Below are 44,425 nucleotides of genomic sequence, written 5' to 3' on the forward strand. Positions count from 1 at the left end.
GGCCGGGGCGGCCTTCTCGACCGGAGCCGGGGTGACCGGCGCGGCGGGAGTCGCGGCCACGGCGGGAGCCGCCGGGGTCGGACGCGGGCCCGGACGGGGACCGCCGGGGGTGGGCTTGGCGCCGGGCCGAGCCGCGGTCGCGGGCGACGGGCCGGGACGGGCCGCCGGCTTGGCGTCGGCCGCCGGGGCGGACTTCGACGCGAGAGATTCGCGCAGACGACGAGCGACGGGTGCTTCCACCGTCGAGGACGCCGACTTCACGAACTCGCCTTGCTCCTTGAGCTTCGCGAGTAGTTCCTTGCTTGTGACACCGAGTTCCTTAGCCAACTCGTGCACGCGGGCCTTGCCTGCCACTGCTCTCCTCACTGAGAGGTCGAGCAGTGACGCCGCCTAGGTAAGGCGGGCCCGCACGACCTCGGGTTATCTCCGATGGACGTTCATCGTTGGTGCTTCACGGTGTGCTCATGAGTGCTCGTGCCTGTTCTCGAGGTACTGCTCCAGGGCTGAGATATCCAGATTTCCGGACACTCGTAGGGCTCTGCCGAATGCTCGGCGCCGCTGCGCTGAACGCAAACAAGCTGAAACGGGGTGCAGCCAGGCACCCCGTCCGGGAAGTCTGCGCCGCGGATCGGGAACTATCGCGACACCGGAGTCCCGGTGCTGCGCCACGACCCGCAACAGGTCGGCAGACGGCTCACGCTGACGGCATCCGATACAGGTGCGAACGGATTGCGCGGGCCGGTCCTGTACCCACTCTACCGGTGACCCGGTCATTACGACGAACCCCTCCCCTCCGGAAGTTACGAACATGTCATCCGCGGGCCATGATTCGCCGCCTCCGACTCAGCTACGGTGCGCCTCGGGCCGCACGGTGCCGTCCGGCTCGGGCGCCGCGTCGCTGCGGATATCGATGCGCCAACCCGTCAGACGGGCTGCCAGGCGGGCATTCTGGCCCTCCTTGCCGATGGCGAGGGAGAGCTGGAAGTCGGGCACGATCACCCGCGCGGCCCTGGCGTCGGGATCGACGACAGTGACCGAAACCACTTTCGATGGCGAGAGTGCGTTACCGACGAAGGTGGCCGGATCCTCGTCGTAGTCGATGATATCGATCTTCTCCCCGGCCAATTCGCTCATCACGTTGCGCACGCGCTGACCCATCGGGCCGATGCACGCGCCCTTGGCGTTCACGCCGGGCACGGTGGAGCGCACGGCGATCTTGGAGCGGTGTCCCGACTCGCGCGCCACCGCGACGATCTCGACCGAGCCGTCGGCGATCTCGGGCACCTCGAGCGAGAACAGGCGGCGCACCAGGTTGGGGTGGGTGCGCGAGAGCTGGATCTGCGGGCCACGCGGGCCGCGTGAGACGCCGTAGACGTAACACTTGATCCGGTCGCCGTGCTCGTAGGTCTCGCCGGGCACCTGCTCGGCGGGCGGGATCAGGCCCTCGGCGCCGTTGGCCTCGCTGCCGATGCGCACCACGACCACGCCGCGGGCGTTGGCCCTGGCGTCGCGCTGCACGACACCGCCGACGATCTCGCCCTCGTGGGTGGCGAAGTCGCCGAAGGACTTCTCGTTCTCGGCGTCGCGCAGGCGTTGCAGCACCACCTGGCGGGCGGTGGTCGCGGCGATGCGGCCGAATCCCTCTGGGGTGTCGTCCCATTCGCTGACGAGGTTGCCGTCGGCGTCGAGTTCGCGCGCCATCACCCGGACCACACCGGTCTTCTGGTTGATGTCGATGCGCGCGTTGGCCTCGTGGCCGTCGGTGTGCCGGTAGGCGGTGAGCAGCGCCGACTCGATCGCCGAGATCACGGTCTCGATCGAGATGCCCTTGTCGGCGACGATCGCCCGCAAGGCTTCGATTTCAATATTCATTCCGCAACCCCTTCGGTGGGAGTGTCACTGTGTTGTCCTGGCGCGGCGAGGTCGGCGGGTTCGGCACCCGGGACCGGTCGCCCCGGCGCGATACCGCCGGCGAGTTCGAGTTCGGCGGCGCCGGGGGCGTTGAACTCGACCTGCACGACAGCGGAGGCGATGTCGGCGAGGGGTACGTGGATGCGATGCGGCTTGTTCTTGCCGCCGAGCACGAGCGCGAGGGTGGCGTCGTCGCCGAGTCGGCCGACGCGCGCGTCGAAGCGGGCCTTGCCCTCGACGCGTTCGGCGCCGTCGGCCAGCGTGACGCGGACCTTGCGGCCCTGGGCGCGCCGCCAGTGGCGTTCGGTGGTCAGTGGTCGTTCCACGCCGGGCGTGGTGACTTCGAGCAGGTAGGCGGAATCGCCGAAATCGCCTGCGGCATCGAGAAGTTCGGACATGTCGCGGCTGAGCGCGGCGATGGCGTCCAGGTCGGCGGGGCCGTCGCTGTCGACGGTGACCTTCACCCGTACCGGAGCCAACTCACCGTTGCCCGCAGCCCCGATCGCGACGCCCTCGAGGTCGAAACCCTGGCGTGCGACGAGCTCAGCGACTAGCTGGCTCACCCTTTCCTCGGTGGGCATCGGCATATGGGCGGCTCCTGGTTCAGTTGTGACGCGATCGGAAATATCTACGCCGAAGGTCTAGCGTAACGCGCTCAGAGAGTGTAAAGGACCAGGCGCCAGCTGCCGCGCACCGGTCCGACTCGGCGTGCCAGTGGTCGTGTCGCGGCGCGAACGGGCACCCGCGCGAGATCTGGCACGATGGTGCACGTGCCCCACCGCCATACCGTCCCGCCGAGCGCCGGGCGACCTTCCGGCACGCGCTCCGACCGGCACGAACCCGCGCCGGCGCGGGTCGAGTCCGCCGCCGCGCACCTCGCCGGATCGATGCGCGCGCCCGCCGAGACGCGGCCCGCGCTCGCTCCTGTCGCCGTGCCCCATGTCATACCGGCACACCGAGTTTCATCATCGGCGGGCGCGAACTGGCGGCGGCGCGCCGTGCTGCGCCTCGTCGGCGCGAGCGCGATCGGCCTGCCCGCGGTGGCCGCGCTGGCCGCCTGCGCCGAGGACGACACCGTGCACGCGCCGGATCCCCTTGCCGCACAGGAGGTTCTGGCCCGTGCCGACGCCGCCGCCGCGACGGCCGCGATCGCGTTGGCCCCGCAGTCGAACGCGGCGCTGACCACCATCGCGACCGAGCGCACCGCGCACGCCGACGCGCTGCGCACCGAGATCGCCCGGGTCGTCGGCGTCTACGGCGACGGGACCACTCCCGTGCGCCGCACCGGCGAGGTCACCGTGCCGGGCCCCGACGGCGCGCCGGTGCCCGCCACCCAGGTCGAGACCGCGTCCGCGCAGCCGAGCACCGTCGCGCAGGTGCGCGATCAGCTGATCCGTTCCCAACAGTCCGCCGCCGAGTTGGCCCGCACCGAATCCGGTTATCGCGCGGGACTTCTCGCGTCGATCAGCGCGGCCTGCGCCACCCAGGCAGGAGTCCTGCTGACATGACCGATCAGCACACGACGTTGCAGTTCGCCCTCGACGCCGAGTACGCCGCCGTCTACTCCTACGGGCTGATCGCCGCGTACGCCAATACCGACCGGGCCCGTCTGGTGGCCGAGTTCGCCGCCGCGCATCGCGCGCGCCGCGACGCCACCATCGAACTGCTCGAGGCCGACGGCACGACACCGACCGCGCCCAGCGCCGCCTACAACCCGCCCGCCCCCGTCGACGACCCGATCCCGGCGGCCCACCTGGCGGTGAGCGTCGAATCCGATTGCGCCGCAGCGTGGTACGCCGTGGTCGAGAACGCCACCGACGAGTCGGTACGCGCCACCGGCACCGAAGCCCTCACCGAGACCGCGATCCGCCGCGCCCGCTGGCAGGCGATCCTGGGCGCGAACCCGGTCACGGTGGCTTTTCCCGGCCGAGCCTGAGCCGATACCGTCGAACGAGAACACCTCGCCCGCAACCGCATCCGAGTGGCGCCACCCACCTTCACGAGTGGAACCGAGCACTCCCCGGACTCCCACCGAACCACCACGGTGTCGGCCGCCCCGGATCCGAGGGGCGAGACGTCACGGCGAAGCCGGAGTATCGCTCCTCGGATTCGGGGGACCCAGGCCGAAACCCTGCGGCGCCGGCCGCCGAGGCTAGGGCCGCATCGCGTACGCGCCGTCGTAAGCCTGGACCTGGTCCCACACCCGGTCGAAGCGCTCCTTGTCCGCGACGGGGCTGCGCAGGGCGCCGATGGCCCAGTCGCGCTGCGCCTCGGTGACCGAGGGTTTGCCGAGCAGGGCCGAGGCCTGGGTGTTGAAGTCGCGGATCTGGAAGTCGAACATCTGGTCGAGCACGTCGCGGTCGAGGCCGGTGAGTTCGGCCTGCTCGAGGATCAGCTGGCCGTAGACCACCGTGGAGAACAGGTGGCCGATGGTCAGCATGAAGTCGAGGTCCTTCTGCTGGTCGGCGTCGGGCGCGGCGGTGAGCAGCAGCGTTTGCAGCGCCTTGGCCTGCTCGTAGAACCGGGCGACGTTGGGCACGTCGGCGGCCTGCTCGTAGGCGGGGGTCCAGTCGGCGAACTGCACCTTGCCCGCGCCGCGCGCCGGGCCCTGCGCCCAGAAGAACGCCTCGTCGCCTGCTTCCAGGCGGGTGCCGACGGCCGGGTATTCCTTCGGGTTGAACAGGTAGTTCGGCATGAACTTCAGGATCTGGCCCACGTTCACGTGCACCGTGCCCTCGAGCCGGGGCAGGTGGTTGATGTAGCGCGAAGCCTGGGCGAAGTAGGTGGCCTTCTCGAAACCCTTGGCCGCCAACACATCCAGCAGCAGGGTCATGGCGACCTCGCCCTCGGAGGTGACCTTGGACTTGGTCATCGGGTTGAACAGCAGGTAGCGGCGGTCCTCGAGCGAGGCGCTGCGGAAGTAGTCCACGGCGCGGTCGCTGAACAGCTTCATCGCGATCAGGCGGGCGTAGGCATCGACGAAATTGCCGCGCACGTGGCCGAAATCGGTGACCGGGTTGCCGTAGAGGATGCGGTTGTTGGCGTGGGTGATGGCCTCGAAGAACGAGTGCTCGACCATGCCGATGCTGCCGTGGCAGAGGTTGAACTTGCCCACGTTGACGGTGTTGAGCGCGGCCGAGAAGCCTTCCGGGCCTTCGTGCAGCACGTCGGCGGCGGTGACCGGGTAGTTCTCCAGCCGGAAGTGGCTGACATACATCTGGCCGTGGATGACGCTCTCGACCAGGTGGTAGTTGTCGTGGCGGCTGTCGGCGGCGAACCAGATGTAGCCTTCGGGCCCTTCGACATCCCCGCGCCGGGAGAACACCGACACCATCGAGGCCACGTTGCCGTTGCCGATGTAGTACTTCTCGCCGTTGGCGCGGAACAGGATTCCCGCTTCGGCGTCGGCGCTGCCCGGCTCGCTCGGGGTCAGGATCAGGTCGGTGTTGTAGATGTCGGCGCCGTGGTCGCGCTCCGACAGCGCGAACGCCATGACCTGACCGTCGTCGAGGTCGGCGGCGGCCTTGCGCTTGGCGATCTCGTTGTCGCTCTGCCAGATCGGCCCGAGCCCGAGAATGGTGACCTGCTCGGCGTACCAGTACGCCAGCCCGTAGAACCCGAAGATCTCCGACAGCGCCGCGTTGCGCGCCGCGTCCCAACGCTTGTTCGGATCACCGTCGGCGTAGGCGGCCGGGGTCAGGAACGTGGCGAACAGCTTCTCCTTGGCCACGAAGTCCAAGAACTCCTGCGTCCACACCGCGTCACGATCCTCGGCCAGCAACTGCGCCTTGCCCTTGGACTCGAAGAACTCGATGGTGGCCCGCAACAACCGCCGGGTCTCCGCGTCGAAGTGCTGCGGATCGTAGGTGGCGGGGTTGAACAGCAGGCTGGGCGAACTCGTCATGACCGTTAACTTAGCAGCGCCGCGATTCCGCCACGCCGAGCATCGACCCCCGCTACCAGCACTTTCACCTACGTAACCGTAAGTTCGGGACCGGTCCGGTCACGACCGGAATTGCGACGCCGGACCATTCCACGGTTGCGCGGCCTGCGGGCCCGGTTGCGCCCCCCAGCGGGGAGGCCTGCGCGGCTTGCCGACCCCGTCACCGAGATCGCGATCCCCCACCGACGACCGCGGCGAGCCGATCGTGTTCGCGGGATCACGCGAACACGATCGGACGAACGACTCAGCGCCCGCGAACCTTGGCGGTCACCGCGCTGACGGCGTCTTCGGCCGGGATCTCCTCGGCTTCGCCGGTGAAGCGGTTGCGCAGTTCGACCTTGCCCTCGGACCAGCCGCGGCCGATGACGAGGATCCAGGGCATGCCGAGGAGTTCGGCGTCCTTGAACTTCACGCCGGGTGAGGCGGTGCGGTCGTCGAACAGGACGTCGAGGCCCTCGGCGTCGAGGCCGGCGACGACGTGTTCGGCGCCGTCGCGGGCGGCGGCGTCCTTGTTGGCGATGACCACGTGCACGTCGAAGGGGGCGACCTCGGCGGGCCAGCGCAGGCCCTTGTCGTCGTGCTGCTGTTCGGCGATCACGGCGACCATGCGGGACACGCCGATGCCGTAGGAGCCCATGGTGAGGCGGACCGGTTTGCCGTTCTCGCCGAGCACGTCGACGTCGAAGGCGTCGGTGTATTTGCGGCCGAGCTGGAAGATGTGGCCGATCTCGATGCCGCGCGCGGACACCAGCGGACCGGCGCCGTCGGGCGAGGGATCGCCGTCGCGGACCTCGGCGGCCTCGATGGTGCCGTCGGGGGTGAAGTCGCGACCGGCGACCAGGCCGACCACGTGCTTGCCCTGCACATCGGCGCCGGTGATCCAGGCGGTGCCCTCGACGACGCGGGGGTCGACGAGGTAGCGAACACCGTTGGCCTGCAGGGCCTTCGGGCCGATGTAGCCCTTCACCAGGAAGGGGTTGGCGGCGAAGTCGGCCTCGGTGAGCAGTTCGACCTCGGCGGGCTCCACGGCGGCGCCGAGCCGCTTGTCGTCGACCTCGCGGTCACCGGGGATACCGATGCCGAGGATCTCGGACTTGCCGTCGGGGTGGCGCAGCTTGACCATCACGTTCTTCAACGTGTCGGCGGCGGTGGCCGGACGGCCCAGCACCTCGTTGGCGTTGGCCCACTCGACCAGCGTGGCGATGGTGGGCGTGTTCGGGGTGTCGTATTCGACCGCGGCGGCCTGACCTTCGAGGGGCAGCGGTGCGGGCGCGGGGGTGACCACGGCTTCCACGTTGGCCGCGTACCCGGATTCCACGCAGCGCACGTAGGTGTCCTCGCCGACGGGGCTGGCGGCGAGGAATTCCTCGGACGCGCTGCCGCCCATGGCGCCGGAGGTGGCGGCCACGATCACGTACTCGACGCCGAGGCGTTCGAAGATGGCCTGGTAGGCCTTGCGGTGGGTGGCGTAGCTGTTGGTGAGGCCGTTGTCGTCGATGTCGAAGGAGTAGGAGTCCTTCATGACGAATTCGCGGCCACGCAGGATGCCGGCGCGGGGGCGTTCCTCGTCGCGGTACTTGGTCTGGATCTGGTAGAGCGTGACCGGCAGATCCTTGTAGGAGTTGTACTCGCCCTTCACAGTGAGCGCGAACAGTTCCTCGTGGGTGGGGCCGAGCAGGTAGTCGCCGCCCTTGCGGTCCTTGAGGCGGAACAGGCCGTCGCCGTATTCGGTCCACCGGTTGGTGGTCTCGTAGGGTTCGCGCGGCAGCAGCGCGGGCAGCGAGATCTCCTGGGCGCCGGTGGCGTCCATCTCCTGGCGCACCACGTCTTCGACCTTGCGCAGCGTGCGCAGGCCCAGCGGCAGCCACGAGTACACACCCGGGGCGACGCGGCGGACGTAGCCGGCGCGAACGAGCAGTTTGTGGCTGGGCACCTCGGCGTCGGCGGGATCGTCTCGCAGGGTGCGCAGGAACAGGCGGGAGAGGCGGGTGATCACGAATGCACAGGGTAGTCCCCGCCCCGAGCCGACCGACACCGGATTACCACCTGCGCGCCTCCGCCACCGGAAAATCGAGCACGTGTGCGAGCGATCACGTCCGAAAGTCAGCCGTGTTCGCCCCCCGACAGCCACCGCCCGCAAAACCGACCACCGCGACGGCAGCAGTCAGCAACTCCCGACCTCCGACAGCCGCCCGCAAGGCCGATCAGTGCGGCAGCGGCGGGCGATCGTGGCCGTCCCACGACAACGACCGACAGCCGAGCCGATCGGTGCACGGCGGCAGGCGGTGGACAGCGTGTTCGACGGGGACGATTACGGTGGGATCGTGCTGGTGCTGCTGCCTCCCTCCGAGACCAAGTCCGACGGCGGTTCGGGTGCCCCGCTCGACCTCGCCGATCTGGCGATGCCGCAGCTGAACGCGGTGCGCGACATGCTGATCACCGAGGTGGGGCGGTTGGCGGCCGATCCGGCACTGTCCGCGAAGGTGCTCGGGCTCGGCAAGGGCGCCGACGCCGAGGTCGCCCGCAACGCGACCCTGCGCACCTCCCCCACCCGCCCGGCGTTGGAGCGCTACACCGGCGTCCTCTACGACGCCCTCGACGCCAAGTCGTTCACCAAGGCGCAGCGCGCGAAGGCCGACGCCCGCCTCGGCATCGGCTCGGCCCTGTTCGGCGCCGTCCGCGCGGGTGACCCCATCCCCGCCTACCGACTCTCCGGCGGCACCAAACTCCCGGGTCTGCCCACCCTGTCGGCCGTGTGGCGCGATGTCCTGCCCGACGCCCTCTACGCCGAAGCCGCGGGCGATCTCGTCATCGACCTACGTTCGGGCACCTACCAGCAGCTGGGCCGCGTCCCCGGCGCGATCACCGCCAACGTCCTCACCGAACACCCCGACGGTTCCCGCACGGTCGTGAGCCACTTCAACAAACACCACAAGGGCCTACTGGCCCGCGCCCTGGTCCTCACCCGCGCCGAACCCACCGACATCCGCGCCGTGGCCCGGGTGGCGACCAAAGCCGGTCTGCGCGCCGAGATCGCCTCCCCGACCGAATTGCTCATCATCACCGAGTAGCGGTCGCCGAAAGTTGTTGTCCCGCACGAACCCGCGTGCGTTGCGCCCGCGAGCGCCGCCCGGGTGCGGCACAGTGTCGGTACCCGGTTCCGCCCGCGAACCCCGATGATCAGGACCGCCGATGACCACCTGGCCGCGCGCGCTCGCGACGACCGTCCTGATCGCGACCGTGGCGATCACTCCCGCCGCCGTCCACGCCGAACCGCTGTCAGGGGCCCGGTACGTGGCGCTCGGTGATTCCGGCGCGGCGACCACCGGCGCGGTCAACCTCGACCCGACCGCACCCCTGCGCTGCCTACGCTCGACGACCAACGCCCCCGCCCTGGTCGCCCAACGACTCGGCCTGACCCTGGACGACCGCAGTTGCAGCGCCGCGAAGATCGGCGACCTGTTCCGCTCGCAAGGCCCTGAAGTGGCACCACAGTTGGACGCACTCGGCCCCGCGACCGAGATCGTCACCCTGCACATCGGCGCCAACGACGCCGACATGACCTCGTACATCCTCGGCCACTGCCACGCGGGCACGATCACCGGCGGCTGCGCGGCGGAGGCAGATCCCCAGTGGGACACCGAGATCGACGCGATCGCGCCCCACTACGCCGCCGCACTCGCCGAGATCACCCGGCGCGCACCGAACGCCACCGTCTTCGTCGACGGCTGGCCCACCTACCTGACGAATGCCAGCTGCCCCGCGATGCTCGGCCTGCGCCCCGCCGACGCCGCCTACATCCAGTCCAAGTTCGAGCGGCTCAACACCGTCGTCGCCCGCGAGGCCCGTTCCCACGGCGCCGTCTACATCGACACCGTCACCGCCTCACGGGATTTCGGCATGTGCGCCGACCCGTCGACGCGCTGGTTCGACCCCCTGCTCGCCGACCACACCCTGCTCCCCTACCACCCGACCCCGGCCGGTCAGCGCGGCGTCGCGGAGTTGATCGTGGCGGCCATCGAGGCCAGCACCGTCCTCGATCACTGACCCGGCCGGGCGAACTCCACCCGCCACCGAATCTTCGGCATCCGCTCGAGCATGCTCGGCGACGGGGCGCGGTGTGAGGTGGCATAAACGTGCAGAGAAGCGCTATCGCGGGCGATTTTGGGGGTTTCAGGCGTTCGGTCGCACGAAAATGCCACCACCGAGGTCGCGGGACGGCCACGGAGGTATGCGGGTACCACGCCGTAGCCCGCGTCCACCGATCAAGCCGAGTGTCGTCCCGCCCGAAACAACTTGGCGCGCACCGACAGTGCGGCTCAGTCCGCGATCGGTGCGAGCAGCTGGATGAGGTTGCCGCAGGTGTCGTCGAGGACGGCGGTGCGGACCGGGCCCATGGCGACGGGGGCCTGGGTGAAGAAGACGCCGCGCTCGACCAGGCGCGCGTATTCGGCGTCGAGGTCGTCGACGGTGAACACGATGACAGGAATGCCCTCGGCGCTCAGGGCGGTCTTGTATGCCTTGGCCGCCGGGTGCTGGTCGGGCTCGAGCAGGAGCTGGATGCCGTCGCGGTCGGCGGGCGAGACGACGGTGAGCCAGTCGTACTCGCCGACCGGCACCTTCTCCTTGACCTGGAAGCCGAGCACGTCGGTGTAGAAGGCCTCGGCTTTGGCCTGGTCGTCGACGAAGACGCTGGTCACTCCGATGCGGATCATGCGGTGTCCTCCTGGGGAATGGGCCATCGCGTCGACAGCGTCCGCAGGGGCGCGAAATCGGCGTGATGGAACTTGTATCGACCGTGTCGACGGGTGTGCACGAGCCCGACCTCCTCGAGCACGCCGAGGTGCTGGGTGATCGCCTGGCGCGAGGAGCTGATGTCGTGCCTGCTCACCAGCCGGGCGCACAGTTCGAACAGGGTCTGACCGTCGCGATCGGCCAGTTCGTCGAGCAGGGCGCGGCGTGTCGAGTCCGCCAGCGCGGTGTAGATATCGGTCACGCTGCGCTCCTTCCGGCGGCTCCCGTCGAACGATAGGCAAGTCACGGCTTGCCTGTCAACATCCCGCCCGCCACGCGCGCGCGGCCTCGACCAGCCGGGCGCGCACCAGCTCGACATGCGGACGCGCGGGCGCGCCGACCCGGCGGGCCAGGAAGCCGGTATTGATCGGCGGATCCGCCGGGTCGAGCAGCGTGACCAGCGTCCGCTCGGCCAGCTCGCGCCCGCACAGGTAGTGCGGCAGCACGCTGATCCCGGCCCCGGCCACCACCGCCGCGAGTACCGCGCGCAGATCCCCCACGATCAGCGACGCCTCGGCTTCCAGCCGGGTGTCGAAGACGTGGCGCCAATACCGGCGCAGGATCGGCAGGTCGGCGGCATAGCTGATCAGCGCGACGCCGTCGAGCGCGCCGGGGCCCTCGACGCGCAGCCGTTCGATGTCGACGCGCTCGGCGACCGAGGGCGCGGCCACGAGCAGGAACTCCTCGTCGACGAGCGGTTCGGCCAGCACGGTGCGCCCGCGCGGGCGGGTGGTGGCGAAGACCAGATCCACCGCGCCCGAACGCAAATGGGCCAGCAGGTCGTCGGTGTGGCCGGTGCGCACGGTGAGCCGCACCCCGTCGGCGACCAGCGGGGCGAGCGCGGGGATCACCGTGGTGGCGAGCATCTCGGCGGGTCCGCCGAGCAGCACCGGCGGTTCGCGCGTGGGCGCCCGATCCGTCGCGGTGCCGGTGAGCACCGTTTCCAGCGCCTCGAGCGGACCGGCGACGCGCGCCGCGAGTTCGTGGGCGGCGGCGGTCGGGGCCACGCCGCGCGGCAGCCGTTCGAACAGCGGTCGACCGAGATGGCGTTCAAGCGCTTGGAGCTGGGTGGTCACGGTGGGCTGGGACAGGCCGACCTGGGCGGCGGCCGCGGTGAGCGACCCGGTGCGATAGACCGCGAGGAAGGTGCGCAACTGCACCAGATCCATCGACCCATCGACTGACCTATGTCTCATATAGGCAATCCTATTGGTCACCGGATGCCGTGGTCCCTAGCGTTGGACCCATGGCACACATCCTCTTCGTCCTCACCGGCGCCGATCACTGGACCCTGGCCGACGGCACCGACCATCCCACCGGCTTCTGGGCCGAGGAATTCACCGCGCCCTACGGGGCGTTCACCGGCGCGGGCCACCGCGTCACCGTGGCGACGCCGGACGGGGTGATCGCGCCCGTCGACCGCGCCAGCCTGGCCCCCGAGGTCAACGGCGGTCCGGCGGGCGCGGCCGAGGTCGCCGACATCCTCTCGCGCGCCACGGAATTTCAGAACCCGATCTCGCTGGACAAGGTCGACCCGGCCGACTACGACGCCGTCTTCTACCCCGGCGGCCACGGCCCGATGCAGGACCTGGCCGTCGATCCGGTCTCCGGCGCCCTACTCGACACCGCGCTCGCCTCCGGCAAGCCCCTCGGCATCGTCTGCCACGGCCCCGCCGCCCTGCTCGCCACCGCCGAATCGGGTCGTTCCCCGTTCGCCGGGTACCGCCTGACCGGTTTCAGCAATGCCGAGGAAACCCAGGGCGGCCTGGCCGACAAGGCGAAGTGGTTGCTCGAGGACCGCCTGGTCGCGCTCGGCGCCGACTATCAGGCGGGCCCGGCGTGGGCCCCGCACATCGAGGTCGACCGCAACCTGTACACCGGCCAGAACCCAGCATCGGCCGGCCCGTTGGCGGCCCAGATGCTGACCGCCCTGTAATCCGTTGCCGTGCCCGTGTCGGGCCGATAGCGTGGCGCCATGGTGTCGTGGGGTCATTTGGTGTCGTTCGCCGGGCTGGCGTTCCTGCTGGTGCTCATGCCCGGCCCGAGCGTGCTGTTCACGATCAGTCGGGCGTTGACGACCGGTCGTCGCTCGGCGCTGCTGACCGTCGTCGGCAACTCGGTCGGGGTCTATGCCCAGGTGGTGGCGGTCGCGTTCGGGCTCGGCGCGGTGGTCGCGGCGTCGGCGACGGTGTTCACCGCGATCAAACTGCTCGGCGCGGCCTACCTGGTCTACCTGGGCGTCCAGGCGATCCGGCACCGCGCCGACCTGCACGCGGCCCTGCGTGGCGATACCGCGCCCGGTGATCACAGCACCCTGTCGGTGCTGCGCGACGGTCTCGTGGTCGGTTTCGCGAATCCGAAGACCATCGTCTTCCTGGCCGCGCTGCTGCCCCAGTTCGTCGACCCCGCGCGCGGCGGCGTCGCCCAGCAGATGCTGATCCTCGGCCTCTGCATCCCCGCCTTCGGCCTGGTCCTGGATTCGGTGTGGGCGTTGGCCGCCGGTTCAGCGCGCTCCTGGCTGGCCCGATCGCCGCGCCACCTCGCGGCGATCGGCGGCACCAGCGGACTGGTCATGATCGGCCTCGGCGGTTCCCTGGCCCTCACCGGCCGCAGGGACTGACCGTCACCTCCCGCCCACGCACCTCCACGCACTCGGCCGACCTCCGGGTGCTCGGCCGACCTCGGCAGGCTCAGCCGACCTCGGGGCGGGCTCGGCAGACCGAGGGGCTCGGCAGACCTCCGGGCAGGCTCGGCAACCCTCCGGGCAGGCTTGGCCGCGCACAGCCAGAATCGGGCGCCCTCAGTCGGTCTCCCCCGTGAGCTCGGCGAGTTCGGCCGCGAGGTTGGCGCGAGCGACGGCTTCGTAACGCGCATAAGCCATTTCGGTGCGGAACAATCGCGGCTGATCGGCCAGATTGCGCAGCACCGACGCCCGACCGGCCCGAAACAGGTCATCGGGCACATGGGCGTACTCCGCCCGGATCGCCCGCGTGTAGGCGGCGTACTGCTCCGGAGACCCCCCGAGCACGACCAGATCCGCGTCACAGAGCACCGCCCCGTTCGCATCCCCCGGCAACGGCTTGTGCCCCCGCGTCAACACCACCAACCGCACCACCTCCTCGACCAGTTCCGGTGCGGCCCCGAGCGATTCGAGAATATCGCGCCCCAGATCAGCACTGCGCTCCTCATTGTCAGCCCGCGCCACCGCGTAGATCGCGTCATGAAAGAACGCCGCATACCGCACCGCGTCGATATCGCTTGCCGCCCCACCCAATTCGTCGATGGCCGCCAGCATCACCGCCAAATGCGTCTCCGTGTGATACCGCCGATGTGCCTCCCCATACCGCCCGATCACCCCCACCCCGATCCCCTCGGCCTCCACCCCGGCCAGGGCAACCCACCGCTCCACCAGATCCCGCGACACACTCATCCCCCGAGTCTCGCCGCCCCGACCCCCACCCACAACCCCCCGAAGGGCTCAGTTCGCGCGGGGTGAATTCGTCGAAAGCATCGCGGCGCGTAGGTCGTTGGCGAGGGCTTCGGTGGAGGAATCCCAGCCGCCGAGGGCCGTCCAACGGTGTGTACCGAGTATCTCGCGATGGCACCGACCGCGCGGGCAGACCGCGGGCGGCCTAGAGCTTGTCGCCGCCCGCGGTGAGGTCGCGGACGAGTAGGGCGGTGTGCAGGGAGGTGCGGGATTCGCCGTCGTCGAGGTCGACGGCGAGGATGCGTTCGATGCGGGCGAGGCGGTCGTAGAGGGTGGGTCGGCTGATCGCGAGTTCCCTGGCGAGTTCGGTCTTGTTGCCCGCCAGGTCGAGGAAGCGGCGCAGGGTGCCGGTGAGGTCGGCGCGGTGGCGGATGTCGTAGCGCAGCAGGGTGCCGAGTTCGGCTTCGGCGAAGCTCTGTACGCCGGGTTCGTCGCGGATGAGCGAGAGCAGGCCGCGCAGGCGAATGTCGGCGCTGCGGAAGAAGATTCGGTCGGGTCCCGACGTCATCGACAGCGCCACCTCGGCGACGCCCGCCGCGTGGGCGAGGCGGCCTGCGGTGTCGAGCAGCGACTCGGCGTCGGCCCCGACTCCGACCACCGCCCGCCGCACCCCCTCGACCCGCCGGATCTCGGCCAGCACCGCCGAACACACGACACCGAGCCGGTCATCGACATCGGCGCCCCTCGGCACCGCGAGGATCATCGTCACCTGCTCCACGTCACCGCCGGGCGCCGACCGGCCACCCACGACCGGCCCATCGTCGCGACCCCCACGCCCGGAACGACCCAGATGCCGACTCGCCGCAATGCCCGACCCACTGTCACGGTCCACACGCCCGGACCGACCACGCTGCCCACTCACCGCACCACCCGACCCACCGTCACGCCCAGGCCGACCATGCTGCCCACCTACCGCCACACCCGGCCCATTGTCGCGGTCATCGCGCGCGAACCGGGCGCCTTTGCCCGGTGAGGCACCGGCGGCATCCCCGCTCGCTGACACCCCCGGGCCCCGAGCCACCCCTCCGACAGCGCGTCGACCGACAGCGACCGCAGCACCACCCGACCCGTCGGCGGGCCGATGACGGACGACGCGCCGTTCGGCCGCGCTGAGGGCGGACGCGTCCACCAGCCCGAGCGCGTGGGTCACCGCCTCCACGAGGGCCGCGCTACGTCGTTGTCCCGCAACCGGATCCGTGGGCGGGTCGGTGTCGATCTCGATCACCACCGGCACGTACCGGGCCCGCCGGTGCAGCCCGAGGGCGGCGGCGCGGGCCTGGGCGTCGCGCTCGTCGGTCACCCGCCCCTCCACCAGGTCGGCGATCAACCCGGTCTGGGCCTGCCGGTGCAGCCCGAACCGGTCCTTGTCGATCATCCGGTGCAGGGTGATGGTCTGGGCGGCGCGTTCGAGCACCATCGCGACCCGCGCGGTCGGCACCTGCTCGGAGCGCAGGATCAGCCGCCCCCAGCGTTGCGTGTGCGGTCCGACGCCCACCACCCCCGGCCCGTCGAGCAGCATCCGCGACACCGATTCCCAGTCCTCGAGCAGTGCGGCCGAGCTGGTGTGGCGGGCGGTGGCGGCCAATACCCGGTGCGAGAGGTCCTCGAGGACCACCGAGGCGTCGAGCATGTTCGCGGCGGTCTGCACGATCTCGGCCAGTGCGGCGCGGCGCACGCTCAGTTCGGTGAAGGTCTCGTGCACGGTGCGGGCGAATTCGAGTTCGGCGTACTGGTCGGCCACGATCGCCCGGTGCACGGCCTCGGTGATCTCCACGAACCGGGTGACCCGGTGCAGCACGATCACCGGCAGCCCGAGTTCGGCGGCCGTGGCGGCCACGACGGGCCCGAGTTCGGTCACATAGCTGCCGAGCTCGACCACCAGCCCGGCGATTCCCGCGGCGGCCAGCGAGCGCAGGTAGGCCACGCGCGCCTGTTCGGGCGCGGCGAGGGCCTGCCCGGTGGTGAGGATCAGCTCGGAGCCCACCAGCAGGTCGGCGACGGCGGCCTGGTCGCTGACGTGCACCCAGCGCACCGGCCGGTCGAGGTTCGCCGCGCAGACGACCTCGGGCTGCCCGGCCTGCACGACCGGGGTCGCGAGCACATCGGCCACCGTCAACAGCACCTACGAATCGTAATACGAAACCCACAATCCTGTACGGTTCGTCGGCCCCCGCGCGGCCGGGAATAGACCAGGGTGGAACCACCACATCCCTGGCGAAACGAGGCATCCATGCAGTCCATCGGCCATTGGATCGACGGCAAGTCGGTCAGCGGCACCAGCGAGAACACCGCGCCGGTGACCAATCCGGCCACCGGCGTCGTCACCGGCGAGCTGGCGCTGGCGAACGTGGCCGACACCCGCGCCGCCATCGACGCCGCCACCGTGGCGTTCGCGTCCTGGCGCGACACCTCGCTGACCCGGCGCACCCAGGTGCTGTTCCGTTTCCGCGAGCTGCTGGCCGAACGCAAGACCGAGCTGGCCGCGGTCATCACCGCCGAGCACGGCAAGGTCGCCGCCGACGCGCTCGGCGAGGTGACCCGCGGCCTCGAGGTGGTCGAATTCGCCTGCGGTGTCCCGCATCTGCTCAAGGGCGGCTTCACCGAGAACGCCTCGACCGATGTCGACATCTACTCGATCCGCCAGCCGCTGGGCCCGGTGGCGATCATCGCGCCGTTCAACTTCCCGGCCATGGTGCCGATGTGGTTCTTCCCCCTCGCCATCGGCGCGGGCAACACCGTGGTGCTCAAGCCGAGCGAGAAGGACCCCTCGGCGGCGCTGTGGTTGGCGCGGCTGTGGCAGGAGGCCGGGCTGCCCGACGGGGTGTTCAATGTCGTGCAGGGCGACAAGGTCGCCGTCGACGAACTCCTCGACAACCCCGGCATCAAGGCCGTGTCCTTCGTGGGCTCGACCCCGATCGCCAAATACGTGTACCAGCGCGGCACGGCCGCCGGCAAGCGGGTACAGGCGCTCGGTGGCGCGAAGAACCACATGGTGGTGCTGCCCGACGCCGACCTGGACCTGGCCGCCGACGCCGCCGTGAACGCCGGTTTCGGCTCGGCCGGTGAGCGGTGCATGGCGATCAGCGTGGTCGTCGCGGTCGGTGGTGTGGCCGACGAGCTGGTCGCCAAGATCAGCGAGCGGGCGGCGAGCATCGTCACCGGCGACGGCACCAGCGGCGCCGAGATGGGCCCGCTGATCACCCGCGCCCACCGCGACCGGGTCGCCGAGTACATCGACGCGGGCGAAACCGCCGGTGCCCGAGTGGTTCTCGACGGTCGCGGACTCACCGTCGAAGGCGCCCCGGACGGATTCTGGCTGGGGCCGACAATTCTCGACGAGGTCACCCCCAGCATGAGCGTTTACACCGACGAGATCTTCGGCCCGGTGCTCTCGGTCGTGCGCGTGGACACCTACGAGGAGGCCGTCGCGCTGATCAACGCCAACCGCTACGGCAACGGCACCGCCATCTTCACCAATGACGGCGGCGCGGGTCGTCGGTTCCAGCACGAGGTGGAGGTCGGCATGGTCGGCATCAACGTCCCGATCCCGGTGCCCATGGCCTACTTCAGTTTCGGCGGCTGGAAGAATTCGCTGTTCGGTGACTCGCACGCGCACGGCACCGACGGCGTGCACTTCTTCACCCGCACCAAAGCGGTCACCACCCGCTGGCTCGACCCGAGCCACGGCGGCCTGGAACTCGGCTTCCCACAGAACAAGTGAGGCAGGACATGACCCTTTCCGCAGAGGCCGCGCGCACCTACGAACTCGACCGCCGCCACGTCTTCCACTCCTGGTCCGCGCAGGCGGCCCTGACGCCGACGGTGCTCACCGCCGCCGAGGGCTGCTACGTGTGGGACGGGGAGGGCAATCGGCTGCTCGATTTCTCCTCGATGCTGGTGAACACCAATATCGGCCACCAGCATCCGAAGGTCGTCGCCGCGATCCAGGAGCAGGCCGCCAAACTGTGCACTGTCGCACCGCAATTCGCCAACGACGCCCGCTCGGAGGCGGCCCGGCTGATCAGCGAACGCACCCCCGGTGACCTCGACACGATCTTCTTCACCAACGGTGGCGCCGACGCGATCGAACACGCGGTGCGGATGGCGCGCCTGCACACCGGCCGCTACAAGGTGCTCTCGCGCTACCGCTCCTACCACGGCGGCACCGACACCGCGGTGAACCTCACCGGCGATCCGCGCCGCTGGCCCAACGATCACGGCAATACCGGGACCGTGCACTTCTTCGGCCCGTTCCTGTACCGCTCGGAATTCCACGCGACCGACGAGGCGCAGGAGACCGAGCGGGCGCTGGCTCATCTGGAGCGCACGATCGCGATGGAGGGTCCGGCCACCATCGCGGCGATCGTGCTGGAGTCGGTGCCGGGTACCGCGGGCATCATGGTGCCGACCCCGGAGTACATGCGCGGGGTGCGCGAACTGTGCGACAGGCACGGGATCATGTTCATCGCCGATGAGGTGATGGCGGGCTTCGGGCGCACCGGACAGTGGTTCGCCATCGACAATTTCGACGTCGTGCCCGATCTGATCACCTTCGCCAAGGGCGTGAACTCCGGCTACGTCCCGCTCGGCGGGGTGGCGATCAGCCCGGCCATCGCGGCCACCTTCGCCGAGCGTCCCTACCCGGGCGGACTCACCTATTCGGGCCATCCCCTGGCGACGGCCGCCGCCGTGGCGACGATCACCGCGATGACCGAGGAGCGCATCGTCGAGAACGCCGCCGACATCGGCGCGAAGGTGCTCGGCCCCGGCCTGCGCGAGCTGGCGCAGCGGCACCCGAGCATCGGCGAGGTGCGTGGGCTCGGTGTCTTCTGGGCTTTGGAACTCGTCCGCGACCGCACCACCCGCGAACCGCTGGCCCCCTACGGCGGGACAAGTCCCGCGATGAACGAGCTGGTCGCCGCCTGCCGGACCGGCGGGCTGCTCCCGTTCGTCAACTTCAACCGCCTGCACGTGGTCCCGCCCTGCGTGATCACCGAGGCCGAGGCCAAGGAGGGCTTGGCCATTCTCGACCAGGCGCTCACCGTGGCCGACGCGCACACCGTCTGAGTCCGTGCCGCGGCGGGTCCGAACGGGCCCGCCGCGGACGGGTTCAGCTCTGCTGGGCCTCTTCCTGCGCGTGCTGTGCCTGCGCCAACTGCTGCGGGGTGAAGCGCAGGGTCACGGCGATCACCGCCGCGAGCACGGCCAGCACCGCGCACACGAACAGCACCAGGGTGTAGCCGCTGTTGAGCGCGTCGATCTGGGTCGGTGACATGTCCGCGGGGCGACCGTCGCCGCCGCCGAGCGACAGGGTGCGCGAGGCGGCGATCGGGCTGAGCAGACCGATCGCGATCGGGGTCGCCAGGTTCATGAACATCTGGCCGACGGCGGCGAGCGGGCCGATGTTCGACGGCGGCACGTCCACGAGCACGCACAGCGGGGCCAGCACCATCGCCACACCCACGCCGAAGCCGATCACCAGCAGCAGTGCCAGCAGGGTCGGCAGGTACTGCACGTGCCGGTCGAGAGTGGACCCGAACAGCAGCCCGACCGCCAGCACCAGCGAGGCCGCGGCGAGCAGCCACCGGGGCGCGATCACCAGTGCCGCCTTCGACGCCACCGCGCCGCCGACGCCGATGCCGATGGTGAACGGGATCGAGGCGATACCGGCCTGCAGCGGGCTGTAGCCGAGCACGTTCTGCAACAGCTGGGCGACGAAGAACGTCATCGAGCCGAGGATGGCGCCGGCCAGGAAGATCAGGGCGAAGGTCGCCACCCGGTCGCGGCTGTCGAACAGCGACCACGGCAGCAGCGGGTCGGCCTCGCGCCGTTCGGCCAGGACGAAGACCACCAGCAGCGTGAACCCGCCGATCAGCGAGCCGAGGATGACCGGGCTGGTCCAGCCCATCGCCGGGCCCTCGGTCGCGCCGAACACGATCGTCGCGCAGGCCAGCGTGCCCAGGATCGCGCCCTTGATATCGAGCGGGGTGCGATGGTGTTCGGTGTCGGACAGCGTGTAGACCGCGCCGGCCACGATGAGCGCGCCGATCGGGACGTTGATCAGGAAGATCCACCGCCACGACAGTTCGGTGAGCGCACCGCCGACCACCAAGCCGCCGACCGAGCCGATCCCGGCCATCGACCCGACGATCGCGATGGCCTGATTGCGGGCCGGTCCCGGCGCGAAAGTGGTCGCGACCAGCGCGAACGCGGTCGGGGCCGCGACGGCCGCACCGGCGCCCTGGAAGGCGCGCGCGATCAGCAGCGTGGCCTCGGAGTTGGCCAGACCGCACGCCAAGGAGGCGGCGGTGAACAGGCCGACGCCGATGATCAGCATCCGTTTGCGGCCGAACGCGTCACCGAGTCGACCGCCGAGCAGCATCAAACCGGCGAAGGTCAGGCCGTAGGAGGTCACCGTCCAGGCGCTGCCCGAACTGGACAGCCCCATCTCCTCCTGCAGGCGCGGCAGCGCGAAGATCACGACGGTGCCGTCGAGCACGACCATGAACTGCAGACCACTGAGCACGAGAATGGCGAGACCGAAGGCCCGCCCCGTCACCGGATACTGCATCGTCGCAGCGGGTTTATCGAGCACAACGAGGCAGTGTAATTGGCGCGGTGGCAACGCGAGGGCGCGCGGCCCGGGAAGCTAGTCCAGCCCGAAGCCCGCCGTGGGGCCGATGACGATGATCGCGGGCGGCCGGATGCCCTCCTGCTTGACCCGGTCGGCGACCGTGGCCAGGTCGGCGCGCACCACCCGCTGGGTGCGCAGGGTGCCCTCCTGGATGACCGCGGCCGGGGCGTCGCCGGGGCGGCCACCGGCGAGCAGCGCGGCCGCGAACTTGTCGATCCGCTCGACCGCCATCATCAGCACCAAGGTGCCGCGCAGCTTGGCCAGCGCCGACCAGTCGACGAGGGAATCGGGGTGCTCGGGGGCCACGTGACCGCTCACCACGACGAACTCGTGGGTCACTCCGCGATGGGTGACCGGGATACCGGCCGCGCCCGGCACCGAGATCGGGCTGGTCACACCGGGCACCACGGTCACCGGGATGCCTGCCTCGGTGCACGCCTCGAGTTCCTCGTAGCCGCGCCCGAACACGTACGGGTCGCCGCCCTTGAGCCGGACCACGAACTTGCCCGCCTTGAAGCCCTCGATGAGCGCGAGGTTGATCGCCTCCTGGGCCATCGACCGGCCGTAGGGGATCTTGGCCGCATCGATCACCTCGACGTGCGGGCCGAGTTCGGCGAGCAGTTCCGGCGGGGCGAGCCGGTCGGCGACGACCAGGTCGGCGCGCGCCAGCAGCCTGCGCCCGCGCACGGTGATCAGGTCGGGATCGCCGGGTCCACCGCCGACGAGCGCGACGCCGGGGGTGACCGGTTCCGAATCGTCGGTCACCACACCGGATTGCAGCGCCTCGAGCAGGCCGTTGCGCACGGCGGCCGAACGGCGGTGCGCGCCACCGGCGAGCACGCCCAGCGACAGGCCGTCGTAGCGGGCGGTCGCGGGGGTGACGGCGGTGCCGTCGCGGGCGATGTCGGCCCGCACGCAGAACACGCGCTTGGCGCTGGCCTCGGCGACGACGGCGGCGTTGGTCTCGGGTTCGTCGGTGCAGGCCATCGCGTACCAGGCCTCGTCGAGGTCGCCGTCGGCGTAGGCGCGCAGTTCGACGCTGATCTGTCCGGCGGTGGCCATGCCCTCGACGGCGGGGGTCACCGCGCGACTGACCACGTGCACATCCGCGCCGGCGGCCACGAGCAGCCCGAGCCTGCGCTGGGCGACGGTGCCACCGCCGACCACGACCACTCTGCGTCCGCGCAGATCGAGTCCGACCAGGTAGTTCGGGTCGCCCGCGGGCGTGGTCGTTGCGGTGTCAGCGGTGTTCGGCACAGTGTGCCAGCCTAGTTCCTGGCCGGACGCGGCCCGAACGCACCCGCCGAGTGCCCCGCCACGGCCCGTGCCGACCTGCCCCGACCCGACTCGATCCGTGTCCCTGGCCACCGACTCGCCGCACAGGCGCGACAGTGGAGACCATGACGCGACCGGACGCACTGCTCGAGGTGGCCTACGACGAAGCCCTGCGCGGGCTGGCCGAGGGCGGTGTCCCCATCGGCGCGGCCCTGTTCGACGCCGACGGCACCCTGCTCGGGAGCGGCCGCAACCGCCGCGTCCAGTACGACGACCCGAGCGTGCACGCCGAGACCGACGCCTTCCGCGCGGCGGGCCGTCGCCGCGACTACCGCCCCACGATCATGGTCACCACCCTGTCGCCCTGCTGGTATTGCAGCGGGCTGGTTCGCCAGTTCGGGATCGGCACCGTGATCATCGGCGAGGACAGCACCTTTCACGGCGGGCACGACTGGTTGGCCGAGCACGGTGTGCGGGTGCTGGTTCTCGACGACGCGCGCTGCGTGCGGCTGATGAGCGAGTTCATCGCCGCGCGGCCCGAGCTGTGGTTCGAGGACATCGGGGTGGCGCCGACCGACGGGAACTAGAAGTGCGGCCGGTCCTGGATCCATCGGAATTCCCTGTCCCGCAACGGGAACTGGTCGATGTCGGCCCGGGTGAGGGTGATCGTCGTCGGTTTGCCGTCGAGGTCGCCGCGCAGGGTCAGCTGATCGCCCGCGGTGTCGAGGGTGAAGGTCGTGGACCGGTTCTCCTCGGGACCGTCGAGGGTCATCGTCTTCGCCGCCAGGTCGGTGGTGGCCGGCACCGGCACGATCGTGTCGTCCATGTGCTGGTAGGCCGCCGACTCCACATCGATGATCAGCCGCTGCCAGCGCACCGGGTCGGTCGTCAACGGTGGCAGGGCGGTCCCGTCGACGCTGAACTCGCCGACCTCCCAGATCCCGTAGAGCTCGGGTTTCGGTGCGCCGCCGCCGTATTCGCGCCAGCTCTGCATCCCGGCATCGATCAGGCCCACCGAGATCCACAGCCCGAGCGCGACCTGGACCGCCGCCGCCCACCGGTTCGCCCGCGAGGAGGTGAACAGCGGTGGTTGCACCGCCGGGGTCGAATCGCGTTCCAACACCAGGAAGTTCATCATTCGCCGGGCTTGCGGGGCGAGCAGGACCAACCCCATGAGCAGCAGGTGCCCCGAGAGCATCTTCACCGGCACGTCGAAGGTGAGATTGAGCAGGAACACCTGCGCCATGCTGATCACGGCCACCATGGCGCCCAGCGTCGCGGTGCGCGGCCAGAACAGCAGCAGCCCCGCGAGCACTTCGGCGGCGCCGAGGGCGATCTCGTAGGCGGGCGAGGAACCCACCTGCGTCCACAGCATCGACATCGGCGTCAGGTCGCCGACGCGGGTGAGCAGGGTGGTGAGCGCGGGTTCGGTCATCTGCGTGGGAATGAGCTTGGCGAAGCCGTAGAACAGCATCTGGCCGCCGACACACAGGCGCAGCACGGTGAGGAACCAGCTCTGCAATCGCGGGTAGGCGGGCCGGCGCCGGTCGAGCACCGACCACACGAGCGTGATCAGCACCGCGACAACCAGTACCAGGCCGCACTGGATCCAGATCGCGGTCTGATCGCCGCTGCCGCTCATGACGATCTCGGCCTCGACCCCGAACACGTGCTCGCCGATCCAGCGACTCACCGGCCGCAGGGCCATGATCTGCCAGAGCATCGCCTCCTCGGGCATCCGCAGACCGAGAATCCCCAGGAAGACGAAGGTGATCTGGGCCATCCACGCGCAGAACAGACCCAGGTATGCCACCGTGAACCGGAACGCGATCCTGGTGAGCGGATGCCATCGCACCGGCGGCGGCGCCGGGGCCGCGATCTCGTCGTGCCTTCGCTCCGTGGTCACCACAGCCACTGTTGCCTCCCCGTCGAGATCGATTGCTACCCAAGCTAATCAACTCGTCGGCGGGGCGCGTCCGGGAAAACCCTGATCTTTGCCCTGTCAACCCTGAATCCCACTCACCGACGCACGTCTTACAATCCGACCGGTCGTCCGGTACGCCAGTACTGCAACCCGTTTCATCTCGACGCCAGGGGGAACCACCGATGTCCGACGAGCCGGACCACACCGCACAACTGTCGCTCACCGTGACCGAGCGCGATCTCGACGAGCTCGCCGAGAAGCTGTCGCGGTGGCTCTCGGGCAAGGTCGGCGCCGACGCGCCCGCGCGGGTCACCGCGCTGAGCAAGCCCTCCACCGGCGGCATGTCGAGCACCACCGTGCTGTTCGATGCCCGCTGGTCGGTGGGCGGCGTCGAGGAGAGCGGCTCGTTCGTCGCGCGGATGGCGCCCGAGGACGGATCGTTTCCGGTCTTCCAGTCCTATGACCTGCCGTTGCAGCACGCGGTGATGTCGGGGGTGGCCGCCGCGTCCGAGGTCGCGGTGCCGCCGCTGCGCTGGCTCGAACTCGACGAATCGTTCTTCGGCACACCGTTTTTCGTGATGGAGCAGATCGAGGGCCGGACCGCCACGGACAACCCGCCGTATGTGTTCTTCGGCTGGGTGTTCGACGCGAGCGTGGCCGAGCGTGAGCAACTCGCCGATGCCACGGTCGAGGTGATCGCCCAGGTGCACGCGATCGACGATGTCGCCCAACGTTTTCCGGGACTCGACGGCGAGGGTTCGGCGCTGCGCAGGCATTTCGAGGCGCAGCGGGCCTGGTACCGGTGGGCGCTGACCGACGACGGCATCGAGATCCCGCTGATCGAGCGGACTTTCGACTGGCTGGCGGCGAACTGGCCCGCCGAGCCCGGCCCCGAGGTGCTCAACTGGGGCGACGCGCGGCCGGGCAACATCCTGTTCGACGGCTTCACCCCCGCCGCGGTGCTCGACTGGGAGATGGCGAGCTTCGCCCCGCGCGAACTCGACCTGGGCTGGACGATCTTCATCCACCGCTTCTTCCAGGACATCGCCACCCGCTTCGACCAGCCCGGCCTGCCCGACTTCCTGCGCCGCGACGCGGTAGTGGCGAAATACGAGGAGCTGACCGGACATTCGGTCCGCAACCTCGACTTCTTCATCATCTACGCCGCGCTGCGACACGCGATCGTGATGGCGCGGATCAAGCGCCGGATGATCCACTTCGGCGAGGACACCGTGCCCGCCGAGCTCGACGACTACGTCATGCACCGCCGCAGCCTCGAGGCACTGCTCGACGGCACCTACGAATGGGACTGACGATGAGCGCGATCATGCCCGTACCCCTGGACGAGTATCCGGTCCACCAGAGCCCGCTGTCGATGGCCAGGGTGGCCACCAGCGACCGCAACTTCTACGACCGCTACTACTTCAACGCCTTCGACCCCGCCGGTGACACGATGCTGGTCACCGGGTTCGGCGTGTACCCGAATCTCGGTGTGGTCGACGCGTTCGCGACCGTGCGCCACGGCCAGACCCAGCGCAGCGTGCGGTTCTCCGACGCGCTGCGTTCGCGCGATCTCAGCACCGCCGTCGGCGGCTACCGGGTCGAGGTGCTCGAGCCGTTGCGAACGCTGCGGGTGGTGTGCGAGCACGACGACCTCGGCTTCGACCTGACCTGGACCGGCGCGCAGCCGCCCGTGCAGGAGCAGCCGCACCTGATCCTGTCCGGTACCCGGCCGATCATCGAGGCGTCGCGTTTCGCCCAATTGGGTTCGTGGGCGGGCACTCTCGCCGTCGACGGGATCGACTACACCGTCGACCCGGCGGTGTGGACGGGCAGTCGCGACCGCTCGTGGGGCATCCGTCCCTCCGGCGAACCCGACCCGGCGGGCAAACCCACCGGCATGGACGGCTTCTGGTGGTTGTACGCGCCGCTGCGGTTCCCCGAGTTCTCGATCGTGGTGATCGTGCAGGAGGAGCCCGACGGCACCCGCACCCTCAACAACGCGGTGCGGATCTGGAACGACGGCCGCAAGGAACAGCTCGGCTGGCCCCGGATGCGCTGGACCTACGAGTCGGGCACCCGGCACCCGAAGTCGGTGCGCCTGGACATGACCACCCCCGACGGTTCGCCCCTCGAGGTCGAGATCGAGTCGCGGCCCGGCATCGCCCTGCACGTCGGGTGCGGGTACGGCCCCGATCCCGACTGGACCCACGGGCGCTGGATGGGCGAGAACTGGTCGCTGTCGAGCGCCTACGACCTCACCGACCCGGCGATCAAGGCCCGTACCCCTTACGGCGTGATCGACCACATCGGCCACGCCCGCTGTGGCGACGCCGAGGGCTGGGGCCTGTTCGAACACGCCTCCATGGGCCGTCACGACCCCACCGGTTTCGCCGATTGGACCGCCGTCGCCCCCTGACGGCCCACTCGGACGAGAGGAAAGGCGCCGCCGCGACAACGAGGTCGCGGCGGCACCGATTTCCTAGGCGGCCGTGGCGAAGTCGGCCAGCAGCGACGGCACCGCGGCGTCGAAGCCGGCGACGTCGAGCATGCCCGCGTCGTCGGGATCGGCGATGGTGAAGTTCGTCGCGGTCATGCCGACCACCACCAGCTTCGCCCGCGGGTTCACCTCGCGCCGGTACCGCGCCAGCGCCTGGTGCGGGTGCACCGACCCCGCCCACGTCTCGTTGTCGGTGTAGATCGTGAACACATCGACCTCGATCCGCTGCTCGAGCGCGTGCAGGATGGGCAGCGAGCAGTCGGTGCCGCCGAACGGCAACCCCGACACCGCCCGCACGGCGTCGTCGAGCCGCTGCCGCGCCGAGATCGGCAACCGCGACAGGGTGCGCGCACCCTGCCACCCCGGGCCACCGGAGGTGAATCCGACGATCTCGTGGCGCGGCTCGGTGCGCGCGGTGACCAGGGCGAGCGCGGCCGAGGCCTCGCGCGCCGAGATCGGCAGGCCACCGATCCGGGCGTCCATCGAGCCGGACACGTCCAGTGCCAACAGGTGGCGCAGACCGGTCGTGGGGACGGACTCGAACGCCGCGTAGAACGCCGCGTCGAGTGCGTCGACGACCGGGGCCGACGGTGTCCAGGTGCCCGTACCGCGCGCCGAACGACCGGAGGCGTAGGTGCGCGCGGCGATCAGCACCGCGACCGGGTGGACCCGCGCCTTGCGCAGCCGCGCCGGGTCGGCGAGCCGCGCGCAGATCGCGGCGGTGCGCGGTCCGAGCGGATCGAGCAGGCCGAGGCGGGTCAGACGCGGCAGCTGACGCAGCAGGGCGGTGGGCGGAATGCCGTTGTCCAGCAACGCCTCCCATACCCCAGCGTCGTTCAGCGCGGCGCCCGGCAGCATCTCCCAGCTGAGCCGGTACTCGCGCACCAACTCCGCCACCTGCGCCACCGGCGCGGACTGTGCCCGCCCGAAGCCGTCGAGCAGCGCCAGACCGTCGAGATCCGGTGCGCGACCGCAGATCCAGTCGAACAGGCGACGGCGCTCGTCCTCGGTGGCGGCCGGGTGCGACAGGCGCAGCAGGTCGCGGTGCGACCAGCCCTCGCGCTGCCGGTACTTGACCGCTTGGAAGGCCAGCGCGTCGACCGGCTTGTCCAGGTACCAGTTCGCGACGGCGCGCCGCAGCCCGCGACCCCACCCGCGGAACTGCTCGACATACCCGGCGAACAGGAACAGGTGGGTGCCGGTGCGCGCCACCGACGGCAGGGCCGCCAGGGCGGCGCGACGGCCCTCGACATCACCGAGCGAGGCCGCGGCGGCGAGGGCGAACAGGGCCGGGTTCGCGCGCGGCGCACGACCGGAGGTGGAGATCTCGACGATCTCGCGCACCAGTTCGGCGGTGTGCTCGGCGGCGTAGTCGAGCAGGAAGTCGGCGGTGTCGGCGGTCAGCGTCTTCGCGTTGACGTAAAAGGTTCCCGATTCCGTTCCGAGCGTGAGAAATCGACGGATCCGCGCCTGCGGGGTGATCTCGAAAACGTAGCCGCCGGCATTGTTGGCGACCTGCCGGGTATCGGCCGGTCGGGACTGCGGCGTGGTGCGTCGAGAAATGCGCGACAGAATATTCATTGTTTCCCCCTCCGATACGTGTACCGGCGTCGAATGGGTTGAGCGGGCGGACGTGTGGTGACGGCCGAAGAACGGAAATCGCTTTCCGCCACGGGACTCGAACCCGCTGGACTGTGAAGTCGTGCCAGATAACCGACCGAATCCGGTCCGCCCTACTCAACTACGTGGACAATCGCGCGACGGACGTGTGTTTCCGACCGGAAGGTGCTCTACCGACTGAGCTACCGCCCCCTCGCGGTGGCGGGCAGGATTCGAACCTGCGACATCCCCATTAGAAGTGGTAACCGATCAGTTCCGGTCCGTCGTGCGACTGCTGAAAAAGACGTTACCGGTCGAGATCGGAGTTGCCCACCGAATTAAATTCCGCCCCTGTTCGGCACTGCCACCGAGGCCGCCGCAACCACTATTCCGTCGACAACTGTTCTGGGGCAGACCAGTTCACCGCCGCCCGCGAGTCGCGCGGCGGCTTCGGCGACACTGGGGGTACCGGTCGCCGCCGACGTGCGGTTGGAACGATGGTCGACGTCGACCTCGGCCAGTTCGGCGGCGGTGAAAGCCGTGAGGCGCACACCGAGCGCAGCGGCCGCCGCACGGACGCCGGGTTCTGTCGCCCGGGTGTCGATCGTCGCCAAGCACGCGCGCACCCGATCCCCCACCACCGACTCCACGGCCCGCACAATCCGCTCGGCACTCGTCCCCGGCCGCACCCCGATCCCGACGGCGACGGGCGACTCCGCAGCCGAGGCATTGTCGGCGGCGAGCGGTCCGCCACCGATGACCGAATCACCATCGACGACGAGCGGTCCGCCACCGGTGACCGAATCACCATCAGCGACGAGCGGTCCGCCACCAGTGACCGAATCACCATCAGCGACGAGCGGTCCGCCACCAGTGACCGAGGCTCCATCGACGGCGCGACGAGCCTCCCGGGGGCCGCTGTCGACGCACCGAGCCCTCTGCGGATCACTGTCGGCGGCAAGGGGAGTCGCACGAGGACCACTGTCTGCTGGGCGCGGTTCAGCGTGCCCGTGATGGTGTTCGCGCACGGGAGGGAAGGTGGTGAGCATGCCGCCGAGCCAACGCTGGTCGACCCGGGGCCCGGCCACGCGCAGCCCTCCCATTAGACAGTGAAATGTCGTGCGGCAGTGACGAATCGGGCGATGGCGTCGGGGTTGCCCGCCGGGTGGGTGTGCAGGTAGGAGGCGTGGACCTGGCGGGTGATGGCGCCCTCGGCGAGGGAACCTGTTGTGCGCCAACCCCATGCGGGGTGTTCCGGGCCGGTGCGGACGAGGCGGGTGCGGTGGAATTCGTGGCCGCGTACTCGGGCGCCGGCACGCCACAGTGTCGAGTCGTGCAGGGCGACGGCGTCGCGGTAGCCGAGCGTGAGGCGGGGGCCGAATTCGGCGTCGGCGTCGATGACGCCCGCCATCTGGTGGCCGTCGAGGGAGCGGGTGAGGTAGAGCAGGCCCGCGCATTCGGCGTGAATCGGCAGGCCGCGCGCGGCACCCTCGGCGATCGCGGTGCGCAGGCGGTGATTCGCCGACAGCTGCCCGGCATGTTCTTCCGGGAAACCACCGGGCAGGACCAATCCCGCTGTTCCGGAAGGGAGTTCGTCTACGAGTGGATCGAACACGACCACCTCCGCCCCGGCCGCGGTGAGCAGTTCGCGGTGTTCGGCGTATCCGAAGGTGAACGCCGGTCCGCCCGCGATCGCGATCAACGGCCCCGCAGCGGGATCACGTTCCGACGGCACGGAATCGTCCAGCGGGACGGAATCACCGATGGCAGCGGCCAGTTCCGCCGAAGGGTCCCACGCCGCACCGGTCACGGCCCCACCGGCCATGGCGACGATGGCCCGCAGATCCACGTGTGCGGCAACCAGTTCGGTCATCGCGTCGACGGCGGTGGTAGCGGCGGTGCCGTGTTCGACGGCGGGGATCAGGCCCAGATGGCGCGAGGGGACCTCGAGTTCGGCCATACGCGGGAGCGCGCCCAGGACGGGCAGGCCCACGCGGTCGCAGGCGGCGCGCAAGACCTGCTCGTGACGTTCGCTACCGACCCGGTTGAGGATCACGCCGCCGAGTCGGACCCCGGAGTCGAAGGTGGCGAAGCCGTGCAGCAACGCGGCAAGACTCTGGGAGTGCCCGCGCGCGTCGACCACGAGCACCACCGGGGCCCCGAGCAGACCCGCGACCTGCGCGGTGGAGCCCTCGGCGATCGGGTCGGCCCGGTTCTCGTCGATGCGCCCGTCGAACAGGCCCATCACGCCCTCGACCACGGCGATATCGCACCCTCGCGCGCCGTGCTGATACAGCGGCACCACCCGATCCTCGCCCACCAGAACGGGATCCAGATTCCGACCGGGTCGCCCCGCCGCCAGCCCGTGGTACCCCGGATCGATGTAATCGGGCCCCACCTTGAACGGCGCCACCCGATGCCCGGCCTTGCGCAGCGCACCGATCAGTCCCGTGGCGAGAGTGGTCTTCCCGCTACCCGACGCCGGCGCGGCAATGACTACCGCGGGCACACTCATCGCCACACCCAGCCGAACCCGCGATCCCCGCCAGTGCGATCACCACACCGGACGATCCACCCCGCGCTCCCGGCGACCACACCGTCGCGAGCGCCGACCGCAACCGTTCCACCCGCTGCCACCATTCGATCCCGCGTTATGTCGCCCGCACCACTGCGAGCAGCGTCCACGCCCGACCCGGTCGCTGTCACCATTCGGTCCCGCGTTGCGGCGACCACACCACCGCGAGCGAGAACCATGCCGGTCCCGGCTGACCACACCATTCGATGCCACGTCATATCGCCCACACCGCCGCGAGCAGCGTCCACGCCCGACCTGGTCGCTGCCACCATTCGATCCCGCGCTGCGGCGACCACACCACCGCGAGCGACAACCATGCCGGCCACGGCTGACCTCACCACTCGATGCCACGTCATGTCGCCCACAACGCCGCGAGCAGCGTCCACGGCCGGTCCGGTCGATGTCACCATTCGATCCCGCGTTGGCCCTTGCGGCCCGCGTCCATGGGGTGTTTCAGCTTGGTCATCTCCGTGACCAGGTCGGCGGCCTCGATCAGGGCGGGGGGTGCGTCGCGGCCGGTGATGACGACGTGTTGGTTGCCGGGGCGGTGGGTGAGGGTGTCGACGACCTCGTCGATGTCGACCCAGCCCCACTTGAGGGGGTAGGTGAATTCGTCGAGGACGTAGAAGCGGTGCTGTTCGGCGGCCAGGCGGCGCGAGATCTCCTGCCACCCGGACAGGGCGGCGGCCGCGTGGTCCTCCTCGGTGCCGTGCTTGCGGGTCCAGGACCAGCCCTCGCCCATCTTGTGCCACTCGACCGCGCCCCCCGCGCCGGTCTCCTCGTGCAGGGTGCCCAGCGTGCGGAACGCGGCCTCCTCGCCGACCTTCCACTTGGCGCTCTTCACGAACTGGAACACCGCCACGTCGAAGCCCTGGTTCCAGGCCCGCAACGCCATTCCGAACGCCGCCGTCGACTTCCCCTTGCCCGGCCCGGTGTGCACTGCCAACACCGGCTGATTACGCCGCTGCCGCGTGGTCAGACCGTCCTCGGGAACGACCTCCGGAACACCTTTGGGCACAACATCTCCTCACCTCGGCGCGCGAATCCGCACCCTGCCACCTGGCCGTTCGCCAACGTGGACCCGCCACCTTTCTATCAGTGCGACGCCCACCCACTCACCTCCGGCCGCACAGACCACCGCCCGACCCGCATTCGACACGACACCCCAACGCCGAGTCACGACGAACCACCTCCGCCCACATCCGGGTCTACCACACGGCCTCACGCACGAACCCCGCCCTCCGCCAAGGGACGCCACCAAGCACAGCAGGTTCCGCCCAACCCACATTCGACACGACACCCGCAACGCCGAGTCACAAAGAACCGCCTCCGCCGACATCCGGGTCTACCAACGGCATCACGCACGAACCCCGCCCTCCGCCAAGGGACGCCACCAAGCGCAGCAGGTTCCGCCCAACCAAGGACACCGCACATCCCCGCAGCCGACCGGCACCAAGCCCACGAACAACGCCGGGCCCGGCATACGTTCCCGAGTGGCCGCCCGGATACGCCAGGGGCCCTATGCCGCGCGAGCGGGTGTGCGGCCGGAGGCGCGGACGACCTCGGCGACCGTGTCGCCGGAGAGTTCGTCGAGGCGCAGGTAGCGGGCGCGCAGGTCGCGGGCGAGTTCGGCGGCCAGGCCGAGGCGGATCATGCCGCGTTCGCAGTCGATGACCATGGCGGTGTGACCCTCGGCGGCCAGGAGGCGGGCGGCGGTGCGGGCGCGCGGGAGGGGGTCGGTGCCGCCGGTGGCGCGGCCGTCGGTGAGCAGGACCAGCATGGGGCGGCGGCGGGGGTCGCGCAGGTGTTCACGGGCGATCACCTCGCGGGCTTTCAGCAGGCCCGCGGCGAGGGGGGTCTTACCGCCGGTGCGCAGGCCCGCCAGGCGACGCACGGCGATGTCGACCGAGGAGGTGGGCGGCAGGACCAGTTCGGCCTCGGCACCGCGCACGCTGATCACGGCGACCTTGTCGCGCCGCTGGTAGGCGTCGCGCAGCAGGGTGACGATGGCGCCGGTGACGGCGGTGAGCCGGTCGCGGGCGGCCATCGAACCGGAGGCGTCGACGACGAAGACGACCAGGTTCCCTTCGCGCCCTTCGCGATACGCGCCGCGCAGATCCTCGGCGGCAAGGGCGAGCGGTCCACTGAGCCGACCGCGCTCGAATTGCCGTGGGGCGGCGGCGAAGACGGTGCCGAGCAGGTGCAGTCCGGCGGAGGTGTCGGTGTCGGGGCGCACCGCGCGACCGGTGCGGGTGCGGGCGCGGGAACGTCGACCGGGGGCGCCTTCGCCGATGCCGGGCACCTCCCAGCGCGGGAGCGGCTTCGTGACGGAAGTCGGTGTGCCCGACAGCCTTTCGGGGCCTGGTCGCGAGCCGTTTCCGGGGTCCTCGGACTGGCTCGAGCCCGCACCGGTCGGTCCGCTCCCGGCGGGTCCGGCATCGGGCGCCCCGCCGCCGGGACCACCCTCCGGGCCACGACCATCGGGACCTCGATCGTCGGGACCGCGATCGTCAGGTCCACCGTCGGGGTCGTCGTCGGGACCGTCACCCGGCTTCCCCGAACCGTCGAGACCCTGTGTGCCCGCGCCGTCGAGGCAGTCGCGCCGCGCCGCATCATCGTCGGCGGAGCCACCGTCCCCCCGATCGCTCGCCCCACCCAGTCGATCGCAGGACTCGTCGAATCCCTCATCCCCCGAAGCCTTCTCGACCTCGGCGGCCGCATTCTCCATCGCCTCGTCGAGCTGCTGCTCACTGATCCCGGGCTCGTCGAACGGATCCCGTCGCCGCCGGTGCGGCAGGGCCAGTTCCGCCGCGATCCGCACATCGTCCTCGGTGACCCGATCCCGCCCGCGCCAGGCGGCGTGCGCGGTCGCGGTCCGGGCGACGACCAGGTCGGCCCGCATCCCGTCCACGTCGAACGACGCGCACAGGGCCGCGATCCGACGCAGTTCGGAGTTGTCGAGCGCGACCTCGGGAAGTCGGTCCCGCGCGGTCAGAATGCGTTCGGCGACAACCTGATCCGCGTCCACATAGCGGGCGGCGAAGGCGGCGGGGTCGGCCTCGTAGTCGAGTCGGCGGCGCACCACCGCCATCCGCACGTCCACCTCACGCGAAGCGGCCACGTCGACGGTGAGCCCGAACCGGTCGAGCAACTGCGGCCGCAGCTCGCCCTCTTCCGGGTTCATGGTTCCGACCAGGACGAATCGCGCCGGATGCGAGTGCGAGACCCCGTCCCGTTCGACGTGCACCCGCCCCATCGCCGCCGCGTCCAGCAGCACATCGACCAGGTGGTCGTGCAGCAGATTCACTTCATCGACGTAGAGCACGCCGTGATGGGCCGCGGCCAACAACCCGGGCCGGAACGCCTGCTCCCCGTCGCGCAGCACCCGCTCGAGGTCCAGCGAGCCCACCACCCGGTCCTCGGTGGCCCCCACCGGCAACTCCACCAGCCGCGCGGGCCTGGCCCCGGTCTCGTCCACCACGGGCGGCAGCAACTGCGCCAGCGCGCGCACCACGGTCGACTTGGCCGTGCCCTTCTCCCCGCGCACCAGCACCCCACCGATCCCCGGGTGCACGGCCGACAGGATCAACGCCAGCTGCAGTCGCTCCTGCCCCACCACGGCGGAGAACGGAAAACCCGCCTCACCCGCCACGCGCGCGACGGTGTGCGGACCAGCGGCAACATCAGCAAAACCAGGCACGACCCCAACTCTAGGCGGGTGGCGAACCGGCGAGCATCGGGGGGATCGGCAAGGGTGGGAGGGCATTTTCGTGCACTCACCCCGCGAAACTGTCGAAAAGTGCCCGTTTCGGCGAACGAATGCACGTTTATGCCACCTCGAACCGCGCTCCGGGCAGATCGGCGCCGGGGTCAGCGCCGCATGGGCGTGTGCAGGATCCCGTCGTCGTCGAATTCGGGCCCGTCCACGACGAACCCGAACTTCGCGTACATGCCCACCAGGTGCGACTGCGCGTCCAAACGCACAGTCGCGGAACCGGTTTCGGCCAGCGCGGCCTGCATCAGCCGGGTGGTGTAGCCGTGTTTGCGCGCGTCCGGCGCGACGCAGACCCGGCCGATACGGTAGGCGGGCACACCGTCGACCGACTCGTCGAGCAGGCGCAGCGTGCCGAGGACGGACCCGTCCTCGACCCAGAAGTGCCGGGTCGAGTCGAGCAGGTCACGCCCGTCCAGTTCCGGATAGGCGCAGTCCTGCTCGACGACGAACACGTCCACGCGCAATCGCAGCAGTCGGTAGAGGGTGGCGGTGTCCAGATCCGCCGCCCACGACCGCCTCAGCGCGACAGTCACACCTGCGCGAGACTCGAGACCTGCTCGGACGCGGCGTCCGTGCGATCGAGCTCGAGCGACTTGTTGGTCCAGTCCCAGACTTCCTGGAACAGGGCCTGGTTCTCCGACAGCTTCTGCCCCAGCGAGGGGATCATCTGCTGCAGCTGCGGGGTCCAGCCCTGGTATTCGGCGGGGAAGCAGCGCTGCATCACGTCGAGCATGGCGGTGACACAGGTCGACGCGCCCGGCGAGGCACCGAGCAGACCGGCGATGGAGCCGTCCTCGGCGGAGATGACCGCGGTGCCGAACTCGAGCACGCCACCGGCGCCCTTCTTGCGAATGACCTGGACACGCTGACCCGCGGTGATCAGCTCCCAGTCGCGGCTCTCGGCACGCGGCAGAAACTCCTCGAGCACGCCGACCTTGCCGTTCTGCGACTTGAGCAGCTCACTGATCAGGTACTTGGTCAGACCCAGCTCGGTCACGCCGACGCCGAGCAGCGAACCGATGTTGTTCGGCTTGATCGACTTGAACAGGTCGGCGTTGGAGCCGTCCTTGAGGAACTTCGGGGTCCAGCCGGCGTAGGGGCCGAACAGCAGGCCCTTGCGGCCGTTGATGACGCGGGTGTCCAGGTGCGGCACCGACATGGGCGGCGCGCCGACGGCGGCCTTGCCGTACACCTTGGCCTCGTGGGCGGCGATCAGTTCGGGGTTGGTCGAGCGCAGGAACTGGCCGCTGATCGGGAAACCACCGAAGCCCTTGGCTTCCTTGATGCCGGCCTTCTGCAGCAGCGGCAGCGCGCCGCCACCGGCGCCGACGAAGACGAACTTCGCGTTGACGGTGCGCGACTGGTAGGTGCGCAGGTTGCGCACGGTGACGTTCCAGGAGCCGTCGGCCTGCTTGTCGAGGTTGCGGACCTCGGTGCCGAAGGCGATCTCGCCGCCGGAGTAGCCGATGTAGGCGAGCAGCTGCTTGGTCAGCGCGCCGAAGTCGATATCGGTGCCGCCGTCGGTCCAGTTCAGCGCGATCGGGTCGCTGAAGTCACGGCCCTTGGCCATCAGCGGCAGGCGCGCGGCGAACTCGTCGGGGGTGTCGATGTACTCCATGCCGCGGAACAGCGGGTGCGGGGCCAGGGCCTCGTAGCGCTTGCGCAGGTAGTCGACGTTGTCGGCGCCGTGCACGAAGCTGACGTGCGGGATGGGGTTGATGAAGCCCGAGGGGGCGTCGAGCACGCCGGTGTCGACGGCCGAGGCCCAGAACTGGCGCGAGACCTGGAAGCGCTCGTTGATGTCGACGGCCTTGCTCACGTCGACCGAGCCGTCGGCGTTCTGGGGGCTGTAGTTGAGTTCGCACAGCGCCGAGTGGCCGGTGCCCGCGTTGTTCCACGGGTCACTGCTCTCCGCGGCGGCGGCGTCGAGTCGCTCGAACACCGAGATCGACCAATCGGGCTGCAGCTGCCGCAGCAGCGCGCCCAGCGTGGCACTCATGATGCCTGCGCCGATGAGAACTACATCGGTCTTTTCAGTCTTCGCAGCGTTCGGCACGGGTAGATCGACTTCCTTGTCCTTCTCAGCTACCCACCGGCGGGTGAGTTCGCTTGGCGCGGGCGCTTTGGCGGTGTTGCGGCGACTCCCGGTGAATCGCCGGGAGGTAGGTTACCCGTCGTTCACCTGATGCCAATTGTGCACCTCAGCTCAGCACAGTTCTGCAACGGACCGGTCGAATGTGACGTAAACCAACCCTGCACGTCGCCGCGACCCCGCGATAGATTGGGTGCTGTGACGAACGAAACCCTCGGCACCACCGAACAGTGGCAACCCGATGTCCTCGGTCCCGACTACCAACAGCGGACCCTGCCCCTCGGTGTCGACCCCGACGGTGAGGGCGAGGTGGTGGCCACGCTCGTGCGCTACCTGCCCGCCGCCGCGCCCGCGACCGGGCCGACGGTGCTGTATGTGCACGGGTTCACCGACTACTTCTTCCAGGAGCACCTGGCCGAGCACTTCGCCGCGCGCGGGCACCGCTTCTATGCCCTCGACCTGCGCAAATGCGGTCGTTCGCGGCGCGAGGGGCAGAGCGCGCACTACGTCAGCGACCTGGCCCTCTACGACGCGGAGTTGAACGAGGCGCTGCGGATCGCGCGCGCGGAGACCGGCACCGACGTACTGATCCTGGCGCATTCGACCGGTGGGCTGATCGTGCCGCTGTGGTTGGACCGGCTCGAGACGGCCGGTGGCAGCGCGGCGGCCGGGGTCGCCGGGGTGGTGCTCAACAGCCCCTGGTTCGACCTGCAGGGCCCGTCCTACTACCGCACGATCGGCACCCCCCTGATCGACGCGATCGGCCGGTTCCGCGCCTTCGCGCAGTTGCCCGCCGGGGTGAGTTCGGCCTACGGCGACAGCCTGCACCACACCAGGGCGGGCGAGTGGGATTACAACCTCGAGTGGAAGCCGCTGACCGGCGAACCGGTGCGCCTGGGGTGGCTGCGCGCGATCCGGCGCGGTCAGGCCCGCCTGCACCAGGGGCTCACGATCGGCGTGCCCGCCCTGATCCTGCGCTCGCGCGTCACCAAGTTCGCCCGCACCCACAGTTCCGCGGTCGACGTGGCCGACGCCGTCCTCGACGTCAAACAGATCCAACGCTGGGCAGGCTGCCTCGGCGAGCGCACCTCCATCGTCCCGATCGACGGCGCCCGCCACGACGTCTTCCTCTCCTCGGAACCCGTGCGCGCCAACGCCTTCCAGGAAACCGACAACTGGCTCGACTGGCTCGCCGCCTATCGCAAGTCCTGACCATGGACAGTGGATCACCACGCTCCGGTGGCGGCGTCGCGCGACCGGAGCGTGGTGATCTTGATCGCGGCTACCAGAGGCTGGTGCGCAGGACGATCTCGGTGGCCAGTTCGTGGGCGGCTTCGGTGGCGATGTTGTCGACTTCGAGGGGGACTACGCGGAATTCGCCGTAGACGTAGCGGCCGGAGGCGTCGGCGGTGGCGCGGGACAGGCTCTTGGTGACGAGCATGGTGACCGGGAGTTCCAGTGGCGGACAGGTCTGGTCGGGGACGGTGCCGTCGGCGGTGGGGACGGCGGGGTGGCCGTGGTCGGCGACGACCAGGCTCATGAACCGACCGAATCGACCGGCGCACACCCGCCACGCCAGGGCCGCGCCCGAGCCACGGCCCGCGACGTTGACATACGGCAGTGCGAGCTCGTCGAGGATCGCGAGCACGCCCTTGGGATCGAGGCCGTCGACGGACTCCACGACGATGGTCTGCAGCTCGGATTCGTGCAGCCGCGCACACACCTTGTCGAACACGTCGGCAGGGTCGTCCGCATCGGGTAGGAGCAGCACATTGTGCCGCGAGGAGGGCCCGTCGACCCGCACCGTCCAGGCCTGGTCACCGACCGTGATCTGCCGAGATTTCATGCCGGTGAACGGTACACGGCCGGGCCCGCCGACGCGGGGTGTTCGGGCGCACACGCCGGGCCGCCATATCCCCGTGAACTGGGCTTTCACTGCCCCGAGCGCCAGAATTGACAGACCTGTCACAACCGCGCCCGCCCGCCTGTGAGGCGAGACGGGCCGCACAACGCGAAACACGATCGAGACACACCACCGAACGCACCTCGCCGACCCCCGGTCCTACGTCCAGGTTCGCGATTCAGCGGGAGTCTCGCCGGACCCCCTCACGCTCGGTCGGTGTCGACGATCCCGGTGCGGAGGGTGGGGGCGGGGTGCGGGCCGTGGGTGATCAGGTTGTCGAGGGTCGTGAGGTCGAGGTGTTGTTCGATGAGGTCGGCGAGGAGGTCCAGTTGGGCTTCGCGGACCGCCGCGACGGAGGTGTTCGGGGCGACGGTGAAGCCGGGGCGGCCTGCGCGGGTGGCGACTTCGGTGAGCCAGGCTCGGCGGAAGTCGTCGGATTCGAGCAGGCCGTGGACGTGGGTTCCCCAGATCGCCTCGCGCACACTGCCTTCGGGTTCGCCGTCGATGGTGAGCCAGGCGGGGTCGGTGGTGCGGCGGACGCGGCCGTGGTGGATCTCGTAGCCGCGCACCGGGTTCGCCTCGGCGACACCGTCGACCTGGCGGGCGATCTTCGGGTTCGCGAACTCGATGTCGAGGTCGAGCAGGCCGAGTCCGTCCGCGACGTACGGTACGGGCGATCCACCGCCGACCGGAGCGTGTTCGACCCCGTCGATGATGTGGCGGCCGAGCATTTGGTAGCCGCCGCAGATGCCGAGGATGGGGCGGCCTGCGGCGGCGCGGGCGCGGAGGGCTTCGGCGATTCCGTTGGCGCGCAACCAGTTCAGGTCCGAGATGGTGGCCTTGCTGCCGGGGATGATGACCAGGTCGGCGGTGGCGAGTTGGTGGGGGCCATCGGCCCAGCGGACGGCGACGCCGGGTTCGCAGGCGAGGGCTTCGATGTCGGTGGAGTTCGAGATTCGGGGCAGGCGGATGGCGGCCACGGTGAGCCAGTCGGTGCCGTGGGGCGGGTCGGGGCGGCCGACGGGGGCGCCGGAGAGGGTGCCAAGAGAGTCCTCGGCGTCGAGCCACAGGTCCTCGGCGAAGGGCAGGACGCCGAGGGTGGGGCGGCCGGTGAGGGCGGTGAGTTGGTCCAGGCCGGGCTGCAACAGTGACACGTCGCCCCGGAACTTGTTGATGATGAAGCCCGAGATCAGCCGCTGATCTTCGGGTTCCAGGACCGCCACGGTGCCGAACAGGTGGGCCAGCACTCCCCCGCGATCGATATCGCCGACCACCAGCACCGCAAGCTCGGCGGCCCGTGCCAGTCCCATGTTCGCCAGATCGGTGGCGCGCAGATTGATCTCGGCGGGCGAGCCGGCGCCCTCGCAGATCACCACGTCGAATTCCGCACGCAGCGAAGCGAGTTCGGCCGCGACAACCGCACGCAGTTCCTGCCGCCGGGTGAAATAGTCACGCGCGCCGACAGTTCCGATGGCCTGGCCGCGAACCACCAACTGCGAGCGGCGATCACTGCCGGGTTTGAGCAGCACCGGATTGAACCGCACGCTCGGCTCGAGCCCGCACGCGCGCGCCTGCAACGCCTGCGCGCGCCCGATCTCCCCGCCGTCGAGGGTCACCACGGAGTTGTTGGACATGTTCTGCGCCTTGAACGGCGCCACCCGCACCCCCCGCCGCGCCAGCATCCGGCAGATCCCCGCCACCACAACACTTTTCCCCGCGTCGGAGGTGGTCCCCGCAATGAGCAGCGCACCTCGCAGCGCCGAGCCACTCACGCCGAACCCCGCGGTGACGGGTAGACCGGCACGCGCCGCCGCAGTCGAGCACCGACCGGCCGATTCACGACAGCGTCGAGATATCCGCGCCCGTTTCGGTGACCGTCCACCGACCCGCGCCGGTTCACGGCAGAGTCAGAATTTCCGCGCCCGTCTCGGTGACCACCAGGGTGTGTTCGAACTGCGCGGTCCACTTGCGGTCCTTGGTGACCACGGTCCAGCCGTCGTCCCAGATGTCGTAGTCGATGCCGCCGAGGTTGATCATCGGCTCGATCGTGAAGGTCATGCCGGGTTCGATGACCGATTCGATGTCGGGCTGGTCGTAGTGCAGCACCACCAGGCCGCTGTGGAAGGTGGGGCCGACGCCGTGGCCGGTGAAGTCGCGGACCACGCCGTAGCCGAAGCGGTTGGCGTAGGCCTCGATGACGCGGCCGATCACGTTCAGCGCGCGACCCGGCTTGACCGCCTTGATGGCCCGGTTGGTGGCCTCCTCGGTGCGTTCCACGAGCAGGCGCACCTCCTCGTCGACATCACCGGCGAGGAAGGTCCGGTTGGTGTCGCCGTGCACGCCGTGGATGAACGCGGTGACGTCGATGTTGACGATGTCGCCGTCCTGGATCACCGTCGAGTCGGGGATGCCGTGGCAGATGACCTCGTTGAGCGAGGTGCAGCAGGACTTGGGGAAGCCCTTGTAGCCGAGGGTGGAGGGATAGGCGCCGTGGTCGCACATGTACTCGTGGGCGATGCGGTCGAGCTCGTCGGTGGTGACGCCGGGGGCCACCGCCTTGCCTGCCTCGTCGAGGGCCTGGGCCGCGATCTTGCCCGCGATGCGCATCTTCTCGATGGTCTCGGCGGTCTGCACCCAGGGCTCGTTGCCCTCGTTCGCGGTTTTCTTCCAGACATATTCGGGACGCTCGATGGAGCGGGGCACGTCCCGGATCGGCGACTGGGTGCCGGGAACTAGTGGCTGACGGGTGCGCACGGACATGAGGGAAGTGTATCGGGGACCGTGACGCGGGTGGTCAGGGCACCGCAGCCCACGCTCACCGCACCGGCTCGAGCCGCACGATGATCCCTTTCGAGGTGGGCGTGTTGCTGATGTCGGCCACGCTGTCGAGGGGGACGAGCACATTGGTCTCCGGGTAGTACGCGGCCGCCGAACCGCGACTGGCCGGATATCCCACCGCCACGAATTTCTCGGCCCGCCGTTCGGTGCCGTCGTGCCAGATGCTGACGAGGTCGACCACGTCCCCGTCGGCGAGGCCCCGTTCGGCCAGGTCCTCGGGGTTGACCAGCACTACCCGGCGCGCGTCGTGGATGCCCCGGTAGCGGTCGTTGGCGGCGTAGGGAATCGTGTTCCACTGGTCGTGGGAGCGCAGCGATTGCAGCACCAGGTAGCCCGGCGGGACCTCGATGCTGTCGAAGTCGTTGCAGGTGAATTCGGCTTTGCCGCTGCGGGTTCGGTAGATGCCCCGGTTGACCGGATTGACCAGCGGCATTCCGCCCGGCGCGGTGACCCGCTCGTTGAAGTTCTCGAAACCGGGGACGACCGCGGCGATGTGGTCGCGCACGACGCCGTAGTCGGCGATGAAGTCCTCCCACGCGATCGCGGATTCCGCGCCGAGGGTGGCGCGGGCCAGTCGCGCGATGATCGCCACTTCGCTGAGCAGGTGCGGCGAGGCCGGGTCGAGGCGCCCGCGCGAGGTGCGGACCTGACTCATCGAATCCTCGACGGTGTAGAACTGCTCACCGGTGGCCTGGATGTCGCGGTCGCTGCGGCCCAGGGTGGGCAGGATCAGGGCCGTGTCGCCGCAGACGGTATGGGAGCGGTTGAGTTTGGTGGAGATCTGCACGGTCAACGAGCACTGACGCAGCGCCGCCTCGGTGACCTCGCTGTCAGGCGTGGCGCGCGCGAAATTGCCTGCCACGCCGAGGAATACCTTCGCGGTGCCGTCGCGCATGGCCCGGATGGCATCGACCGCGTCCAGGCCGTGTTCGAACGGCGGGGTGAAATCGAATTCCTTGCCGAGCGCGTCCATGAACGATTGCGGCATCCGCTCCCAGATGCCCATGGTGCGGTCGCCTTGCACATTGCTGTGCCCGCGCACCGGGCATACCCCGGCGCCGGGCCGCCCGAGGTTGCCGCGCAGCAGCAGGAAGTCGACGACCTCGCGAATGGTCGGCACCCCGTGCCTGTGCTGGGTCAAACCCATTGCCCAGCAGACGATCACCTTCTTACTGGCCAATATCTGCGCGTGCACGGCTTCGATTTCGGCGCGGGTGAGTCCGGTCGCGGTGAGGGTGTGCTCCCAGTTCACCTGCCGCGCGTGTTCGGCGAATTCCGCGAAACCCGTTGTCTGCGAAGCGATGAACTCGTGATCGAGCACCGTGCCCGGCGCGGCCTCCTCGGCGTCGAGGAGCAGTTTGTTCAGCATCTGGAACAGCGCGAGGTCCCCGCCGGGACGGATCTTGAGGAAGATGTCGGCGATCGCGGTGCCGCGCCCGAGCACGCCGCGCACCTTCTGCGGGTTCTTGAACCGGATCAGCCCGGCCTCCGGCAGCGGGTTGACCGCCACGATCGTGCCGCCGTTGCGTTTGGTCTCCTCGAGCGCCGACAGCATCCGGGGATGGTTCGTGCCCGGGTTCTGGCCGACCACGAAGACCAGGTCGGCCTCGTAGATATCCTCCAGGGACACAGTGCCTTTGCCGACCCCGATGGTCTGCGTCAACGCCGAACCGCTCGACTCGTGGCACATGTTCGAGCAGTCGGGCAGGTTGTTGGTGCCGTAGGCGCGGGCGAACAGTTGCAGCAGGAACGCAGCCTCGTTGTTGAGTCGCCCCGAGGTGTAGAACAGGGCCTGATCGGGGGTGTCGAGGCCGCGCAGCTCGGTGGCGATCAGGTTCAGCGCCGCGTCCCAGCCGATGGGCTCGTAGTGGGTCGCGCCGGGCCGCTTGACCATCGGCTCGGTGAGCCTGCCCTGCTGATTGAGCCACCAGTCCGACATGGTGTCGAGTTCGGCGATGGGATGGGTGGCGAAGAACTCGGCGGTGACGCGGCGGGTGGTCGCCTCGTCGTTGATGTGTTTGGCGCCGTTCTCGCAGTATTCGTTCAGATGCCGGTGTTTCGGCTCCGGCCAGGCACACCCGGGACAGTCGAATCCCTTGGTCTGATTGATATTGAGCAGCGTGAGCGCGATGCGCCCCGGACTGTTCTGCGAGTACGAATACTCCATCGCGTGGACCACCGCGGGAACGCCGACCGCCCATTTCTTGGGCGGGGTGACGGTCAGATCGTCTTCGTGGTCCTCGATCGAGGTCATATCAGCACTTCTTTTCCGGTCCTGCGACACCGCGCGACAACGTATGAGAAAAGGCTTCTCACATTGTCCCCCGTTGTCAAAGCGGGAAGCCCGATCACCTGATAGATCTCGGTTATCGGGCTTCCCACCCCTACGGCTCGAAGATGCTGCTGCCGTAGACGTCCTCGGCGGTGAGGGTGATCAGATCCGCCTTGCCCAGTGGCCGATCCAACGCGACCAACCGCCGGGCCTGGCGCAACCGACACCGTTCGATCGCGTTGCGCACGCTGCGCGCGTTGGAGAACCGGGGTTGACGCATCCGCAGCGTCAGGTACTCGGCGAACGCCCGGTGCGCCTGTTCGTCGAACGCGAAACCCTCCGACTCCACCATCAGACCCGCGATCTGGGTGAGCTCGGCGTGGTCGTAGTCCTCGAACGTGAGATGGTGCGGCACCCGCGAACTCAACCCCGGATTGGCGGCGAAGAACGTCGCCATCCGGTCCGGGTACCCGGCGAAGATCACCACCAGATCGCCGCGTTCGTTCTCCATCTCGGTGAGCAGGATCTCGATCACCTCCTGCCCGTAGTCGCGCTCGTTCTCCGGCCGGAACAGGTAGTACGCCTCGTCGATGAACAGCACGCCCCCGGCCGCCCGCGCGATGGCCTCCTTGGTTTTCGGCGCGGTGTGGCCGATGAACTGACCGACCAGGTCGTCGCGGGTGACGGTGTGCACGCGCGGGGCCCGGATGTAGTCCAGGGCGTGCAGGATCCGCGCCATCCGCAGGGCGACGGTGGTCTTGCCGGTGCCGGGGCCGCCGGTGAAGCTCATGTGCAGCGTGGGTCGTGAGGTGGTGAGCCCGAAACGCCGCCGTGCCCGGTCGACCTGGAGCAGCGAGGCGATCTCGCGGACCCGCCGTTTGACCCCGGCGAGGCCGACCAGCT

At 69.7% G+C, this 44,425-nt stretch carries 38 protein-coding genes; 12 read left to right on the forward strand and 26 right to left on the reverse strand.

Annotated features, from left to right (window positions below; all coding sequences use genetic code 11):
* The 4 genes from ACFP3H_RS16795 to rimP all read right to left on the reverse strand — a co-directional run.
* On the reverse strand, positions 1 to 354 hold a 354-nt coding region (locus tag ACFP3H_RS16795; protein WP_378606785.1), incomplete at its 3' end, for a translation initiation factor IF-2 N-terminal domain-containing protein.
* Between the two features lie 108 nt (positions 355 to 462).
* Positions 463 to 774 (reverse strand): YlxR family protein, encoded by a 312-nt coding sequence (locus tag ACFP3H_RS16800; protein ID WP_378606788.1) that lies wholly within the window; start codon positions 772 to 774, stop codon positions 463 to 465.
* Positions 775 to 843: 69 nt separating this feature from the next.
* Positions 844 to 1,872: a transcription termination factor NusA gene (nusA, locus tag ACFP3H_RS16805; protein ID WP_378606791.1), complete on the reverse strand. Its 1,029-nt coding sequence runs from the start codon at positions 1,870 to 1,872 to the stop codon at positions 844 to 846.
* Complete coding sequence (gene rimP, locus ACFP3H_RS16810; protein WP_378606794.1) at positions 1,869 to 2,498, reverse strand: ribosome maturation factor RimP; 630 nt, start codon at positions 2,496 to 2,498, stop codon at positions 1,869 to 1,871. The genes nusA and rimP overlap by 4 nt, the downstream gene beginning before the upstream one ends.
* A 183-nt stretch (positions 2,499 to 2,681) precedes the next feature.
* Here rimP and ACFP3H_RS16815 point away from each other — a divergent pair, with 183 nt between their 5' ends.
* Both ACFP3H_RS16815 and ACFP3H_RS16820 read left to right on the forward strand, forming a co-directional pair.
* Positions 2,682 to 3,419, forward strand: coding sequence for a hypothetical protein (locus ACFP3H_RS16815; protein ID WP_378606797.1), 738 nt, complete (start codon positions 2,682 to 2,684; stop codon positions 3,417 to 3,419).
* Positions 3,416 to 3,847: a ferritin-like domain-containing protein gene (locus ACFP3H_RS16820; RefSeq protein ID WP_378606800.1), complete on the forward strand. Its 432-nt coding sequence runs from the start codon at positions 3,416 to 3,418 to the stop codon at positions 3,845 to 3,847. Before ACFP3H_RS16815 ends, ACFP3H_RS16820 begins: the two co-directional genes overlap by 4 nt.
* 216 nt (positions 3,848 to 4,063) lie before the next feature.
* Here the strand turns inward: ACFP3H_RS16820 and ACFP3H_RS16825 are convergent, their stop codons facing one another.
* Both ACFP3H_RS16825 and ACFP3H_RS16830 read right to left on the reverse strand, forming a co-directional pair.
* The gene (locus ACFP3H_RS16825) at positions 4,064 to 5,815 is read right to left on the reverse strand and encodes an acyl-CoA dehydrogenase family protein (protein ID WP_378606803.1); all 1,752 of its coding nucleotides are present in this window, start codon (positions 5,813 to 5,815) and stop codon (positions 4,064 to 4,066) included.
* 283 nt (positions 5,816 to 6,098) lie between these two features.
* Positions 6,099 to 7,850: a proline--tRNA ligase gene (locus ACFP3H_RS16830; protein ID WP_378606805.1), complete on the reverse strand. Its 1,752-nt coding sequence runs from the start codon at positions 7,848 to 7,850 to the stop codon at positions 6,099 to 6,101.
* Between the two features lie 328 nt (positions 7,851 to 8,178).
* Here ACFP3H_RS16830 and yaaA point away from each other — a divergent pair, with 328 nt between their 5' ends.
* Positions 8,179 to 8,925 carry a peroxide stress protein YaaA gene (gene yaaA, locus ACFP3H_RS16835; protein WP_378607442.1) on the forward strand — a complete coding sequence of 249 codons (747 nt, stop codon included), beginning with the start codon at positions 8,179 to 8,181 and terminating at the stop codon, positions 8,923 to 8,925.
* Between the two features lie 121 nt (positions 8,926 to 9,046).
* Complete coding sequence (locus ACFP3H_RS16840) at positions 9,047 to 9,901, forward strand: SGNH/GDSL hydrolase family protein (protein WP_378606807.1); 855 nt, start codon at positions 9,047 to 9,049, stop codon at positions 9,899 to 9,901.
* A 272-nt stretch (positions 9,902 to 10,173) separates the two neighbouring features.
* Here the strand turns inward: ACFP3H_RS16840 and ACFP3H_RS16845 are convergent, their stop codons facing one another.
* From ACFP3H_RS16845 to ACFP3H_RS16855, 3 genes are read right to left on the reverse strand one after another with little or no spacing between them, the layout of a single operon-like run.
* Positions 10,174 to 10,566 (reverse strand): VOC family protein, encoded by a 393-nt coding sequence (locus ACFP3H_RS16845; RefSeq protein WP_378607445.1) that lies wholly within the window; start codon positions 10,564 to 10,566, stop codon positions 10,174 to 10,176.
* Positions 10,566 to 10,850 carry an ArsR/SmtB family transcription factor gene (locus ACFP3H_RS16850; RefSeq protein WP_378606810.1) on the reverse strand — a complete coding sequence of 95 codons (285 nt, stop codon included), beginning with the start codon at positions 10,848 to 10,850 and terminating at the stop codon, positions 10,566 to 10,568. The genes ACFP3H_RS16845 and ACFP3H_RS16850 overlap by 1 nt, the downstream gene beginning before the upstream one ends.
* Positions 10,851 to 10,905: 55 nt before the next feature.
* On the reverse strand, positions 10,906 to 11,844 hold the full coding sequence (locus tag ACFP3H_RS16855; RefSeq protein ID WP_378606812.1) for a LysR family transcriptional regulator: 939 nt from the start codon (positions 11,842 to 11,844) through the stop codon (positions 10,906 to 10,908).
* A 50-nt stretch (positions 11,845 to 11,894) separates the two neighbouring features.
* Here ACFP3H_RS16855 and ACFP3H_RS16860 point away from each other — a divergent pair, with 50 nt between their 5' ends.
* Positions 11,895 to 12,584: a type 1 glutamine amidotransferase domain-containing protein gene (locus tag ACFP3H_RS16860; protein WP_378606815.1), complete on the forward strand. Its 690-nt coding sequence runs from the start codon at positions 11,895 to 11,897 to the stop codon at positions 12,582 to 12,584.
* Between the two features lie 39 nt (positions 12,585 to 12,623).
* Positions 12,624 to 13,268, forward strand: coding sequence for a LysE family translocator (locus ACFP3H_RS16865; RefSeq protein WP_378606818.1), 645 nt, complete (start codon positions 12,624 to 12,626; stop codon positions 13,266 to 13,268).
* A gap of 180 nt (positions 13,269 to 13,448) precedes the next feature.
* Here the strand turns inward: ACFP3H_RS16865 and ACFP3H_RS16870 are convergent, their stop codons facing one another.
* Both ACFP3H_RS16870 and ACFP3H_RS16875 read right to left on the reverse strand, forming a co-directional pair.
* A complete protein-coding gene (locus tag ACFP3H_RS16870) occupies positions 13,449 to 14,078 on the reverse strand; it encodes an HD domain-containing protein (RefSeq protein WP_378606821.1) in 630 nt (209 codons plus the stop codon).
* Positions 14,079 to 14,280: 202 nt separating this feature from the next.
* The gene (locus ACFP3H_RS16875; protein WP_378606823.1) at positions 14,281 to 16,257 is read right to left on the reverse strand and encodes a PucR family transcriptional regulator ligand-binding domain-containing protein; all 1,977 of its coding nucleotides are present in this window, start codon (positions 16,255 to 16,257) and stop codon (positions 14,281 to 14,283) included.
* 108 nt (positions 16,258 to 16,365) lie between these two features.
* Between ACFP3H_RS16875 and ACFP3H_RS16880 the strand changes: the two genes are divergently transcribed.
* Both ACFP3H_RS16880 and ACFP3H_RS16885 read left to right on the forward strand, forming a co-directional pair.
* Complete coding sequence (locus ACFP3H_RS16880) at positions 16,366 to 17,856, forward strand: CoA-acylating methylmalonate-semialdehyde dehydrogenase (RefSeq protein WP_378606826.1); 1,491 nt, start codon at positions 16,366 to 16,368, stop codon at positions 17,854 to 17,856.
* A gap of 8 nt (positions 17,857 to 17,864) precedes the next feature.
* Positions 17,865 to 19,202 (forward strand): aspartate aminotransferase family protein, encoded by a 1,338-nt coding sequence (locus ACFP3H_RS16885; protein ID WP_378606829.1) that lies wholly within the window; start codon positions 17,865 to 17,867, stop codon positions 19,200 to 19,202.
* Between the two features lie 43 nt (positions 19,203 to 19,245).
* Here the strand turns inward: ACFP3H_RS16885 and ACFP3H_RS16890 are convergent, their stop codons facing one another.
* Together ACFP3H_RS16890 and cobA are read right to left on the reverse strand one after the other, a co-directional pair.
* Positions 19,246 to 20,706, reverse strand: a complete 1,461-nt coding sequence (locus ACFP3H_RS16890) for an MFS transporter (protein WP_378607448.1) — start codon at positions 20,704 to 20,706, stop codon at positions 19,246 to 19,248.
* A gap of 78 nt (positions 20,707 to 20,784) precedes the next feature.
* On the reverse strand, positions 20,785 to 22,026 hold the full coding sequence (gene cobA, locus ACFP3H_RS16895; RefSeq protein WP_378606832.1) for a uroporphyrinogen-III C-methyltransferase: 1,242 nt from the start codon (positions 22,024 to 22,026) through the stop codon (positions 20,785 to 20,787).
* A gap of 143 nt (positions 22,027 to 22,169) precedes the next feature.
* On the opposite strand from cobA, the gene ACFP3H_RS16900 reads away from it, so the two are divergent.
* Positions 22,170 to 22,631, forward strand: coding sequence for a nucleoside deaminase (locus ACFP3H_RS16900; RefSeq protein ID WP_378606835.1), 462 nt, complete (start codon positions 22,170 to 22,172; stop codon positions 22,629 to 22,631).
* Here the strand turns inward: ACFP3H_RS16900 and ACFP3H_RS16905 are convergent.
* Complete coding sequence (locus tag ACFP3H_RS16905) at positions 22,628 to 23,950, reverse strand: DoxX family protein (protein WP_378606838.1); 1,323 nt, start codon at positions 23,948 to 23,950, stop codon at positions 22,628 to 22,630. The two genes, ACFP3H_RS16900 and ACFP3H_RS16905, sit on opposite strands and share 4 nt — an antisense overlap.
* A gap of 200 nt (positions 23,951 to 24,150) precedes the next feature.
* On the opposite strand from ACFP3H_RS16905, the gene ACFP3H_RS16910 reads away from it, so the two are divergent.
* Both ACFP3H_RS16910 and ACFP3H_RS16915 read left to right on the forward strand, forming a co-directional pair.
* Positions 24,151 to 25,281, forward strand: coding sequence for a phosphotransferase family protein (locus ACFP3H_RS16910; protein WP_378606841.1), 1,131 nt, complete (start codon positions 24,151 to 24,153; stop codon positions 25,279 to 25,281).
* Between the two features lie 14 nt (positions 25,282 to 25,295).
* Positions 25,296 to 26,387, forward strand: coding sequence for an Rv3169 family protein (locus ACFP3H_RS16915; RefSeq protein ID WP_378606843.1), 1,092 nt, complete (start codon positions 25,296 to 25,298; stop codon positions 26,385 to 26,387).
* Positions 26,388 to 26,450: 63 nt separating this feature from the next.
* Here ACFP3H_RS16915 and ACFP3H_RS16920 read toward each other — a convergent pair whose 3' ends face one another.
* The 7 genes from ACFP3H_RS16920 to mqo all read right to left on the reverse strand — a co-directional run bounded on the left by ACFP3H_RS16920 (position 26,451) and on the right by mqo (position 36,473).
* Complete coding sequence (locus tag ACFP3H_RS16920) at positions 26,451 to 28,049, reverse strand: TROVE domain-containing protein (RefSeq protein WP_378606845.1); 1,599 nt, start codon at positions 28,047 to 28,049, stop codon at positions 26,451 to 26,453.
* 356 nt (positions 28,050 to 28,405) lie between these two features.
* Entirely contained in the window at positions 28,406 to 29,155 is a 750-nt protein-coding gene (locus ACFP3H_RS16925) for a cobalamin biosynthesis protein (protein ID WP_378606848.1), read from the reverse strand.
* Between the two features lie 14 nt (positions 29,156 to 29,169).
* Positions 29,170 to 30,582: a cobyrinate a,c-diamide synthase gene (locus ACFP3H_RS16930; RefSeq protein WP_378606851.1), complete on the reverse strand. Its 1,413-nt coding sequence runs from the start codon at positions 30,580 to 30,582 to the stop codon at positions 29,170 to 29,172.
* A 463-nt stretch (positions 30,583 to 31,045) separates the two neighbouring features.
* Positions 31,046 to 31,660 carry a cob(I)yrinic acid a,c-diamide adenosyltransferase gene (gene cobO / locus ACFP3H_RS16935; RefSeq protein WP_378606854.1) on the reverse strand — a complete coding sequence of 205 codons (615 nt, stop codon included), beginning with the start codon at positions 31,658 to 31,660 and terminating at the stop codon, positions 31,046 to 31,048.
* A 501-nt stretch (positions 31,661 to 32,161) separates the two neighbouring features.
* Positions 32,162 to 34,294 carry a magnesium chelatase subunit D family protein gene (locus ACFP3H_RS16940; RefSeq protein ID WP_378607451.1) on the reverse strand — a complete coding sequence of 711 codons (2,133 nt, stop codon included), beginning with the start codon at positions 34,292 to 34,294 and terminating at the stop codon, positions 32,162 to 32,164.
* Between the two features lie 218 nt (positions 34,295 to 34,512).
* On the reverse strand, positions 34,513 to 34,950 hold the full coding sequence (locus tag ACFP3H_RS16945; RefSeq protein ID WP_378606856.1) for a GNAT family N-acetyltransferase: 438 nt from the start codon (positions 34,948 to 34,950) through the stop codon (positions 34,513 to 34,515).
* On the reverse strand, positions 34,947 to 36,473 hold the full coding sequence (mqo, locus tag ACFP3H_RS16950; protein ID WP_378606858.1) for a malate dehydrogenase (quinone): 1,527 nt from the start codon (positions 36,471 to 36,473) through the stop codon (positions 34,947 to 34,949). The genes ACFP3H_RS16945 and mqo overlap by 4 nt, the downstream gene beginning before the upstream one ends.
* 234 nt (positions 36,474 to 36,707) lie before the next feature.
* Between mqo and ACFP3H_RS16955 the strand changes: the two genes are divergently transcribed.
* Positions 36,708 to 37,721, forward strand: a complete 1,014-nt coding sequence (locus ACFP3H_RS16955; RefSeq protein WP_378606860.1) for an alpha/beta hydrolase — start codon at positions 36,708 to 36,710, stop codon at positions 37,719 to 37,721.
* A gap of 70 nt (positions 37,722 to 37,791) precedes the next feature.
* Here the strand turns inward: ACFP3H_RS16955 and ACFP3H_RS16960 are convergent, their stop codons facing one another.
* The 5 genes from ACFP3H_RS16960 to ACFP3H_RS16980 all read right to left on the reverse strand — a co-directional run.
* Positions 37,792 to 38,355, reverse strand: coding sequence for an alpha/beta hydrolase (locus tag ACFP3H_RS16960; protein WP_378606862.1), 564 nt, complete (start codon positions 38,353 to 38,355; stop codon positions 37,792 to 37,794).
* A 260-nt stretch (positions 38,356 to 38,615) separates the two neighbouring features.
* Entirely contained in the window at positions 38,616 to 40,184 is a 1,569-nt protein-coding gene (locus ACFP3H_RS16965; RefSeq protein ID WP_378606863.1) for a cobyric acid synthase, read from the reverse strand.
* Between the two features lie 124 nt (positions 40,185 to 40,308).
* Entirely contained in the window at positions 40,309 to 41,172 is an 864-nt protein-coding gene (gene map, locus ACFP3H_RS16970) for a type I methionyl aminopeptidase (RefSeq protein WP_378606866.1), read from the reverse strand.
* 55 nt (positions 41,173 to 41,227) lie between these two features.
* A complete protein-coding gene (locus ACFP3H_RS16975) occupies positions 41,228 to 43,504 on the reverse strand; it encodes an FdhF/YdeP family oxidoreductase (protein WP_378606869.1) in 2,277 nt (758 codons plus the stop codon).
* Between the two features lie 130 nt (positions 43,505 to 43,634).
* Positions 43,635 to 44,425 (reverse strand): AAA family ATPase (locus ACFP3H_RS16980; protein WP_378606872.1); only part of this gene is annotated, 791 nt, incomplete at its 5' end.

Source organism: Nocardia lasii (genome assembly GCF_042658545.1).
Lineage (GTDB): Bacteria > Actinomycetota > Actinomycetes > Mycobacteriales > Mycobacteriaceae > Nocardia > Nocardia lasii.

Coding starts and splice junctions, on each gene's coding strand:
- ACFP3H_RS16800 (WP_378606788.1), bottom strand. CDS start 774: ATGACCGGGTCACCGGTAGAGTGGGTACAGGACCGGCCCGCGCAATCC.
- nusA (WP_378606791.1), bottom strand. CDS start 1,872: ATGAATATTGAAATCGAAGCCTTGCGGGCGATCGTCGCCGACAAGGGC.
- rimP (WP_378606794.1), bottom strand. CDS start 2,498: ATGCCGATGCCCACCGAGGAAAGGGTGAGCCAGCTAGTCGCTGAGCTC.
- ACFP3H_RS16820 (WP_378606800.1), top strand. CDS start 3,416: ATGACCGATCAGCACACGACGTTGCAGTTCGCCCTCGACGCCGAGTAC.
- ACFP3H_RS16825 (WP_378606803.1), bottom strand. CDS start 5,815: ATGACGAGTTCGCCCAGCCTGCTGTTCAACCCCGCCACCTACGATCCG.
- ACFP3H_RS16840 (WP_378606807.1), top strand. CDS start 9,047: ATGACCACCTGGCCGCGCGCGCTCGCGACGACCGTCCTGATCGCGACC.
- ACFP3H_RS16855 (WP_378606812.1), bottom strand. CDS start 11,844: ATGAGACATAGGTCAGTCGATGGGTCGATGGATCTGGTGCAGTTGCGC.
- ACFP3H_RS16860 (WP_378606815.1), top strand. CDS start 11,895: ATGGCACACATCCTCTTCGTCCTCACCGGCGCCGATCACTGGACCCTG.
- ACFP3H_RS16865 (WP_378606818.1), top strand. CDS start 12,624: ATGGTGTCGTGGGGTCATTTGGTGTCGTTCGCCGGGCTGGCGTTCCTG.
- ACFP3H_RS16870 (WP_378606821.1), bottom strand. CDS start 14,078: ATGAGTGTGTCGCGGGATCTGGTGGAGCGGTGGGTTGCCCTGGCCGGG.
- ACFP3H_RS16880 (WP_378606826.1), top strand. CDS start 16,366: ATGCAGTCCATCGGCCATTGGATCGACGGCAAGTCGGTCAGCGGCACC.
- ACFP3H_RS16885 (WP_378606829.1), top strand. CDS start 17,865: ATGACCCTTTCCGCAGAGGCCGCGCGCACCTACGAACTCGACCGCCGC.
- ACFP3H_RS16890 (WP_378607448.1), bottom strand. CDS start 20,706: ATGCAGTATCCGGTGACGGGGCGGGCCTTCGGTCTCGCCATTCTCGTG.
- ACFP3H_RS16900 (WP_378606835.1), top strand. CDS start 22,170: ATGACGCGACCGGACGCACTGCTCGAGGTGGCCTACGACGAAGCCCTG.
- ACFP3H_RS16910 (WP_378606841.1), top strand. CDS start 24,151: ATGTCCGACGAGCCGGACCACACCGCACAACTGTCGCTCACCGTGACC.
- ACFP3H_RS16915 (WP_378606843.1), top strand. CDS start 25,296: ATGCCCGTACCCCTGGACGAGTATCCGGTCCACCAGAGCCCGCTGTCG.
- ACFP3H_RS16920 (WP_378606845.1), bottom strand. CDS start 28,049: ATGAATATTCTGTCGCGCATTTCTCGACGCACCACGCCGCAGTCCCGA.
- ACFP3H_RS16930 (WP_378606851.1), bottom strand. CDS start 30,582: ATGAGTGTGCCCGCGGTAGTCATTGCCGCGCCGGCGTCGGGTAGCGGG.
- ACFP3H_RS16960 (WP_378606862.1), bottom strand. CDS start 38,355: ATGAAATCTCGGCAGATCACGGTCGGTGACCAGGCCTGGACGGTGCGG.
- map (WP_378606866.1), bottom strand. CDS start 41,172: ATGTCCGTGCGCACCCGTCAGCCACTAGTTCCCGGCACCCAGTCGCCG.
- ACFP3H_RS16975 (WP_378606869.1), bottom strand. CDS start 43,504: ATGACCTCGATCGAGGACCACGAAGACGATCTGACCGTCACCCCGCCC.